Below are 57,671 nucleotides of genomic sequence, written 5' to 3'. Positions count from 1 at the left end.
GCGTCGCCGCGTTCCTTGAGGCGCCCGAGCGCGTACTCGCGCACGATCGCGAGCAGCGAGAACACGCGCCGGCCGCCGATCTCGCTCTGCTTCACGAGCGAGCCGTCGGCGAGCGCCGCCAGCGCGTCGATCGCGTGACCGCCCCACGGGCTGCCCTCGCCCAGCGCCTCGACCGCGTCCAGCGTGAACCGCGTGGCGAAGACCCCGAGGTCCTCGAGCAGGTCTCGCTGCTCGGGCGGCAGAAGGCTCACGCTCCAGTCGATCGTCGCCCGCATCGTGCGGTGCCGCTCCGGCAGATCGCGCACGGCCGCCGTGAGCAGCGGCAGGCTCTTCTCGAGGCGGCCGGCGATCTGCGCCGGGTTGAGGATCCGCACCTTCGCCGCGGCGAGCTCGATCGCGAGCGGCAGCCCCTCGAGCCGCCGGCAGATGTCCGCGATATCCCGCGCATTGCCGGGCGTGACGTCGAAGTGGGGATCGATCGCCCGCGCCCGGTCGACGAACAGCGACACCGCAGCCGAGCGCGTGGCGCGGTCGAGGCTCGCGGGACCTTCGCCGGCGGGCGTCGTGAGCGGCGGCAGGTCGTAGACGCGCTCGCCGCGGATGCGCAGCACGATACGGCTCGTGACCAGGAAGGTCGCCGTCGGCGCGACCGTGTACAGCCGCACCAGGACGGGGGCGGCATCCACGATCTGCTCGAAGTTGTCGAGCACGATCAGCACGCGGCGATCCGCCAGGGCATGGGCGATGCGCTCTTCGAGCGCGGCTTCGCCGTTGTCGCGGATGCCGAGATAGTAGGCGATCGTCGGCAGCAGCAGCCCGGGCTCGAGCACCCCCTCGAGGAGGACGAAGTAGACGCCGTCGGGGAAGAGGTCGCCGCACGCGAGCGCCGATTCGATGGCGAGTCGGCTCTTGCCGATGCCGCCCGGTCCGATGAGGCTTACGACGCGGTCCGTGCCCCGCGCGAGGAGGGTGCGCACCGCGTCGATGTCCACCTCGCGGCCGATGGTGGTCGTGTAGGGCACCGGAACGCGGCCGACCAGGCTGACGGGTGGGCCTCCGGTTTCGGACGACTCTTGCGTGCGGGACTCGTCGAATCGTTCGGCGAGGAGCATGGCGAGGTCGCCGGCGACCTGGTCTTCGAGGTCTTCGGCGTCGTGGAAGTGGAGGTAGGCGGCGGTGTCGTCGGCTTGGATGCGGGCGATCAGGTCTGTGAGGCGGGGTTCGCGGGTGTCGGTGTCTTTGACGTAGATGAGTTTGGGCATGCCGGCGGGGGCGAGGTTGTATTCGTCTTCGAGGCCGGAGACGTCTTCGTCGGGGGCGATCCAGCCGTAGCTGGCGCCGTAGATGCCGATGAACACGTCGGACTGGGCGAGGTAGGAGCGGTAGAGGTCGCGGGGTGGGTGGGGGCGGGCGCCGAGTTCGAACATCACGGGCGCGAGGCGGAGTCGCTCGATGGCAGAACGCACTGCTTCCCGTTCTTCTGCGAGCTCGCGCAGGGTCGAGCTCACGAACACCCGGATCCGCTGGTCGGGCGTGCGGATCACGGGAGTCCGCTCGAGACCCGTCACCACGAAGGGACCTTCTCGCGGACGTCGGCGTCGGGCAGTGCGATCGCGATGGCCTCCGCAAGGCCCATCTCCCTGCCCGCGCGCTCGCCGGCCTCGACGCTCTCGGGATCGACGGCCCGCAGGGCCTCCAGCGGGGCGAGATGCACGGCGAACCCTTCGATGTCGTAGATCCCCGTCGTCTCGCGGATCGTCGCCGCCACCGCCGCCAGGGCGCCGGCCCGCCAGGCGTCGCCGTGCGACGCGGCGATCGCGCACATGCCCTCCAGGCCGTACGTGGCTCCGTCCACGAAATGCAGCCGGATCGACAGCAGCAGCGTCAGCAGGAACTCCTCCTCTGCCGCATCCCGCTCGCCCAGCACGAAGCGCAGCCGCGCGCGGTTGTTGCCGGCCACGACGCGGGTGAACGCGTCATCGGCGGCGTCGGCGATGTCGACCGCGCGACCGAGGTGCTCGAGCGCCGCCGGGATGTCGCGCCGCAGCATGCCGAACTGTCCGAGCACCGTCTCGGCGAGGGATTCCGCCCAGCTGTCGCCGAGCTCGTGGAGCGTCGCGATCGCCTCGTCGATCTCGGCCCGGAAGACCTCTTCGTCGAGGTCGGTGAACTGCAGCCGCGTCGACGCCTTCGCGGCGAGGGCCATCGCGGCGGCCTGCTCGTCGCCGCTCTCGGTGAACAGTCGCACGACCTCGCCGAGCTCGTCCACCACCTGATCGCTCGGCCTCTGCCACAGCTCCGCCCACAGCGGGAAGAACGTCGCGATCGCGCGCGTGCGCGGGGTCACCGGCATCCGCTTCTCGAGCAGTTCCAGCATCCACAGCCGCACGTCGGCGAAGTATCCGCAGATCCACCAGTACGCCAGCATCGTCCACGCGAAGTCGCCGGCGTCGTCGAGGCGGTTCTGCTGCACGAGGTGGCGCGCCGCCGCGCGCAGGTTCGGCACCTCGAGCCCCAGCTCGGCGACGGCGTCGATCTGCTGGGCGCCGCGGAGCCGCGGCGCGACCCGGTGCACCAGGTCGAGGTAGTAGTCGGCGTGTGCGATCCTCATCGCGTCCGCCGCCTGGCGTGACTCGAGCGTCTCGAGGGCGTACTCGCGCACGATCGCGAGGAGCGAGAACACCGAGCGGCCGCCGGACTCGATGCGCTGCACCAGCGACGCGTCGATCAGCGCGGCGAGCGTCTCGATGGTCTGTGAACCCCACGAGCGGGTCTCGCCCACCGCCTCGACCGATTCGAGGCTGAACCGGGCCGCGAAGACGCCGAGGTCCTCGAGCATGGCACGCTGCTCGTCGGCCAGCAGGCCCACGCTCCAGTCGATCGTCGCGCGCATGGTGCGATGGCGGTCGGGAAGATCCCGCACCGAGGTGGACAGCAGGGGGAGGCTGTGCCCGAGACGCTCCGCGACGTCGTGCGGCGAGAGCAGCCGGATCTTCGCCGCGGCCAGTTCGATCGCCAGGGGCAGCCCGTCGAGCTGCCGGCAGATGGCGATGACGTCGGACGCGTTCTCCGCGGTCAGCCGGAACCCGGGGAGGGCCGACGCGGCGCGCTCGGCGAACAGCACGCACGCCGACGACGACTGCGCCTGCGACAGGGTCGCGGGCACGTCGGCCGGGGGCGTCTCGAGCGTCTCGACCTCGAACACCCGCTCCCCGCGGATGCGCAGCACGATGCGGCTCGTGACCAGGAAGCAGGCGCGCGGAGCGAGGGAGTACAGCCGCACCAGCACGGGCGCCTCATCGATGATCTGCTCGAAGTTGTCGAGCACGATGAGCACGTGCCGGTCGCCGATGGCCTGCGCGATCCGCTCCTCGAGGGTCGTCGCCCCGGTGTCGCGCACGCCGAGGATGTACGCGATCGTCGGCAGCAGGAGTCCGGGTTCGAGCACGCCCTCGAGCGGCACGAAGTACACGCCGTCGGGGAAGAGGTCGCCGTTCGCGTGCGCGGCCTCGATGGCGAGGCGGCTCTTGCCGATGCCGCCCGGTCCGATGAGGCTCACGACGCGGTGCAGGCCGCCGGCGAGCAGCGCCCGGATCTCGGCCAGCTCGCCCTCGCGCCCGATGGTCTCGGTGTACGGCTCGGGCACCCGTGCCGCGAGCGAGATCTCGGCGGCCGTCGCGGGCTCCGTGCGCCGGGACTGGTCGAATCGTTCGGCGAGGAGCATGGCGAGGTCGCCGGCGACCTGGTCTTCGAGGTCTTCGGCGTTGTGGAAGTGGAGGTAGGCGGCGGTGTCGTCGGCTTGGATGCGGGCGATCAGGTCTGTGAGGCGGGGTTCGCGGGTGTCGGTGTCTTTGACGTAGATGAGTTTGGGCATGCCGGCGGGGGCGAGGTTGTATTCGTCTTCGAGGCCGGAGACGTCTTCGTCGGGGGCGATCCAGCCGTAGCTGGCGCCGTAGATGCCGATGAACACGTCGGACTGGGCGAGGTAGGAGCGGTAGAGGTCGCGGGGTGGGTGGGGGCGGGCGCCGAGTTCGAACATCACGGGCGCGAGGCGGAGTCGCTCGATGGCAGAACGCACTGCTTCCCGTTCTTCTGCGAGCTCGCGCAGGGTCGAGCTCACGAACACCCGGATCCGCTGGTCGGGCGTGCGGATCACGGGGGGTCGTCCCCCAGTCATGTGCATATATTGGACCCGCAGGGCCGGTCACCGCCACGGTTCGAGTACATTGCTGTATCGACGTCGCGGACCTTATACCGCAGCATCCGAAAGTCGTCAAGAATTCGACTGGACACGGCGCGTCGTACGACGTATAGTGGGTCTTTGCGCTCTTGGATTCCCCCTGCCCTCATATGGTGGTCGGCTGTGCCTGCGCCCCCTCACGTTCACGTGAGGCGTGCCGCGCGGGTTTCGGGGATGAGGAGCACTCCACCTGACGACAAGGAAACGAGCCCTACGGGCCCACGGAGGTAATCCCCTTGGCTGCTGCGCGCAACGCATCCAACCCCACCACCACCCCCAAGAACGGACGCGGAGCATCCCGCCTCTCGTTCGCCAAGATCTCCGACACGCTGACGGTCCCCGACCTTCTCGCGCTGCAGACCGAGTCGTTCGACTGGCTCGTCGGCAACGAGGCGTGGAAGGCGCGCGTCGCCGGCGCGAAGGCCGACGGCCGCACCGACGTGCCCGAGGTCAGCGGCCTCGAGGAGATCTTCGAGGAGATCTCGCCGATCGAGGACCTGAGCGAGACGATGCAGCTCTCGTTCACGAACCCGTACCTCGAGCCCGAGAAGTACTCCATCGAGGAGTGCAAGGAGCGCGGCAAGACGTACGCGGCCCCGCTCTACGTCGAGGCCGAGTTCATGAACCACCAGACCGGTGAGATCAAGACCCAGACGGTCTTCATGGGCGACTTCCCGCTCCAGACCGACAAGGGCACGTTCATCATCAACGGCACCGAGCGCGTCGTCGTGTCGCAGCTCGTCCGTTCGCCCGGCGTCTACTTCGACAAGACCCCCGACAAGACGTCCGACAAGGACATCGTGTCGGCGCGTGTCATCCCGTCGCGCGGTGCCTGGCTCGAGTTCGAGATCGACAAGCGCGACCAGGTCGGCGTCCGCATCGACCGCAAGCGCAAGCAGTCGGTCACCGTCTTCCTCAAGGCCCTCGGCCTCACCAGCGAGGACATCCTCGCCGAGTTCGCCGGCTTCGACTCGATCGAGGAGACGCTCTCGAAGGACACGATCCTCACCAAGGAGGACGCGCTCCGCGACATCTACCGCAAGCTCCGTCCGGGCGAGCAGGTCGCCGCCGAGGCCGCCCGCGCGCTCCTGGACAACTTCTACTTCAACCCGAAGCGCTACGACCTCGCCAAGGTCGGCCGGTACAAGATCAACCACAAGCTCGGTCTCGACAAGCCGCTCACCGACTCGGTGCTGACGGTCGATGACATCGTCGCGACGATCAAGTACCTCGTGCGCCTGCACCGCGGCGACGTCACATTCGACGGCGTGCGCGGCGGCAAGCCGGCCGAGATCCGTCTCGACGTCGACGACATCGACAACTTCGGCAACCGCCGCATCCGCGCGGTGGGCGAGCTCATCCAGAACCAGGTCCGCACCGGTCTGTCGCGCATGGAGCGCGTCGTCCGCGAGCGCATGACCACGCAGGACATCGAGGCGATCACGCCGCAGACCCTGATCAACGTCCGCCCCGTCGTGGCCGCGATCAAGGAGTTCTTCGGAACGTCGCAGCTGTCGCAGTTCATGGACCAGAACAACCCGCTCGCGGGCCTGACCCACAAGCGCCGTCTGTCGGCCCTCGGCCCCGGCGGTCTGTCGCGTGAGCGCGCAGGCGTCGAGGTCCGCGACGTCCACCCGTCGCACTACGGCCGCATGTGCCCCATCGAGACGCCGGAAGGCCCGAACATCGGTCTGATCGGCTCGCTCGCCTCGTTCGCGCGCATCAACGCGTTCGGCTTCATCGAGACGCCGTACCGCCGTGTCGTCGAGGGCAAGGTCACCGACCAGATCGACTACCTGACCGCCTCGGAGGAGAGCGACTACATCGTCGCCCAGGCCGGTGTCGAGCTGAAGGGCGACGGCAGCTTCGCGCAGGACCGCGTCCTCGCCCGTCGCGGCAACGGCGGCGAGGTCGACCTCTTCCACTCGGAGGAGATCGGCTACATGGACGTCTCGCCGCGCCAGATGGTGTCGGTGGCGACCTCACTCATCCCGTTCCTCGAGCACGACGACGCCAACCGCGCCCTCATGGGTGCGAACATGCAGCGCCAGGCCGTCCCGCTCCTCCGCTCGGAGTCGCCGGTGGTCGGCACGGGCATGGAGGGCTTCGCCGCGATCGACGCCGGTGACGTCGTCACCGCCGACAAGCCCGGTGTCGTCGTCGAGGTCTCGGCCGACGTCGTGACGGTGCAGCTCGACGAGGGCGGCACCCAGGACTACTTCCTGCGCAAGTTCGACCGCTCGAACCAGGGCACGTCGTACAACCAGCGCGTGGTCGTCTCGGCCGGTGAGCGCGTCGAGGCCGGCGAGGTCATCGCCGACGGTCCCGCGACCGAGAACGGCGAGCTCGCCCTCGGCAAGAACCTCCTCGTCGCGTTCATGACGTGGGAGGGTCACAACTTCGAGGACGCGATCATCCTCAGCCAGGACCTGGTGAAGGACGACACCCTCTCCTCGATCCACATCGAGGAGTACGAGGTCGACGCCCGCGACACGAAGCTCGGCAAGGAGGAGATCACGCGTGACCTCCCCAACGTCAGCCCCGACCTGCTGAAGGACCTCGACGAGCGCGGCATCATCCGCATCGGCGCCGAGGTGCGTCCCGGCGACATCCTCGTCGGAAAGGTCACGCCGAAGGGCGAGACCGAGCTGTCGGCCGAGGAGCGCCTGCTCCGCGCGATCTTCAACGAGAAGAGCCGCGAGGTGCGCGACACGTCGCTGAAGGTCCCCCACGGTGAACAGGGCACGATCATCGCGGTCAAGGAGTTCAACGCCGAGGACGGCGACGACGAGCTCGGCTCGGGCGTCAACCGCCGCGTCGTGGTCTACATCGCCCAGAAGCGCAAGATCACCGAGGGCGACAAGCTCGCCGGCCGTCACGGCAACAAGGGCGTCATCGCGAAGATCCTCCCGGTCGAGGACATGCCGTTCCTCGCGGACGGCACGCCGGTCCAGGTCATCCTGAACCCGCTCGGCATCCCCGGTCGAATGAACTTCGGCCAGGTCCTCGAGCTCCACCTCGGCTGGATCGCCAAGCAGGGCTGGAAGGTCGAGGGCACCCCGGAGTGGGCCGCCCAGCTGCCCGAGCAGGCGTTCGAGGCTCCGGCGGGCACCAAGGTCGCCACGCCGGTGTTCGACGGCGCGTTCGAGGCCGAGATCGCGGGTCTGCTCGACTCGACGAACCCGACCCGCGACGGCGAGCGCCTGATCGACTCGTCGGGCAAGACGCAGCTGTTCGACGGACGCTCCGGCGAGCCGTTCCCGGCTCCGATCTCGGTCGGCTACATGTACATCCTGAAGCTGCACCACCTCGTGGACGACAAGATCCACGCGCGCTCGACGGGCCCGTACTCGATGATCACCCAGCAGCCGCTCGGTGGTAAGGCGCAGTTCGGCGGTCAGCGCTTCGGTGAGATGGAGGTGTGGGCCCTCGAGGCCTACGGCGCCGCGTACGCGCTCCAGGAGCTCCTCACGATCAAGTCCGACGACATCCTCGGCCGCGTCAAGGTCTACGAGGCGATCGTCAAGGGCGAGAACATCCAGGAGCCCGGCATCCCCGAGTCGTTCAAGGTGCTCATGAAGGAGATGCAGTCGCTCTGCCTGAACGTCGAGGTCCTCTCGGCCGACGGCACGGCGGTCAACCTCCGCGACACCGACGACGACGCCTTCCGCGCTGCTGAAGAGCTCGGCATCAACATCTCCAGCCGCTTCGAGTCCTCGTCGATCGACGAGATCTGAGCCGGCCAGGTAACGAACGAACTTCCGACACAGGAGAACCAGTGCTCGAATCAACCACTTTCGATCAGCTTCGCATCGGCCTGGCCACCGCTGACGACATCCGTCGTTGGTCCTACGGCGAGGTCAAGAAGCCCGAGACCATCAACTACCGCACCCTGAAGCCCGAGAAGGACGGTCTGTTCGGCGAGCAGATCTTCGGCCCCTCGCGCGACTGGGAGTGCGCGTGCGGCAAGTACAAGCGCGTTCGCTTCAAGGGCATCGTGTGCGAGCGCTGCGGCGTCGAGGTCACCAAGTCCTCGGTCCGCCGTGAGCGCATGGGCCACATCGAGCTCGCCGCGCCCGTCACGCACATCTGGTACTTCAAGGGCGTGCCCTCGCGCCTCGGGTACCTGCTCGACATGGCGCCGAAGGACCTCGAGAAGGTCATCTACTTCGCCGCCTACATGGTGATCTCGGTCGACGAGGAGGCTCGCCACCGCGACCTCTCGACGCAGGAGAACAACATCCGCCTCGAGCTGAAGACGCTCGCCGACCGCCGCGACGCGCGTGTGGCCGCCCGCCTCCAGAAGCTGGAGGAGGAGCTCGCCGCGCTCGAGGAGGAGGGTGCCAAGGCCGACCAGAAGAAGAAGGTCAAGGACGCCGCCGAGAAGGAGATGGCCGCTATCCGCAAGGGTACGGACGACCAGATCACGCGTCTCGAGAAGGTGTGGGAGGACTTCCGCACCCTCGAGGTCGGCCAGCTCAAGGGCGAGGACGAGATCTTCCACGAGCTGCAGGACCGCTTCGGTCAGTACTTCGAGGCCCACATGGGCGCCGAGTCGATCAAGCGCCGCCTCGAGGCCTTCGACCTGGCGGCCGAGGCCGACAGCCTGCACCTGCAGATCTCGGAGGGCAAGGGCCAGCGCAAGATCCGTGCGATCAAGCGCCTCAAGGTCGTCAACTCCTTCCTGCAGACGGGCATGAGCCCGGCCTCGATGGTGCTCGACGTCGTTCCGGTGATCCCGCCGGAGCTGCGCCCGATGGTGCAGCTGGACGGTGGCCGCTTCGCGACCTCCGACCTCAACGACCTGTACCGTCGCGTGATCAACCGCAACAACCGCCTCCGTCGCCTGATCGACCTCGGTGCCCCCGAGATCATCGTCAACAACGAGAAGCGCATGCTGCAGGAGGCCGTCGACGCGCTGTTCGACAACGGCCGCCGCGGCCGCCCGGTCACGGGTACCGGCAACCGTGCCCTGAAGTCCCTGAGCGACATGCTCAAGGGAAAGCAGGGTCGCTTCCGCCAGAACCTGCTCGGCAAGCGCGTCGACTACTCGGGCCGTTCGGTCATCATCGTCGGCCCGCAGCTCAAGCTCCACCAGTGCGGTCTGCCCAAGCAGATGGCGCTCGAGCTGTTCAAGCCGTTCGTGATCAAGCGCCTGATCGACCTCGGTCACTCGCAGAACATCAAGGCGGCCAAGCGCGCCGTCGAGCGCACGCGTCCCGAGGTCTGGGACGTGCTCGAGGAGATCATCCGCGAGCGTCCCGTGCTCCTCAACCGTGCGCCCACGCTGCACCGCCTCGGCATCCAGGCCTTCGAGCCGCAGCTCGTCGAGGGCAAGGCCATCCAGCTGCACCCGCTCGTCTGCGCCGCCTTCAACGCGGACTTCGACGGTGACCAGATGGCTGTCCACCTGCCGCTGTCGGTCGAGGCGCAGGCCGAGGCCCGCATCCTGATGCTCGCGTCGAACAACATCCTCAAGCCGTCGGACGGCCGCCCGGTGACCCTGCCCTCGCAGGACATGATCATCGGTCTGCACCACCTGACCACGGTCATCGAGGGTGCGACCGGCGAGGGCCGCGTGTTCGGCTCGGTCGGCGAGGCGATCCTGGCGAAGGACGAGGGCACCCTCGACCTGCAGGCCAAGGTCCGCATCCGCATCCCGGGTCTCGCCTTCCTCGAGGGCGAAGCCCCCGAGGGCTACGAGCGCCACGGTCTCGTGGACGCGTCGCTCGGCCAGGCGATCTTCAACGACACGCTCCCCAAGGGCTACCCGTTCGTGCGCGAGCAGGCCGACAAGGGCAAGCTGTCGCAGATCGTCAACAAGCTCGCCGAGGAGTACCCGAAAGTGGAGGTCGCGGCTTCGCTCGACCGCATCAAGGACGCCGGCTTCTACTGGGCCACCCGTTCGGGTGTCACGGTGGCGCTGAGCGACATCCTCACGCCGCCGAACAAGGCCGAGATCGTCGCCGGCTACGAGAAGCAGGCCGCGAAGGTCCAGGGCCAGTTCGAGAAGGGTCTCACCACCGACGCCGAGCGTCGTCAGGAGCTCATCAAGATCTGGACCGAGGCGACCGACGAGGTCCAGAAGGCGATGCGCGACCACTTCCCGGCCGACAACACCATCAACCGCATGGTCTCGTCGGGCGCCCGTGGTAACTGGCTGCAGATCCGCAACATCGCGGGCATGCGAGGCCTGGTGAACAACCCCAAGGGTGAGATCATCCCGCGTCCGATCATCTCCTCGTACCGCGAGGGCCTGTCGGTGGCGGAGTACTTCATCGCGACGCACGGTGCCCGTAAGGGTCTGGCCGACACGGCCCTCCGTACGGCCGACTCGGGCTACCTGACCCGCCGCCTGGTGGACGTCTCGCAGGATGTCATCATCCGCGAGGAGGACTGCGGCACGACCAAGGGCCTCGAGTTCACCATCGCCGCTCCCGATTCGACCGGCACGCTGGTGCGCGACGCGAACGTCGAGAACTCGGTGTTCGCCCGCACGCTCGCGGCCGACGCGGTCGACGCGAAGGGCGAGGTCGTCGCCTCGGCCGGTGAGGACGTCGGCGACGTGCTCATCGACAAGCTCGTCGAGGCGGGCGTCGAGTCGATCAAGGTCCGCTCGGTGCTCACCTGCGACTCGGCGGTCGGCGTCTGCGCGAAGTGCTACGGCCGTTCGCTCGCGACCGGAAAGATCGTCGACATCGGCGAGGCCGTCGGCATCATCGCGGCCCAGTCGATCGGTGAGCCCGGCACGCAGCTGACGATGCGTACGTTCCACACCGGTGGTTCGGCGTCGGCCGACGACATCACGCAGGGTCTTCCCCGCGTGCAGGAGCTGTTCGAGGCCCGCACCCCGAAGGGCGCGTCGCCGATCGCGGAGGCCGACGGCCGCATCACGATCGACGAGACCGAGAAGTCGAAGAAGGTCATCCTCACGCCCGACAACGGCGACGAGCCGCACGTCTACCCGGTCCTGAAGCGCGCGACGCTCCTGGTCGAGGACGGTCAGCACGTCACCGTGGGTCAGCCTCTTCAGGTCGGCACGCTCGACCCCAAGGAGGTCATGCGCGTGCAGGGTGCCCGCGAGGTGCAGAAGTACCTCGTCAACGGCGTCCAGGGCGTGTACCGCTCGCAGGGTGTGCCGATCCACGACAAGCACATCGAGGTCATCGTCCGTCAGATGCTGCGCAAGGTCACCGTGGTCGACCACGGCGACACCACGCTGCTGCCGGGTGAGCTGGTCGACTTCAAGAAGTACCAGAACATCAACCGCGAGGCGGTCGGCGAGGGCAAGCGTCCCGCGTCGGGTCGTCCCGAGCTGATGGGTATCACGAAGGCGTCGCTCGCGACGGAGTCGTGGCTGTCGGCCGCGTCGTTCCAGGAGACCACCCGCGTCCTCACGCAGGCGGCCATGGAGGGCAAGAGCGACCCGCTCGTCGGCCTCAAGGAGAACGTCATCATCGGAAAGCTCATCCCCGCCGGAACCGGTCTTGCGAAGTACCGCAACGTCACGGTCGAGGCGACGGAGGAGGCCAAGAGCGAGCGGTACCCCAACCGCATCTTCGCCTCGGACGGCGCGTACACCGACGCCGACCTGAGCTACGTCGACTTCGACAGCTTCTCCACGGACGGTTTCACCACCGACTACAACTGACCCCAGGGTCCTTGAGACCCTGACGCACGAACGAAGGGCCCCGGCTGCTGCCGGGGCCCTTCGCCGTTGTCCGAGGACGGATGCCGCAGCTCAGTACTGCGTCGTCGCGCCCGAGTCGCCGGAGCCCGAGCCGCTGGGCGACACGTTCTCCGTGACGTTCTCCTTGACGCGCTCGGCGGTGCTCTGCGCCTCGTCCTTCACGGTCTCCGCCGACGAGACGGCCGACTCCTTCACCTGGTCGACGGCGTCCTTGGCCGGCTCCTTCAGGTTCTGCGCGACCTCCTGGGCGGCATCCTTCGCCTTGTCCACCGCCTTGTCCACGAGCGGCTGCGCCTGATCCCGGAGCTGGGTGCTCCAGCGCTTCTCGGCGTCGGTGGCGGGGATGAGGCTCGCGACCAGGAAGCCCACGCCCGCGGCGAGGAGGCCGACCACGAGCGGGGTGCCCTGCGCCTGCTGCCTGGCCTTGTGCGGCAGGTCCTTCACCGCGTCCCCGGCGGCGCCGAGCTTGTCCCCCACCGTGTGGCCGGCAGAGGAGGCGGAGTCGCCGACGTCGTCGGCGACTCCCATCACGCGCCCCTTGACGTCGCCCAGCACCTGCCGGACGCGCGTCTTCTGCCGCTCCATGATCTTCGGGGGCGAAACCTTGTCGGCGAGTGCGTCCACGTCCCGGCCCAGTTCGTCGCGCGTCACCTCGATGTCGGCGCGGATCTGATCTGCGTTGCTCATTATCGGTTCTCCTCATTTCTCTTGAGCGCCTCGGGGATCTCCTTGACGGTCTCCACCGTCTTCGGGGCCCCTTGCACGGTCTTCAGTCGTTTGCGCCCGAGGGCGTAGAGGATCGCGGCGATGACGCCCCACAGGACCGCCACGATCACGGCCGACCAGCCCAGGTTGTCGATGAGGTCGCCGAGACCCCACCAGAGCGCGACGGACAGGAAGAACACGGCCATCAGGCCGGCGTATCCCGCTCCGCCCAGGAGTCCCGCACCTGCTCCGGCGCGCTTGGCGGACTCCGAGAGCTCGGCCTTCGCGAGCTCGAGCTCCTTGCGCATGAGCTCGGACAGGTCGCGAGAGACCTCGCCGACCAGCTCGCCCAGCGATGTCTCGGCCGCCTTCTGCTGAGACGGCGTGGGCATGTCGGTCATCGTCGTACCTCTCCCGTCGCAGACCACTCGTCTCCGCGGGTGACGTCGGTGTCGGCGCCGGTCGTGAGCGGGTCGGCCGCGAGCGCGTCGCCGATGGGCGTCTCGCCCTCGTAGCCCGTCGTCGCGAGGGTGTCGGCACCGGCGGCCGTTCCGGTGTAGCCTGCCGCGCCGGCGCCTCCGACCGCGGGCGTGCCGGCCCTGAGTGCGGGCTGCGTGCCACCCGCATAGCCGAGCGTCCCACCCGTGCCCCGCTCGCTGTCGCGGGCGTCGGAGACGAGAGCCCTGGTCACGCGACCGGCGACCAGACCCACGCCGACCGCGATGGCCAGGAAGGCTCCGGTGTGCCGGCGCGCGAACGTGCGGACCTCGTGCACGACGTCAGCCGGTTCGCGCTGCTCGAGCCAGTCCGCGACCCGACGGGTCTGCTCGCCGACCGCGCGCACGGCATTGGTCGCCACGCCCGAGCCCGTCGCCGTGCCGTCAGCCAGCCCGGCGAGCTCGTCGCTCGTGTCTCTCAGTGCACCTGCGGCCCGGCGCTGCTGGGTCGACGCCTGGTCCGACAGCTGCGTGCGGGTCTCGTAGAGGAACCCGCGGGCGGCGTCCTTCGCGTCGTGGGCAACGCTCTTGGCCTCTTCTCCGGCGACGTCGGCGACGTTCTTCGCGCCCGCGCCCACCTCGGCCGCGGTGTCCAGCGCGCGCTCCTTCACGTCGTCGGTGCCCGTGCTCGCGCCGGTACCCGTGCTCTGGTTCGCATACGGATCGGTGTCGTAAGTCGACATGCTCCTCCTCCATCTCACGTGCGGCGTCCGGTCGGCTGATGTGCCGGCCGTGGGGAATCCGCCGTGACGAATACCGTCCGCTACGAACACCGGATCGGAAGAGGGGGTCGTGTTCCTCGCGGCGGGGGAGTATCCTGCACGGCCCTCTCGCCCCTTCGCGAGCGACCCGGCTCGCACGGGAAACCGCGAGAGACGGATGCTGCGGCCCGCTGCGTGCTCGGACACCCGCGCGCGCCGCGGCGCAGCATCCGTCCCTCCGGCTTACCGTGGAGACGGAGGTGGGGGCCCCATGGCGCGGATCGGCGGACGCAACTCGTGGATCGCCGTGCCCGCCGGGATGGTGTGCGCAGCGGTCGTGGCCTCGCTCGTGTGGCTCGCGCTGCCGATGGTGCCGGTGACCATCGCGTGGATCGGCGACACGCTGCGCAGCGCCACGGCCCCGCGGCCGGACGCGAGCCCCGCGCAGACTCCTGCCCGGACCGCGGCGGAGGGCGGTGCGGTCGACTGCCGCACGCTGTACGCCGACGACCTGTGGAACGAGCTGATGTGGCGGCCGGGGTCGTTCCTCGACCAGTCCGCGGCGGCGCCGGCGACGTCGTCGGCCGCGTTCGCCGACGCCGCCGCTCCCGAGGTGCTGGTGACCTGCACGTGGCGGTTCGATGCGGGCGGCATCGTGACGTCGCTGTCGAAGGTCGACGCCGATGCGGCGTCGATCGCCGAGGCCGCGCTCGCGGCGGACGGGTTCGCCTGCCGCACGGCGGACGATGCGACGGTGTGCGATCGCACGCGCGGCGCGGTGCTCGAGGAGCACACTCTCCGCGACGGGCTGTGGCTCGTCAGCGTGGAGACGGACTGGCACCCGGACGGCTACGGCCCGCGGCTCGACCGCACCGTCTGGGGCTGAGCCGGTGACCCGCCGTCAGCCGAAGATGCTCGCGACCACGGCTGCGGTGTAGCCGGTGGGTGCGAGGTTCGAGTACGTCGTGTCGATGAGGATGTCGTCGCGCCAGAACAGCGTGCGCCCGTCGGTGACCGGGTACGTCTCGTTCTGCCACGTCTTCTCGCAGCGCGTGCCGCCGTCGGGCGTGTAGCAGGTGTAGCCCTCGTCGGCCACGAGCTTGTTGAGCATGTCGAGCGCCGGCCCGCGCGCCATGTACGTGATGGTGGTGACCAGACCCGTCGTGTCGGCGGCCGGGTCGCGCCACACGCACACCAGCCCGCCGTCGGGCTGCGGCCCCGACGATCCGAACGCGGGGTCGTTCAGCGGCACGTCGTCGAGCTGGGCGAGCACGTCCGCGGTGAGGATCGCGCGGCAATCGTCGGGGACCTCGGCGCGAGCGGTCGGCGACGGCGTCGGGGTGGGCGACGGCGAGGCCTCGCCCGACGGCGTCGGCGTGAAGGTGAAGCCGTCGCCGGACGGTGCATCGGGTGCGCACGCCGTCAGGATCGCGAGCGCCAGGAGGACGGTTCCCGCGACCGCTCCACGCCGCGCCGGCGCGCGTCGCGACGCCCCCGGTCGCGACGGTCCGGCTGCGGCGGCGAGTCGGGACGCCCGTGGTGCCATGCGCTCACGTTAGTGGTCGGCATCCGTCCCGAGCGCGTGACGCGCCCCGCCGCGGAGGACTGCGATTCGCTCGGCACGCCTCCGTCGGATGCGCGGACCCCGGGACTACTCTGCCTCTGCGGGGATGAGCCCTGCGTGAGGAGTGCCTGCGATGAGTGACCCCAAGTCGACCTACGGCGAACCCGTCGAGGAGCCGCACGGCGTCGACGACGTCGTCGGCCGTGCGAACGAAGGCCTCGCCGACGCAGAGGCCGCCCGCCGCGACGCCGGCGCTCCCGAGACTTCGGCCGCCGCGCCCTCCGCGCACGACGCTTCGGACGCGACTCCCGTCGACGCGACCCCCGCCGACGCGACTCCCGCCGACGCGACCGACGCCCCCGCGACCGCTCCTGACGCGCCCACCGCGGAGCCCGACCCGTGGGACTCGCCGGAGGCGGCATCGCTGGACTACACGCCCACCGCGACGCCCGCCCGCGCCGCCGACGACTCGCCGACCGTGGTGGTCCCGCCGATCGTGACCCCGAGCGAGCCCGTCGCCCCCGAGCCCGCCGTCGTGGCCGCCGCGGCACCCCAGCCGATCTTCGTGCAGGCGCCCGAGGCGCCGCGTCCGCGCGGCAACCGCGCCGCGGCCGGCGCCATCGGCCTGCTCGCGGCCCTCGCCTTCGCCGTGCTCTACCTCGCCGTGTGGCTCGGCATCGACGCGATCAGGGGCGACGTGACGGGTGCCAACATCGGCACGACCGTCGTCGGGGCGCTCGCGACGTGGTCGCTGTGGGTGCCGGTCGTGGTGTTCTTCATCGCCTTCTGGCTGCTCGGCGCGATCATCAACCGCGGCCGCTGGGGCGCGTGGGTGGTCTTCGGCATCCTCGTGGGCGTCGCCGCCTACGGCGGGCACATCCTCGGCGCGCTGTTCCAGTCGCCGTTCTGGAACCTCACCGCGAGTGAGGGCGCCGAGCTCGTCGAGGCCGAGCTGCTGGCGCCGCTCGCGATCGCCGCGTTCGTCATCGGCCGCGAGCTCACGATCTGGTTCGGCGCGTGGGCCGCCGCGCGAGCGAAGCGCGTCACGGAGCTCAACGTCGAGGCGCAGCGCGAGTACGAGCGCACGCTCGAGGCCGGCCCTCAGCTCGTCCGCCCGTAGGCCCCTTCGCGCCTGCGCCCGCCGACGTAGGCTGGCGGCATGGCCGCTGACGGTGCCGACGCGCCGTCGCAGGGACCCGTGCGACCGCCCGTCGCCCTGGTCTTCGCGACGATGGGCTTCGTCGCGCTCCTGATCTTCGGCCTCGGCATGACGAGCCTGGCGACCTCGCAGGACGTCATCGCGACACCGGGGCTCGGGCAGGTTCCGGGGATCACCGGCGTCGTGTGCGCCACGCTCGCGTTCGCCGGCGGGCTGTGGGCCGCGATCGCGCGCGCGGGGCGCCGGACGGATGTTGAACCCCCCGGCGCCGGCGCCCCCCAGGCCGCGTCGGCCGCGGGATCGCCCGCGGGCGGCGGGGCGCAGCATCCGTCGTTCTGGGGAGCCGCGTGGACGACGGCAGCGACCTTCCTCGCCTACCTGGGGGGCGTCTGGTTCGGCGCCCTGTTCACCGGCACTGACCTCGGCGTCGCGACCGCGGTGGTCGGCCGGCTCGCCACGACGTGGTTCGGGGTGGTCGTCGCGGGGGCGGCCTTCGTGTCGGCGTGGGCCGGCATCGCGCTCGTGCGCACGCGGGCCCGGCGCCCGCGCTGGCCGTGGGAGGACGAGTTCGACGAGTGAGCGGCGTCCGGGAACCGCGGAAATCCGGGCGCGAGCCGACACCGGGCACTAGCGTGGAACACGTGGAGCGGTCGCTCGAGACCCAGGTCAGCCAGGCGGTGGACGCCTGGCTCGCGTGGGTGCCCCGCTGGGAGCCGGCGACGCACCACGGTCGCACGGCCCCCTGTCGGCGCTGCTTCGGGTCGCCGGTGCTCTCGGCCGCCGGCCTCGGCGCCGATGTGCCCCACGGCGTGCAGCACGGACTGTCGACGCGCATCAAGACGATCGTCGACCGCTCCGTCGCCGAGTACACGGCGCTGAACCTGCCGATGCTGCAGGCCGAGCTCGACCAGCAGGCCACCCGGAATCGCGCGCGCAGCTACCGCCCCGGCGAAGGGCTCGACCCCGAGTTCGAGGGGCTGCCGATGGACCCCGATCCGGTGCCCGGGGCGCCCTTCCTCTTCACCATCGCGGGGCTCGCCGAAGAGGCCGATGCGCACGTGCCCGCGCTGCCCCCGCTGAGCGAGGAGGCCAAGGCTGCGCTCCGCCAGGAGGTCGGGCTCGCCGACGACTACGCCAACATGGTGGGGCGCGAGGTGTGCACGATCCTGCTGCACCATCGCCTGCGCATCCAGGCCGCGGTGACCGAGTACGTCGAGCCGCAGATCGAGGCGATGCTCGCCGACCTCACCAAGTCGCTCGACGCCCCGTTCGACCCTCATGACCCCGGCGACGCTCCACGGCTAGACTGACGCCGGCCCGGTCTCTGCGGCGGGGCTTCGTGACCTCCGCCGCACCCGCTCGCGCTCTCCACAGTCCTTCCCCGCACCCCGGGGTTCTCGGAGGTGGTTTTTGTTAGCATGACCAGGTTTGTTGCCGCGTGTGCGGCATGGGTCGTGTGACGTAGCGGACTGCGGGGGAGGTGTGGTGGCCACTCGGCTTCCCTCGGCTCCGCCGATCCTCCCCGGACTCGCCTACATCCGCCCTCTGGGCTCCGGCGGCTTCGCGGACGTGTTCCTGTACGAACAGGACATGCCCCGGCGCAACGTCGCGGTCAAGGTCATGCCGAGCGACGTGCGCGACCCCGAGCTGCGGCGCATGTTCAACGCCGAGGCAGACGTCCTGGCGCACCTGTCGGCCCATCCCTCGATCGTGACGGTCTACCAGGCGAGCATCTCGGCCGACGGGCGCCCCTACATCGTCATGGAGTACTGCCCGGGTTCGCTCGCGCAGCGCTACCGGGTGGAGCGCATCCCCGTGGAGGAGGTGCTGGCGATCGGCGTGCGCATGGCGAGCGCACTCGAGTCCGCGCACCGTGCCGGCCTCATCCACCGCGACGTCAAGCCCAGCAACATCCTCATCACGACGTTCGGCACCCCGGTGCTCGCGGACTTCGGCATCTCGGCCTCGCTGCAGCGCAAGAGCGGCGGCGAGGTGCTCGCGATGTCGATCCCGTGGAGCGCGCCCGAGGTCGTCGCCGAGCAGACCAGCGGCACGGTCACGAGCGAGGTGTGGAGCCTCGGCGCGACGGTGTACTCGCTGCTCGCGGGCCACAGCCCGTTCGAGCGGCGCGAGCGCGGTCAGAACACCAAGGACCTGCTGCGCAAGCGCATCGCCCGCGCCACGTACGTCGAGATCCCGCGCGCCGACGTGCTGCCGTCGCTGCAGAGCGTGCTCGCGCGGGCGATGAGCCGGGATCCCGGCCGCAGGTATGACTCGGCCCGGGCCCTCGGCGAGGCGCTGCGCGAGGTGCAGTCGGGCCTCGGCCTCTCGCCGACGCCGCTCGAGATCCCCGATGCCGAGTGGTCCCCGGCATCCGCCCCCGTCGATTTCGGCGATTCGGCGCTGCGCGGGCCCGCGCGCTCGCACGTCGAGCGAGACCTCACGCGCAAGGTGCACGCCGGAACCGGCGTCGCGGCCCTTGCGCGCGACGAGGACACCGAGATCTCGGCGCCTGCCCGCCGTCGCCGCCGTGTCGCGCTGCCGTGGGTGCTCGGCATCGGGGCGGGGCTCGTCGCCGGCGCCGGCGCGGTCGTCGTCGCGCTGATGGCCGCAGGGGTGCTCTGATGCGACGCGGCACGATCACCGGCCTCGTCGCCGCTGGGGCCGCCCTGGCGACGGTGATCGGCATCAGCGTCGTGTGGCCCGGCCTCGATGCGCAGGAGACGCCCGACGTCGACACCGCGGTCTGGGCGTTGCAGACGGAGGGCCGGCGCTACGCCCGCGTCAACACCTCGGTGGGCGAGCTCGACACCGTGCGCAGCGTCAGCAATCCCGACCAGGTCGTGCAGACGGGGGACGCCGCGTACCTCTTCAGCGACAGCTACAGCACGCTCACGCGCGTCGACGCCGCCATGCCGGCGGACCTCGACGAGCAGGCGCTGCAGTCCTCCTGGAAGACCCCGCCGGGCACGACCGAGGCGGTGACCGCGGGCGACTGGGTCGCCTACCTCACCGACTCCGGCGCGGTGTTCGCCGGGAGCCTGTCCAGCGGCACCTCGTCGCAGGTCGACCCCTTCCGCAGCGACGACGAGGACACCCCGCAGTACACCGCCGACGCGATCGCCGTCGACTCCCGAGGCATGCTGTTCGCGTACTCGGGCGCCGACGGCTCGGTGCTGCGCTACGACATCCGCGAGGGGCAGGAGCGCGGCCGCGACGCCCTCGATCCCGAGGGGCTCGAGGCGCCGGCCATGACCGCGGCCGGCGACACGTGGGCGCTCGTCGACACGGAGGACGGCGAGGTGTGGCTCCGAGGGCAGGATGCTGCGGCCCAGGCCCCGACGACGAGCACCGTGGTGGTCGGCGCCCCGGACCCGGGCGGCACCGCGGTGTACCTCGCGTCCGACTCCGCGCTCGTCCGGGTGCCCGCCGACGGGTCGGCGATGGAGGCCGTCGCCGGAGAGGCCGCGGGGCCGGTGCTCGGCAGCCCCGCACAGCCGATCACGCACGACGGCGAGACGTACGCCGCATGGCTCGGACAGGGCGACGCCGGCGGGCGGCTGTGGCGCTCGAGCGGGACGATGGTGCCGCTCGACTACGGAGTCCAGGCGATCGGCGACGAGGTGCGCCCGGTCTTCGTCGCGGGGGGCTCCGCGGTGATCCTCAACGACGCGCGAACGGGCTGGGCGTGGTCGGTGCCGGACGGCGCGCTGATCGCCTCGAGCCAGGACTGGAGCCTCGACGAGCGCACCGACCCCGAGGCGGTGCCGAGCGAGGAGCAGCTGCAGGTCGTGCTCGAGCCGAAGCCGCCGGTCGCCGAGCCGGACGCGTTCGGCGTGCGCGCGGGCGCCCTCGCGTCGCTGCCCGTGCTCATGAACGACCACGACCCGAACGAGGATGTGCTCACGATCGATCCGGCGTCGGTCACCGGCCTCGACCCGGGGTTCGGCACGGTCTCGGTCACCGACGACGACCAGCGGCTCGCCATCCGGGTGCAGCCCGGCGCGACCGGATCGGCCACCTTCTCGTACGCGGTGACCGACGGCACGTCCGCGGACGGCCTGACGTCCGACGCCACGACGGTCACCGTGACGGTGGCGGATGCTGCGGCCGACTCGCCGCCCGAATGGTGCGGCGTGGAGCGCTGCCTCGTCGAGTGGCCGCAGCCCGAGGTCGCCCGCGGCGGCACGGTGACCGTGCCGGTGCTGCCCGGCTGGGTGGATCCCGAGGGGGACCCGCTTCTGCTCCTGTCCGTGGAGAACACCACGGGCGACGGCAGCGTCGCGGCGACCCCCGGCGGCGACGTCGTCTACCAGCACAGCGACACCGGCGACGGCGGCGAGCAGCTCATCGATCTCGAGGTCACGGTCGCCGACACGCAGGGGCAGACGGCGGTGAAGACACTGACCGTGAAGGTGTCGCCGCAGCCGCAGCTCGCGGCGCAGTCGTTCGCCGTGACCGACACTGTCGCCTCGGGCATCACGGTCGACGTCGCGGATCACGTGACGGGCACCGCCGGCACGCTCTCGCTCGACTCCGTCCGCGTGCTCGACGATGCGGCCGCCACGGCGACGGTCGTCGGCGGGTCGACCTCGTTCGATTTCGCGGCCAAGAGCGCCGGCACCTTCCGCGTCGACTTCACGGTGACCGACGGCGTGAGCGACGCGACCGGCACGGCACGCATCACGCTGCTGCCCGGCGACGCTCCCGCGCAGCTCGCGACCTCCCCCGTGGTGGCGTTCGTGCACCCGCAGCAGGACGCGACCCTCGAGATCTTCGACGCCGTCTCGAACCCCACGCGACGTGTGCTGCTGCTGAGCGACGTCGTGGCGAGGGCCGACGACGGCGCCACGCTCTCGGTCGACGCCGTCGGCCAGAACCACCTCCGCGTGTCGGGCACGACCGCCGACGGGGCCGCCGGGCGCCTGGGAACCGTCTCGTACGTGGTGAGCGACGGCACCGAGGACGCCGGCGCCGCCGTCGAGGGGGAGGCCACCGTGTACCTGCTGCCGCCGGCGCCCGAGCTCGCCCCCATCGCGGTCGACGACACGATCGTCGTGCGGGCCGGCGCCCAGATCGACATCCCGGTCCTCGACAACGACATCTCGCCCGCCGGCGGCCGCCCGACCCTCAACCCGGCATCGGTGCGGTCGTCGTCCGACGCCGCGCTCGCGTTCGGGTCCGGCGACCTCCTGCGGTACCTCGCACCCGGCGAGCCGGGCGAGTACGAGATCGAGTACTCCGTCTTCACGACGGGCGCGCCGGCGCTGGCAGACACGGCGACGGTGCGCGTGACGGTCATCGACGCAGACGCCAACCGATCCCCGACCGCCGACACCCTCGAGGGCCGCGTGCTCAGCGGGCAGTCCGCTCTCATCGAGTTCGACGATTTCGGCACGGATCCCGACGGCGACGTCGTGACGCTCGACCGCATCGTCGACCAGCCCGAGCGGGGCGCGGCCACCATCACCGCCGACGGCGCGTCGATCCTGTACACGAGTGTTCCCGGCGACAGCGGACAGGTGTCGTTCCGCTACCGCGTGGTCGACGCGCTCGGCGCCACCGCCGAGGGCACGGTGCGCGTCGGCGTGCTCGACGGCCAGGCCAACCCGAGCCCGGTCACGTTCACCGACTACGTGCAGGTGCAGGCGGGGGAGGGCAACACGATCCGCGTCAGCCCGCTCTCGAACGACATCGACCCGACGATGGGCGAGCTGAAGGTCGCCGACGTCCGCCCCGACGTCCCGGCGACGCTCGTCGACGGCAGCGACAACCCGGAGCACGCGCGGCTGCGCGGTCAGATCGTCGGGGTCGACGACACGACGGTGCGCATCGCGGCGGGCGACGAGCCGGGCACCATGTCGTTCCTCTACGACGTCGAGTCGTCGTCGGGCAACACCGGACGCGGGCTCATCGTGGTGCGGGTCGTCCGCGAGAGCGTGCCCGACTTCCCGGTCGTCGCCGACACGAATCTGACGGTCGAGACGCGCGAGGACTTCCCTCGCGGCGTCGACGTGCTGGACGGCAGGGTCACCTGGTCGGGCGGCGACGTGGACGATCTCGAGCTGTCGCTGTGGGGCGACCCCGACGGCGTGTCCGTCCAGGGCTCGCGCCTGCGCGGCGCGCTGCCCGACACGACGCGGCTCATCCCCTTCGCGGTCACGGGTGACAGTGCGGCGGGCGAGGTCACGTCGTACGGGTTCCTCCGCGTGCCGGGCGACGACGATCTGGCCCTGACCCTCCGGGCGGGCGCCGCCGCGCCCGAGGTGACGGAGCTCGAGTCGGCGACCTTCGATCTCGCGGACCTCGTCGCGCGCCCCCGCGGCTCGGTCGTCGAGGTGGGCGACGGGGTGCGGGCCTCGGGAGCACGGGCCGAGGCCACGTGCGCGGTCGACGCGGGCACCGTCGTCCGCTACGACGCGGGCTCGGGGGCGCCCTGGGTCGACGCGTGCCAGGTACCCGTGCGGGTGGCCGGCCAGGAGGACTGGACCTACGTGTCGGTGCCGATCGTGGTGCACCCGAGGGATCCGCAGCCGGAGCTGCATCCGGGTTCGATCGCGGTCGGGCCGGGGGAGACCGCGACCTTCGACCTGCGGAACATGACGACCTGGCAGCTCCGCCCGGACTGGGACGGCATCGTGTACGTCGCCGACCACTCGGGCACCGCGTTCGAGGTCGTGCAGGAGGGCTCGGTCGTGACCGTGACCGGCGCGGACCGCGCGGTCCCGGGGGTCGAGGAGGCGGTGCTCGTCTCCGTCACCAGCCACCCGTCGGTCGCGCCCGCGCGCCTCATCCTGCGCGTCGGCGCGGCGCCCTCGACGCTGCCGCAGGGCGGCGCCGTCGTGCAGCAGTGCTCGCAGGCGGGCGGTTCGTCGTGCACGATCCCGGTCATCGGCGCGGGAGGTGAGGTCAACCCGCTGCCGCGCACGCCTCTCGAGGTCGTCGATGTGCGCCCCACGGGCGCGTGCGTCGGCGTCGGCTTCCAGGTGGCTTCGGCCACGTCGGTCACCGCGACGTGGACGACGGATGCCCCGGGCGCGACGTGCACCGCCACCTTCTCGGTGCGCGACGCACAGGGTCGCGTCACGAACGCGGAGCGGGACGGTCGCGTGCTGCTCGACCTGCTCGGCTTCCCCAAGGGTCCGGCCAGTATGAACCAGACGGCATATGCCGACGGCACCGTCACGCTGCGCGTCGACCCCGGCGAGGCGCGACAGGCCTACCCTGCCCTCGCCGGCTTCGTGATCCGGTCGGCCGGGCAGGAGGTCGCGCGGTGCACGGTCGACGGCGTCTGCCCCGCGATCGCCGCTCCGAACGGCGAGCAGCGCACCTACGAGGCGTGGGCGATGAACGCCGTGGGTGAGTCGAAGACGAGCGTGCGGACGGTGGCATGGGCCTACGACGCGCCGCTCGCGCCGGCGAGCGTGGCCGCTGCGCCCGTCGTCACCGGCGATGGATCGGGGGGCATCGTCTCGCTCGTCATCGACGGGATCGAGGTGGGCGAGACCGGCAGCCTCGAGATCACGAGCCCTGCCGGAGAGGCGGTGCGCGTGCCCGTGGGCCGCAACGACACCCGTGTCGACGTGCCGTCGTACCGCGTCGGCGCCAACACGAGCTCGATCATCACCGTCACCCCGTACTCGCGCTTCGACCTGCCGCCCGGGCTCGGGGGCAGCGCGTCGGGGGCGGCCGCGACCGTGCAGGCGAGCGGCATCGGCAGTCCGCAGTCGCCCCAGCTGACCCTCAGCTCGGTGTCGAACGGCGACGGCACCGCCACCGTCACGGCGCGCGCCTCTGCGCAGCGCAACGGAGACGGCTCGACGCTGCGCTACGGCATCGTGCAGGAGGGACAGCGCTGCACGGTCGCCGACGACGGTGCGACGGCGACCTTCCCCGGACTCGCCGACGGCGAGGAGTACGTCTTCCGGACCTGTGTCGAGTCGTGGTGGGACGGACGGTCGTTCGGCCGCGCCGAGACGACGGCGAGTGTGCGGGCGCATCAGACCGGCCGGGCGCCGCAGGGCTGGACCTTCTCCGTCGACGGCGTCCCGAACGTGCAGGCGCAGCGCGCCGACTGGGTGATCCGCGCCGCCCCGACCTCGACCGAGCGGCTCCCCAATCACAACCGGGCGGAGCTCCAGGGCTGGGGCCCGGGCACGACGGTCTTCGGCCGCGATCCCGGCATCCAGGTCCGCTACGTGCACGAGTTCTGGGGCACCGCCACGAACTGGTCGACCGTGACGCCGCGCGCCGGCAGCGCCCCGTACCAGGTGCAGGCGAGCTGGGAGGCGGCCTCGTGCGTCGGCGGCAGCCCGCTGACCACCCGCGGTCAGTCCTCCAACGCCCCGAACGGGTCTTCGGCCGCTTTCGCGTTCGGCAACGCGGGACTGCGGTACTACGACGCGCAGAACAGGCTGCTCACGCACACCGCCGGCACCTGGGACGTGCCGGTCGGCGCGGAGCGGGTGGAGGGCATCTCGGTGACCGTGAACTGGGACGCCCAGGGCTGGGGGCTGGCCCCCGCGAGCACCGAGTTCTCGGCAGTGTGCCAGCCGAACAACGGCAACCCCGCCCCGGCGCCCTGACCCGAACCTTCCACGAACCCACACGACAGAGGACACACCACATGACCATCACGCAGGAGCAGGCCGACTGGTTCGCGCAGACGTTCGGGCAGATCGCCGACAACGTCGAGCGCGCCGTGCTCGGCAAGCGCCACGTCGTCGAGCTCGTGCTCACCGCGATGCTCAGCGACGGCCACGTGCTCCTCGAAGACGTGCCGGGCACGGGCAAGACCTCCCTCGCGCGGGCGATGGCGCAGTCGGTGCAGGGGACGAACACGCGCATCCAGTTCACGCCCGACCTGCTGCCGAGTGACATCACGGGGCTGAGCGTCTACGACCAGAAGGAGGGCGTGTTCGAGTTCCACGCAGGCCCGATCTTCGCGAACATCGTGCTCGCCGACGAGATCAACCGCGCGAGCCCGAAGACGCAATCGGCCCTGCTCGAGGTGATGGAGGAGGGAAAGGTCACGATCGACGGCGTCTCGCGCGAAGCGGGCGTGCCGTTCCTCGTGCTGGCGACGCAGAACCCGGTCGAGCAGGCCGGCACGTATCGCCTCCCCGAGGCGCAGCTCGACCGCTTCATGATGCGCACGTCGCTCGGCTACCCCGACCACGCCGCGACGGTGCGCATCCTCGACGGTGCGGCGATCGCGACCGCCGAGCTCGCGCCGATCATCACGCCGCAGGCGCTGGTCGGCATGGCCGACCTCGCCGCCGACGTCTACGTCGATGCCCTGGTGCTGGACTACATCGCCCGCCTCGTCGACGGAACCCGGTCGGCGGACGAGGTGCGTCTGGGTGTCAGCATCCGCGGCGCCCTCGCCCTCACGCATGCCGCGCGCACTCGCGCCGCGTCTCAGGGGCGCACCTACGCGACCCCCGACGACGTGAAGACGCTCGCGGTGCCGGTGCTGTCGCACCGCCTGATCCTGCACCCCGAGGCCGAGTTCGACGGCGTCACGCAGGAGACCGTGGTCGGGCAGGTGCTCCTCGACGTCGCACCGCCCTCGAGGCGCGAAGCGGTATGAGCGTCCCCGAGCGCCGCGGCGGCTCCACCGGCACGGTGGAGCCGCGCATCACGCGCACCGTCCAGTCCACCGGCACGACCGGCCGCACGCACGTGACCGCCACGGCCACGAGCGTCGCCGAGTCGCGCCGCGGGCGCGCGTTCGTGCGCGCCGCGGTGTGGTGGACGGGCGCGTGGCGGGCGGCGGGCTCGGGCATCACGGCCGCGGCGGAGTGGGCGGCGCAGACCATCCGGCCGGCGGGCGTCCTCGTGGCGGTCGCGGCGACCGTGGGACTCGTGCTCGGCCTCGTCTTCGGCTGGGTCGAGTTCATGGTCGCGGGCGCAGCATCCGTCGTCCTTCTCCTCGCCGCGGTGCCGTTCCTCTTCGGCGCCCGCGCGTACGACGTCGACCTGTCGCTGACCCACGAGCGGATCGTGGCCGGCGACGGTGTCGCCGGGCGCATCATGGTGCGCAACGACGGTCACCGCACGGCCCTGCCGGGCCGCGTCGACATCCCGGTGGGCGCCGGCCTCGTCGAGTTCGGCGTCCCCCTGCTGAGGCCCGGTCACTGGGTCGAGCAGCCGCTCGACATCCCCGGGCTCCCGCGGGGCATCGTGACCGTGGGTCCCGCGACGACCGTGCGCAGCGACCCGGTGGGCATGCTGCGCAGCGAGCACTCGTTCCCGGACGTGCACGACCTGTACGTCCACCCGCGCACGGTCTCGCTGCCGTCGACGAGCGCCGGGCTCATCCGCGACCTCGAGGGCGCGCCGACGCGGCGCCTGGTCGACGCCGACATGTCGTTCCACGCGATCCGCGAGTACGCCCCCGGCGACTCGCGGCGGCAGATCCACTGGCGCTCCACGGCGAAGACCGGGCGCCTGATGGTGCGGCAGTACGAGGAGTCCCGCCGCTCCCGCATGGCCGTCGTGCTCGGCGTCTCGCAGGCCGAGTACGCGGACGCCGACGAGTTCGAGCTCGCCGTGTCGTGCGCCGCGTCGCTGGGCCTGCGTGCCGTGCACGACGCGCGCGACGTGCAGATCGTGACAGGATCCGAGATCCCGCGCGTCGTGCGCGGGCGGCTGCGCGCGATCCGCCACATCCCCGCGGCCGCGCCCCGTCCGATGCTCGACGGCTTCAGCGGCGTCGACCTGCTCGAGAGCACGATGCCGGTCGGCGAGGTGTGCCGGCTCACCGCGGAGTCGGGCGAGCGGCTGTCGATCGCGTTCGTCGTGGTCGGCTCGCGCGTGCCGCTCACCCGGCTGCAGCAGGCCGCCCTCGCCTTCCCGGCCGACACGAGCGTGGTCGGGCTCATCTGCGACGAGCGGGCCCACCCGCGCATGCAGCAGCTGTCGGGCATGACGGTGCTCACCGTCGGCACCCTCGAAGACCTCTCGGGCCTCCTGCTGCGGGGAGCGACATCGTGAGCGGGTCGATCCCGGTGACGGCGAAGACGGATGCTGCGCCCCGCGGCGCGTTCGACGCGCTGGGCCTGCGCACGCCCCGCATCCCCGCCCACGTGCGGGTGGGCACCGCTTTCGCCGCCGTGATCGCCGTCGTCGCGGCCGTCGCCGCCTGGCCCATCTACCGCTCGGGCAGCTTCACGCTCCTCGTCGTCGTCGGAACCCTGCTGGGGGGCGCGATCGCCGCGACGGCGCGGTGGCGGCGCTGGAACGGCTGGGCGGTCGCCGCTGCTCTCGCCCTCGCCGTGCTGCTCGTCGGGGTCCCGCTCGCGGTGCCCTCGCGCCTCGGCACGCCCGACGACGTGGTTCGCGGGTTCGGCGAGCTGGCGAGCGGGCTCGTGCTGGGCTGGAAGGACCTCGTCACCGTCGAGCTGCCGGTGGGGTCGTACCGCAACCTGCTCGTCCCCGCGCTGGTCGTGTTCCTCGTCGGCACGTGCGCGGTGCTGCTGCTCGCGTGGCGGGAGGACCGCACCGCTTACGCCGCGGTGCCGGTGGCCCTCGGCATGGTGACATTCGGGCTCTTCTTCGGCCGCACCGTGGTGAGCGCCCCGCTCGCGCTCGGCCCCGTCTTCCTCTACGCACCGGTCGAGACGGTCGTCGGCGCTGCCGGCCTCGTCGCGAGTCTCCTGTGGCTCGCCTGGCGCACGCACGACGAGCGCGTCCGCGCGCTCCAGCGTGCGGCCGCATCGAGCGGCGTCCGCATCTCGCGCCGACCCTCCGCGGCCGACCGGCGTCGCACCGCGCTCGGCGCGGGCATGGTGGTCGTCGCCCTCGGGGTCGCGGTGGCGGTCGTGCCGTTCGCCGCCCGCGGCGCGGAGCGCGAGGTGCTGCGCTCGGCCGTCGGCCCGGACATCGATCTGTCGGCCGAGGTGAGCCCGCTCTCGCAGTACCGCGCGCTCTTCGCCGACGCCCGCGCCGACGACGTGCTCTTCACCGTCGAGCCCGTCGTGACCGACGGCGTCGTCGGCACGCTGCCCGAGCGCGTGCGCATCGCGACCCTCGACGCGTACGACGGCGAGGTCTTCCGCTCGGGCGGCGAGGGCGCCGTCGACGCCGGCCGGTTCGTGCGCGTGCCGTCGGCCCTCGACGCCGGCGAAGGCACGCCGGTCCAGGCGCGCGTCGAGATCGACGCGTGGGACGGGATCTGGATGCCCACCACGGGCCGCCTGGAGACCGTGGAGTTCGACGGCGACCGGTCCGCATCGCTGGCCGACCGGTTCTACTACAACGCCGCCGCCTCGGCCGGGGTGCAGACCGCCGGCGGGGGCTTCGAGGCCGGCGACGGCCTGGTGCTGCGCGGCGTCGAGCCCGAGACGCCCGAGCTCGCCGAGCTCGAGCCGCCGGGAAGCCCCGGTGGCGTCGGGGCGCCCGAGAGCCTGCGCGCGTGGATCGACGAGCATATGACCGGTACCGGCGGCGCAGCCCTCGCGGGCCTGGTCGAACTGCTGCGCGATCGCGGGTATCTCAGCCACGGACTCGCGGAGGGCGACCAGGAGCCGGCGTGGGTGGCGGCGCTGCCGGACTACACCTTCCAGCCCAGTGCCTCGGGCCACTCGCTGGCCCGCGTCGACACGATGTTCGCGCGCCTGCTCGAGCGGGAGACGGACCCGCGGGCCGCCGCATCCGGCAACTACGTCGCCGCGGTCGGCGACGACGAGCAGTTCGCCGTCGCCGCGGCGCTCATCGCCCGTGAACTCGGATTCCCCTCCCGCGTCGTGCTGGGCGCACGCCTGGCCTCCGCCGAGCCCGGACTCGCGACCTGCGACGACGGCGCGTGCCGCGCGCAGCACCTCACCGCGTGGACCGAGGTGCAGTCCGCCGCCGGTGAGTGGGTCGCCGTCGACGTGACGCCGCAGTATGCGAAGTCGCCGAGCCTCGACGTGACCGAGCAGCGCGACCCCGAGAACGTCACCGAGGTGCGCCCAGACTCGGTCGAGGAGGTCGTGCCGCCGGATCCCGCTCAGGAGGACTCCGCCTCCGACCGCCCCGCCGACGACGACGCGGGCGCCGACCTCGCGTGGCTCTGGCCGCTGCTGCGGTTCGGCGGGATCGCGCTGGTCGTGCTCGTGCTCGCACTCGGCCCGTTCCTCATCGTGATCGGCACGAAGGCGGCGCGACGCCGGTCGCGTCGGCGCACCGGCACGCCCGCGACCCGCATCGCCGGCGGCTGGGACGAGTACGTCGACGCTGCCCTCGACAGCGGTCGCGCGGCACCCCGGACCGCGACGCGCAGCGAACTCGCCGCCGCCTTCGCGACGCCCGCCGGAGCGGCGCTCGCGCGCGACGCCGACCGCGCGGTGTTCTCGCACGCGGACCTCCCCGACGGCGAGGCGCGACGCTACTGGGAGGCCGTCGATGCCGAGCGGCGCAGGTTCCGGCGTGAACGCGGGTTCTGGCGTGGGGCGCTCGCGACCGTATCGTTGAGATCGTTGTTCCGTCCGATGGCGCCCGAACCGGGCGGCCGCGCGCGATTCGCCGAAAGGGGGAGACGACGGGCCGAGCCCGTGCGTCCCATGCCATGAACGCCACCGATGCCACCGCCGTCGTCTTCGGAACGCTGATCAGCCTGCTGCTGTTCGCCGGTCTCTACGTCTGGACCGCGCTCGCGCTGTCGGCGGTGTTCCGCAAGTCCGGCGTCGAGGCCTGGAAGGCGTGGGTGCCGATCCTCAACACGATCGTGGTCCTGCAGCTCGCCGGACTCTCGCCGTGGCTCGTGATCCTGGCGTTCATCCCGTTCGTCAACCTCGCGTTCCTGGTGGTCTGGGCGATCGCGCTGTTCCGCGTCAGCGTCGCCTTCGGCTTCGGCGCCGGCATGACCGTGCTCGGCTTCCTGCTGTTCCCGGTGTGGGCGTCGATCGTCGGCTGGGGGAGCGCGCGCTGGGTCGGACGCGAGACGGATGCCGCGACCCGCGGCGCGGTCGGAGCCGGCGTGCGTCGCACCTCGGGCGAGGCGACGACGCCGCCCCCGCTGCCGCCGTTCCCCACACCGCGGCCGCAGGCCGGCGTGCCGACCCCGTACCCGCCGGCGCCGACCTCGATCCCACCCCTGCCCACGGATGCGGTCGCGGCATTCGCGCCGCCGCCGCCCTCGTACGCCCCTCCCGCACCGGCCCCGGCTGCGGCGCCCGCTGCACCGACGCCCGCCTCGACGGTCGCGCCCGCGGCGCCCGTCGCGTCGCCTTCCGCGGCGGCCGAGGCGTCCGCCGACGCGGAGGCCGCGCCGCCCGCCGCCGGGTGGACGCCGCCTCCGCTGCCCGGCCGCCCCGTGTCCGCGGCCGGCGGCGAGTCCGGCGGGCCCGAGACCGATCCGTGGCAGGGCTTCGCGCTCGACGGCGTCGACCTGAGCGCAGAGGTCACCGGCGCGGTGCCCGGGGCGCCGGCGCCGATCTCCGCCGTCCCCGCCTCGCCGCTCGCGTCCGTCCCACCCGCACCGGACCCGTCGCCGGCCCCGGCGCCGGCCGTCGGCCGCAACGGGTCGGAGCCGCTGGTGGCGCCCGAGGCCGCGACCACGGGTGAGGAGGGCATCACGCGGCCACCGGTCACGCGCGTGCCCGCGACCCCGGCGGCCGAGGGCGAGCGCGAGCCGTGGGCGCCCGCGCGCTCGCCGATGAGCGAGGCCGAGGCCTTCCCCGAGGCGTCCGGCCCGGTGTCGGCGATCGTCGGCGCCCCCGACGCCGGATCCCCCCGCTCGGCGCGGTCGTCGGTGTCGGCGTTCCACGCCAAGCCCGAGATCCCCCACGAGCAGGACTTCCTCGAAGAGACGATCATCGCCCGCCGCAAGCGCACCGACTGGACCCTGGTGCCGCCGACCGGCGATCCGGTCGCGCTCTCGGCCGAGGTCGTCATCCTCGGCCGCCGGCCCGCCGGCGACCCCGACTTCCCCGGCGCGCAGCTCGTCTCGATCCAGGACGGCACCGTCTCCAAGACGCACGCGCGCCTCGAGCTGCGCGACGACCGCTGGTACGTCACCGACCTCGACTCCACCAACGGCGTGCTCTTCGCGACCGTGATGGGCACCGAGGTCGAGGCCCCTCCCGGCGAGGAGGTCGAGGCCGGCGACCGGTTCCTGCTCGGCGACGCCGAGGTGCGGCTGCGGCGGAGCGACGGGTGATCGACCCCGACGACGAGCGCACCGCCCTCTCGCGCCGCCGGACCCCCGAGCCGGAGCAGGACGACGCGCCCGACGATCGGACTCTGCCCTCGCGACGGTCGTCGGGGCGGCTGGGAGAGCACGACGACACCGTCGTGTCTGCGCGGTCGAGCGTGCCGTCGGACTCCGAGGTGCCCACCCAGGCGGCGACCGAGCCCGCGCCGCCCGGACCGCGCCGGACGGCCCACCCGCCGGCGCCGGACGACGTCGCAGCCCGCTCTGACGGCGGGCGCGCAGCATCCGTCCGTCCCGTGGATGCGGCGCTCGCGGCTGAGCCCGCCGGCCGCAGGGCGGCGGTGCCCGGCTCGGGCACGGCCTCGTATCGCGCGCGCCCCGTTCCCCCGGCAGTCGTCTCCCGCGCAGGGACGGCCCGGCGCGGGCCCCAGGATTACGTCGACACGGCGGCCGCGGACGCCGCCCACCGGCGCCGCAGACGCCGGCGGGCCGTCACGGTCGTGGCTGCGGCATCCGTCCTCATCGTCGTGGCTGCGCTCGCGCTCACCGTCCTGCTGACGATCGCCTGACGGGCGTGCTTCGCGGGCGCTGTCGGCCCTGCCTCGGCGTGTCGTCGGCGCGTCCGGCTCGCGACGTGCTTGCGCGTTTGCCCGACCCCCGAAACCCACGTATCATGGATCGGGTGTGCGCTCACGCGCGCCGTCCGACGTGCCTCGGCGTGTCGGCGGCCGGGCGGGCGCCGCATCTCAGGGAAAGGCCTGCGAACAGGCCACCCCCACGGCATACCCACCAACAAGAAGCGCGTCAGCCATTCTGGCGCGTCGGTGGGTCAGCGTGAGCCCGCAGCGTCACGAATCGCAAGATCCGGATGCCGCGGGGGAGACCACGACGCTGTCACCGTGCAGCACAACAAGGAGAGAACGTGCCAACCATTCAGCAGTTGGTTCGCAAGGGTCGCTCGCCCAAGGTCTCGAAGACCAAGGCGCCGGCGCTCAAGGCGAACCCGCAGCAGGCGGGTGTCTGCACCCGCGTGTACACGACCACCCCGAAGAAGCCGAACTCGGCGATGCGCAAGGTCGCCCGTGTCAAGCTCCGCAACGGCACCGAGGTCACCGCGTACATCCCCGGCGAGGGCCACAACCTGCAGGAGCACTCGCTCGTGCTGGTCCGCGGCGGTCGTGTGAAGGACCTCCCCGGTGTCCGCTACAAGATCGTCCGCGGTGCGCTCGACACCCAGGCAGTCAAGAACCGTAAGCAGGCTCGCAGCCGCTACGGCGCGAAGAAGGGCTGAGAAAGATGCCTCGTAAGGGACCCGCCCCGAAGCGCCCCGTCGTCAACGACCCGGTCTACGGCGCACCGATCGTCAGCCAGCTCGTGAACAAGATCCTCGTCGACGGCAAGAAGTCGCTCGCCGAGTCGATCGTGTACAACGCCCTCAAGGGTGTCGAGGCGAAGAACGGCCAGGACGCCGTCGCCACGCTCAAGAAGGCGCTCGACAACGTGCGCCCGACCCTCGAGGTCAAGTCGCGCCGCGTCGGTGGCTCGACTTACCAGGTGCCGGTCGAGGTCAAGCCTCACCGCGCCAACACGCTCGCCCTCCGCTGGCTCGTGAGCTACGCCAAGGGCCGTCGTGAGAAGACGATGACCGAGCGCCTCCAGAACGAGATCCTGGACGCCTCGAACGGCCTCGGTGCCGCGGTCAAGCGCCGCGAGGACACCCACAAGATGGCCGAGTCGAACCGCGCCTTCGCGCACTACCGCTGGTGAGCCGCTTCGACAGGCTCAGCGACCGGTTCGCCGGTCCCTGAGCCTGTCGAAGGGCCGCCCGCCCAGAACCACCTTCAACAGCTAAGGACACCCCGTGGCACAAGAAGTGCTCACCGACCTCAACAAGGTCCGCAACATCGGCATCATGGCGCACATCGATGCCGGCAAGACGACGACGACCGAGCGCATCCTGTTCTACACGGGCGTCAACCACAAGATCGGCGAGACGCACGACGGCGCTGCCACCACCGACTGGATGGAGCAGGAGCAGGAGCGCGGCATCACGATCACGTCGGCCGCCGTCACGTGCTTCTGGAACAAGAACCAGATCAACATCATCGACACGCCCGGCCACGTCGACTTCACGGTCGAGGTCGAGCGTTCGCTGCGCGTCCTCGACGGCGCGGTCGCCGTCTTCGACGGCAAGGAGGGCGTCGAGCCCCAGTCCGAGACCGTCTGGCGTCAGGCCGACAAGTACGACGTTCCCCGCATCTGCTTCGTCAACAAGATGGACAAGCTGGGCGCCGACTTCTACTTCACGGTCGACACCATCGTCAACCGCCTGAAGGCCAAGCCGCTCGTGCTCCAGCTGCCCATCGGCTCGGAGAGCGACTTCGTGGGCGTCGTCGACCTCGTCGAGATGCGCGCGCTGGTGTGGCCCGGCGACGCCAAGGGCGACGTGACCATGGGCGCCAAGTACGAGATCCAGGAGATCCCGGCCGACCTCGCCGACAAGGCCGCGGAGTACCGCGAGATCCTTCTCGAGACGGTCGCCGAGTCCGACGAGGAGCTTCTCGAGAAGCACTTCGGCGGCGAGGAGCTCACGGTCGCCGAGATCAAGGCCGCAATCCGCAAGCTCACCATCGCCTCGGAGCTCTACCCCGTGCTCTGCGGCTCGGCGTTCAAGAACCGCGGCGTGCAGCCGATGCTCGACGCCGTCGTGGACTACCTCCCGTCGCCCCTCGACGTCCCCGCCATCGAGGCGAAGGACCCGAAGGACGAAGAGGTCATCATCGAGCGTCACGCCGACCGCGACGAGCCGTTCGCGGCGCTCGCGTTCAAGATCGTGACGCACCCGTTCTTCGGTCGCCTCACCTACATCCGCGTCTACTCGGGTCACCTCGACTCGGGTGCCCAGGTCGTCAACGCGACCAAGGGCAAGAAGGAGCGCATCGGGAAGATCTTCCAGATGCACGCCAACAAGGAGATGCCGGTCGACTCGGTCACCGCGGGCCACATCTACGCGGTCATCGGCCTCAAGGACACCACCACCGGTGACACCCTGGCCGACAGCGCCAACCAGGTCGTCCTCGAGTCGATGACGTTCCCGGAGCCGGTCATCGAGGTCGCCATCGAGCCCAAGACCAAGGCCGACCAGGAGAAGCTGGGTCTCGCGATCCAGAAGCTCGCCGAAGAGGACCCGACGTTCCGCGTCGAGCAGAACGCCGAGACCGGCCAGACGGTCATCAAGGGCATGGGCGAGCTGCACCTCGACATCCTCGTGGACCGCATGAAGCGCGAGTTCAAGGTCGAGGCCAACGTCGGAAAGCCCCAGGTGGCGTACCGCGAGACGATCAAGAAGACCGTCGAGCGTCACGACTACACCCACAAGAAGCAGACCGGTGGCTCGGGCCAGTTCGCGAAGATCCAGTTCGCGCTGGAGCCCCTCGAGGTCACGGCCGACAAGACGTACGAGTTCGAGAACAAGGTCACCGGTGGCCGGATCCCGCGCGAGTACATCGAGCCGACCAACCAGGGCTTCCAGGACGCCATGAACGTCGGCGTGCTCGCCGGCTACCCCATGGTGGGCGTGAAGGCGATCCTCATGGACGGCGCGTCGCACGACGTCGACTCGTCCGAGATGGCGTTCAAGATCGCTGGCTCCATGGGCTTCAAGGAGGCCGTCCGCAAGGCGAACCCCGTCATCCTCGAGCCGCTCATGGCGGTCGAGGTGCGTACTCCCGAGGAGTACATGGGTGACGTCATCGGCGACCTGAACTCGCGTCGTGGCCAGATCCAGTCGATGGAGGACGCCCAGGGCGTCAAGGTCGTCCGTGCGCTGGTCCCGCTGTCCGAGATGTTCGGCTACATCGGCGACCTGCGCTCGAAGACCTCGGGCCGCGCCGTGTACTCGATGGAGTTCGACAGCTACGCCGAGGTTCCTCGCAACGTGGCCGACGAGATCGTCCAGAAGGTCAAGGGCGAGTAACCCTTTTCCGTCGGGATGCCTCGGTGACGAGGCATCCCGACGGCACAACTTCACACAGAATCACCAGAACCGTCTCTACTAAGGTGGAGATATCCCCGTAGACGACCGGCGCACACCAGCGCCCGGAACCTCTACACGAACGTCCTGAGGAGGACCCAGTGGCTAAGGCCAAGTTCGAGCGCACCAAGCCGCACGTGAACATCGGAACGATCGGTCACGTCGACCACGGCAAGACCACGCTCACCGCCGCAATCTCGAAGGTGCTCGCCGACAAGTACCCGTCGGCCACCAACGTGCAGCGCGACTTCGCGTCGATCGACTCGGCTCCCGAGGAGCGTCAGCGCGGTATCACGATCAACATCTCGCACGTCGAGTACGAGACCCCGAAGCGTCACTACGCCCACGTCGACGCCCCGGGTCACGCCGACTACATCAAGAACATGATCACCGGTGCCGCTCAGATGGACGGCGCGATCCTCGTGGTCGCCGCCACCGACGGCCCGATGGCTCAGACGCGTGAGCACGTGCTGCTCGCCAAGCAGGTCGGCGTGCCCTACCTGCTCGTCGCGCTGAACAAGTCGGACATGGTCGACGACGAGGAGATCCTGGAGCTCGTCGAGCTCGAGGTCCGCGAGCTGCTCTCGTCGCAGGACTTCGACGGCGACAACGCTCCGGTCGTCCGCGTCTCGGGCCTCAAGGCTCTCGAGGGCGACGCCGAGTGGACCGCCAAGATCCTCGAGCTCATGGAGGCGGTCGACGAGTCGATCCCCGACCCGGTGCGCGACAAGGACAAGCCGTTCCTCATGCCGATCGAGGACGTCTTCACCATCACCGGCCGTGGCACGGTCGTCACGGGCCGCGCCGAGCGTGGCACGCTGGCCATCAACTCCGAGGTCGAGATCGTGGGTCTGCGCCCGACGCAGAAGACGATCGTCACCGGTATCGAGATGTTCCACAAGCAGCTCGACGAGGCCTGGGCCGGCGAGAACTGTGGTCTGCTCCTGCGCGGCACCAAGCGTGACGACGTCGAGCGCGGCCAGGTCGTCGTGAAGCCCGGTTCGGTCACCCCGCACACCAACTTCGAGGGCACGGCGTACATCCTGTCCAAGGAGGAGGGCGGCCGTCACAACCCGTTCTTCACGAACTACCGTCCGCAGTTCTACTTCCGCACCACCGACGTCACCGGCGTCATCACGCTGCCCGAGGGCACCGAGATGGTCATGCCCGGCGACACCACCGACATGACGGTCGAGCTGATCCAGCCGATCGCCATGGAGGAGGGCCTCGGCTACGCCATCCGTGAGGGTGGCCGCACCGTCGGCGCCGGCACGGTCACGAAGATCATCAAGTAAGTTCTTCGCGCACTGCTGCGAGAAGCCCCCGGGAGTGATCCCGGGGGCTTCTCCGCGTTCCGGGCGTCTTCTTCCCGTGCGGGCGGTTGACGAGCGACGGGGTACCGCCGCAGCATCCGTCGCGACAGTATGGGTCTGGACGCCTCGCCGGGGGCGTGCGAAGGAGTGAGCATGGGCGGTTTCGAAGACCTCGTCAACCAGGGCAAGGACCTCTACGAGCAGAACAAGGACAAGATCGGCGAGTTCCTGAAGTCCGAGCAGGCCGAGGACATCAGCGACAAGGTGCTCGACGGTGCCTCCGATCTCGCCAAGAAGGTCGTGCCGGAGGAGCACCACGGAACGGTCGACGACGTCCGCGGGAACGTCGACGGAGCGGTCGGCAACCAATAGCGGCAGCATTCAGGGAGCGGCCCGGGGAGACCCGGGCCGCTTTCGCGTTTCCTGAGGCGATCGTGATCTCGGCGTGACTATTGGGACTTGACGTCTCGATCGGCGCGCCGATAGCTTGACCGTGGGCTACGTGCGTCCGGTGCGACTGGGGAGTCAACACCGGATGGGAACGCACACTTGGGGAGCCTGACCGGGAAATTCGGGGTCCCCTTGAGCTGACATCAGCGAGAAGGGGAAACCTTGATGTCTGGGCACTGGGGAATTGACGGTTCGGCGCGCTCGGGAGTGCGGCGGGGGCTTCGGGAGGCGCGCGAGCGCGACCGCAAGCTGACGATGAGGCACCGGTGGTACGCCGGTGGCATCGCGACGCTGCTGGCGGGCGCGCTGATGTTCACCGGGGTCACCCCGGCGATCGCCGACGTCGTGCCGACGCCGACGCCGACCGCCGAGGAGACGACTCCCTCGGGCGACACGACGCCCCCTGCGGAGGAGACGCCGGCCGAGCCGGCGCCGTCTGACCCGGCGCCCGCCCCGTCCGAGCCCGCTCCGGCAGAACCCGCTCCCGTTGAGCCGGCTCCGGCGCCGGAGTCGACGGAACCGCAGCCCGAGCAGCAGGAGCCCCAGGCGCGTATCGCGGCGCCCGAGCAGAACCTCGTCGCGCCGCTCGCGCTCGTCGCGGCCGACTGCGCCGGCGGCAATGCGGTCTGCGGCACGCTCACGATGACGAACATCATCGTGGGCGGCGGCCCTGCGTCGACCGACGACTGGGCGCTCCTCGCCGACGGCAGCTCGCCCGACAACGACTACGTCTTCACGAGCGGCCAGCAGCGCCGCGTGTCGAAGCCGGGCACGTACACGCTCACCGCGACGGGCAACGGCGACACCGCGAACTACGTCAGCGTTCTCAGCTGCACGCTGAACGACACCAACGGCAACACCCGGCTGCGATTCACCCAGCCCAACACCCTGGCGTACGAGGGCGGTGCCGACCAGAACCTCGTCGCTGCCTGTACGTTCACGCACACCTACAGTGCGCCGCAGCAGGCGACCATCACAGTGAAGGCCGGCTCGGACCGCACCGGAGTCACGGGCGTCACCAACCTGATGGGAGTCGTCCTCCACCTCCAGAGCGACAGCAACGGCGCTCCGAGCGGCGCTCGCGCCGACGGCGTCGCAGGCGACGGTGCGGGCTGGGCGCGCTGCGTCTCGGACGCCAACGGCGACTGCGTCTTCACCGTGCCGGCTACGCAGCCCGGCGGCGCGAACAACGGCACCCGCCCGTGGGTCGTGCAGTACAGCGTCCCCGCCGGCTACTACGCCAACCCGACGCTGCGCGTCGGCGGCGCCTCCGGCAGCGGCTCGGCACTCGCCTACCAGTTCCGCATGAAAGTCGGTCTGCAGGGGACCACTTCCTATTCGTCGCTGAACGCCGCCCAGCTCATGCTCGACTCGGGCTCGGCCTACAACGCGTCGCAGGGCATCTGGCAGCAGTCGCGCAACAACCCGACGCTCGCCCCTGCATGTGGTCTCGATGTCGCGCTGATCCTCGACATCTCCGGCTCGGTGGGGGATGCGCTGCCGAACCTCAAGCAGGCGGCGAACACCTTCGTCGACGCCCTGCAGGGCACGCCCTCGCGCATGTCGCTGTTCTCGTTCTCGTGGCAGACACCCGGGGCGGGCGCAGCGCAGAACTACCCCGACCTGGTGTCCGTGTCGACCGCTGGGCAGGGCACGACGTTCAAGAACCGCTACGCAGGGTGGACGTCCTCGGGCGGCACGAACTGGGACCGCGGTCTCGGCATCGCAGCCTCGTCCAACACCGGAGACAACAAGTTCGACGTCGCCGTGGTCATCACCGACGGCAACCCGACCACGTACAACCAGCCCTACCAGGGCAGCGGCAGCGACAACCGCTTCCGTGAGACCGAGAACGGCATCTACTCGGCCAACGCCCTGAAGGCGGCCGGCACCCGGGTGCTCGCCTTCGGTGTCGGGGCGGGTGCGACGGGCGCGACGAACTCGCTCAACCTGCGTGCGATCTCCGGGCCGACCGCCTACAACGGCAGCAACGGCCAGGTGGCCGACTATTACCAGACAGCGGACTACAGCTCCGTCGGCACGGCGCTGCGCAACCTCGCCCTCGGCAACTGCGCCGGCTCGCTGACCGTGACGAAGATGATCGTCCCGAGCAACGCGCCGCAGGGCTCGATCCAGGGTGCCACGCCTGCCGGTGCCGACTGGACCTTCACCAGCCAGATCAACACGGCCGGTGTCACGACCCCCAACGCGTCGCGCACCACGATCGACGACAACACGGGCACCGTCACCTTCCCGCTCACGTTCCCCGGCGGAACGTCGAACGCGTCGGTCACGGTCACCGAGACGCAGCACCCGGGCTTCACCCTCCAACCCGTCGGTGGACAGAACGCGGTGTGCACGAACCTGAACACCCAACAGAACGTGGTTCCGACCGGCAATCCGACGAATGGGTTCACCGTCACGGTGCCGAGCACCGAGGCGATCAACTGCATCGTCTACAACCGCGCCCCCAACCCGGAGGCCGATCTGACCGTCAGCAAGGTGTGGAAGGTCAACGGCGTCGAGTACCCCAACGGCGCGCAGCCGGCGGGCCTGTCGGCGCAGCTGACCCTCACCGGTCCGGGTGCCGCGGGGGCGACGAACCAGGGCTGGGGCGTGACGCGCACCGGCTACACCCAGAACGGGAGCGCCACGATCAACGAGTCTGTGACGCTGATCGATCCGACGATGTGCACCAACGTCGCGAAGATCACGACGCTCAACGGGTCACCGACGGACATCATGCTGGGCTCCGGCTACCAGATGCAGCTCACGCAGCAGCACAACACCGCGACGATCACCAACACCGTCACCTGCCAGAGCCGCCTCACGCTCATCAAGGAGGTGGCGAACGGACCCGGTGACGTGTCGACGTGGGATCTCCATGCTCAGTTCCTCGCGGGGTCGCCGGTGCCCGCTCCTGCGCTGCCCGGATTCTCGGGCGCGACCGGAACAGCCGCGGCGACCAACCAGCCGGTCACACCGGACGCGCGCTATCAGCTGTTCGAGGAGGACGGCGACCCGCGCTATGAGCAGATCGACAACCGGACGTCGTCGCAGTCCAACCCGGCCTCGACCGGTTCGGCGACCTGTATCAGAATCGAGGCCGACGGCGACCCCTGGCCTGGCAGCGGATACTCCGACGGCATCAACGGCGGCGTCAATGTTCCGCTCGGCTTCCGAGTGGCGTGCACGCTGACCAACCAGAGTGCACAGCTCACGCTCCTGAAGAGCGTCGTCAACGACAACGGCGGCGACAAGACCCCCTCCGACTGGCAGCTCACAGCGACCCCCGCGACCCTCGCCGGCCTCACACCCGAGACCGTCACCGGGTCCGGCGTCTTCGTCGAGGCGAGCCGGTTCTGGGTGCGCCCGGACCACGTCTACACGCTGACCGAGTCCACGGTGACGGGCTACTCCTTCCAGAAGCTGCAGCAGTTCGTGGGCGGCACCTGGGTGGACGTCGTCGCGAACCCGGATCCCACGAAGTACCCGCAGAAGAACGGCGCGGGCAATTGGCAGATCACGGTCGACGCCCTCGCGAACGACATCTACCGGTTCGTGAACGACGACGACGCCCCGAAGCTGACGCTCGTGAAGGAGGTCGTGAACGACAACGGCGGCACCGCGCAGAACACCGCGTGGACGCTGACGGCGACCTCCCCGGACGGCCCGAACCTGAGCGGCACGACCGGTGTCAGCGGCGATGTCGTGGCGAACGAGGGCTACACCCTCGGTGAGGCGAACGGGCCGAGCGGCTACGACTGGACCAAGCTTTCCTGCACGGGTCATCCGAACACGACGAAGGACAGCCCGACGCTGAAGCTCGAGCCGGGCGACGACGTGACCTGCACCTTCACGAACGATGACAAGCCGGGCAAGCTCACCCTGATCAAGGTCCTCGACGCTGCAAACGGCGGTTCGGCGGTCCCGGCCGACTGGAATCAGAAGCTCACCGCGAAGCGCGGCCAGGACGCGACGCTGACGTTCAACCACAACGAGACGAAGGACGTTCCGGCCGGCGTGTACGCGCTGAACGAGATCAGCCAGATCACCGGCTACGAGTGGACCGACCTCGCCTGCTCGACCGGACAGACCTCGCTCGCGGACAAGACCGTCACGGTCGCGAACGGCGCGAACGTCACCTGTACGTTCACCAACCGCGCGATCAAGCCGACGCTGACGCTCATCAAGATCGTCGACAACAAGAACGGCGCCGGCTCGGCGACTCCCGACATGTGGACCCTCACGGCGGCGGCTCAGGGCCAGCCGACCGTGACCGGTCAGGGGACGGCATCCGGGGCGGTCATGCCGGGATCGGAATATGTTCTCTCCGAGAGCGAGAACGTGTCCGGCTACACACCCGGTGACTGGAGCTGCTACGTGACGGGCAGCGACCCGCGCGTGGCGTTCCCGATCGACGACGACACCGTCGTCCCGGTCGTCGGCAAGAACGTGACCTGCGAGATCACGAACACCGCCGTGCCCGCTGAGGGCAGCATCGTCAAGCAGGTGCGTGCCGGTTCGCCGCAGCAGATCGCCGCGGGTCCCGACGCCGGAAAGTGGCAGATCGTCTACGACATCACCGTCACCAACGAGTCGCGCACCTCGACGCTGTTCTACTCGCTCACCGACGCGCTGCAGCTGGGTGCGGGTATCACCGCCTCGTCGGCGGCCTGGACGGGACCGAACGGAACCAGCGGTGCGTTCTCACTGCCGGCCGGAACCGCGATGCTTGCGACCAACGCGTCGCTCCCACCGCAGACGAACGGCGGCCTGCCGCTGGCGACCCACGTCTACACGGTGACGGTGATCGCCGACGTCGCGCCGAGCGCGGCCGGCGCGGACTCGTCGGTCTGCACCTCGACCCAGCCGAAGCGGGCGTTCCTCAACACCGCGACGCTCACCGTCGACGGCAAGCCGACGACGGTGCAGGACTGCACGCAGCCGGTGTTCCCGACGATCCTGAAGGTCGGCACCAACCCGGCATCGCAGAACCCGGATGCCTCATGGAACATCCAGTACACGGTCACGGTGGGCAACCCCAGCACGACGACCGCGGTGCAGGCGACGCTGAGCGATGCGTTCCCGGCGGCCCCGGCCGGCTGGACGCTCGTCCCGAACAGCTGGACCGTGGCTGCCGTCGGCAGCGCGCCGGCGCCTGCCGCCTCGCCGTACGCGCCCGGGTCGGCCACGATCTGGCAGGGCGCTCTGCCCGCGAACACGAGCTACTCCTACACGGTCACCGGCAGGCTCGTGCCCACGACCACGGCGACGCCGATCGGTGACTGCGCAGCGCAGGCGGGTCTCAAGAACAAGGCGACCGTCACCTCCGGCCAGATCGTCAAGGATGCGACCGGCTGCGTCACCGTCGTGCTGCCTCCGGTCGCGGTCACCAAGACCGACGGCACGGCCACGCAGCTCGCCGACGGGAACTGGCAGATCGACTACACGGTGACGGTCACCAACGCGAGCAGCTTCGCGACGGTGTACACGCTCACGGACACGCCTGATCTCGGCACCGGCTTCTCGGTCGTCAGCGGCACGTGGCAGGGCACCGCCCCGACCCCGAACAAGGCGATCGCGGCGAACAGCTCGCAGCAGTACGTGTACCGCATCGTGGCATCGTTCGATTCGGCGACCGAAGATCCCGAGCTCGAATGCGTCCCGGGTGAAGGAGGCGCGTTCTACAACGTCGCCTCGATCACCTACCCCGGCGGCACCGCCAGCGACGACGGCTGCGCCGAGCCCGGCGCCCCGACGGTGACGAAGACCGCCGCGGCTCCGACTCCTGGCGCGGGTGGCGCGTGGAGCATCTCGTACACGGTCGTGGTGAGCAACACGAGCGGGATGACGCTCGCGTACACGCTCGGCGACGCGCCGATCGCGCTGCCGACCGGTGTCGACCTGACGACGCCGTGGGCGGTGTCGGGCCCGGTCAAGGTGCCGGCCGATGCCGGCGACGCGACGCTGACGGCCGGCTGGAACGGCGCCGACCAAACGCAGGTGGCCACCGGCACCCTCCCGAACGGAGCGACCCACACCTACACGGTCACCGCGGGTGTCACGCTCACGACGGATGTCGACCCTGACGTCCTGAAGTGTTCGGAGAGCCCGGCCGAGAACAGCGGCATCTGGAACACGACGGTCGTCACGAACGGCGTCTTCGAGGTCTCGGACGAGGACTGCATCGAGATCCTGCCGGTGCCCGTCGAGGTCGTGAAGTCGAACGGCGTCGCAGCGCAGGGTGCAGGCGGCGTCTGGACGATCGAGTACGAGGTGACGGTGTCGAACCCGAACCCGCTGCCGAGCGTCTACACGCTGACCGATGCGCCGCAGTTCGACGCGAGCTTCGAGATCCTCACGCAGGGTTGGGAAGGCTCGCCGGACACCACCGATGTGCCGATCGCGGCGAACGCCACCGGGGCTGCGGCTCACGTCTACACCTACGTGGTGACGGCGAACTCGACGGTCGACCCGGTTCCCGCGTCCGGCCTGCGATGCACGGAGAACGGCGGTGGCTTCTTCAACGTCGCGACCGTGGCCTTCCCCGGCGGCACCGACAGCGACAGCGGCTGCGCCGTGCCGGCGAAGCCGGCGGTGCAGAAGACGGCGCTCGAGTCGGTCCAGGATCCCGCAACGGGTGAGTGGACGCTGCGCTACGAGGTTTCGGTGACCAACACCACCGGCCTCACGCTGTGGTACTCCGTGACCGACACTCCGGAGGCGCTGCCGACCGGCGTGAGCGGTGGCGAGTGGACCGCCTCCGGCCCGGTGGTCGCGGGCGGCGGCTCGGGCACGCTCAACCCGGCGTGGGACGGCGACGCTGTCGTGCAGCTCGCGACCGGCGTGTTCCCCACCGGTGCCACGCACACCTACACGGTGACGCGCACCGTCTCGATCGCGGCATCCGTCGACGACACCGTCCTCGACTGCCAGAGCGAGGGGGGCGGGATCTGGAACTCGACGACCGTCACCAACGGCGTCGGCGGGAACACCAGCGAGGACTGCGCCGAGATCGACCGCCCGGGCGTCACGATCGACAAGACCGTGACGGGCACGAAGCAGCTCGCGGACGGCACGTGGGAGATCACCTACGACGTCGTCGTGACCAACGAGTCCACGGAGCTGCCCGCGATCTACAGCCTGGCCGACACGCTCGAGTTCGGTGGCGACATCGTGATCGACGACGCGTCGTGGGCCGGACCGACCGGTGGCGACTCGTTCGAGGGCCCGGGCTGGACCGACACGCTGGCGACGGATCGGGTGCTCGCGCCGAGGGCCGGCGACGCGGGGGTCGACACCTACACGGTGACGGTTCACGCGACGGTGGATGCTGCGGCCTGGGAGGGCGACACCCTCGTGTGCCAGGACGGCGAAGAACCCGGTGCGGGCGGCTTCCTCAACACGGCCGTCGTGACGGTCAACGGCGAGGATATCCCCGCGGACGACTGCTCAGAGCCGAAGCTGCCGACGTTCCAGAAGATCGGTGTCTCGGCGACGCAGGATGAGGACGACGCCACCCAGTGGCTCGTGACGTACGAGCTCCGGGTCACCGGCAGCGGCTACGACACGTTCTACTCGCTGTCCGACACCCCGGAGTTCGCGGAAGGCATCGATGTGATCTCGGGCGTCGCCCAGCGCACCGACACCGACCCCGACGGGCCGGCGATCCCGGTGACGGCGGGCACGGACTTCGTGACCGACGTGCCGCTGGGTGCCGACGACGAACCGCACGTCTACACGATCGCGTGGCTCGTCGACATCACCGACACCTTCGACCCCGACCTCGCAGCCTGCGAGGGAGAGGGGACCGGGTTCTTCAACAGGGCGCTGCTCTCGATCGGCGAGATCGAGATCCCCGGCGAGGACTGCATGCCCGTCGAGGACCGGGTGTACCCCGTGCCGACGAAGACGGTGACGTCGACGACGCAGGATCCCGAGACGGGTGACTGGACCATCGTCTACGAGATCGACGTCGCGCTGGCGCCCGAGGGACCGCTGAACCCCAAGGGACTCTCGGCGGAGTACGACCTCGAGGACGAGCTGCAGTTCGGTGGCGACATCAACATCGGCAGCGCCGAGTGGACCGGACCGAGCGACCTCAGCCCCGGCACCTTCCCGGCCCCCGACCAGCCCGCACAGCTGGCCGAGGACGAGAGGATCGACGCCGGCGAGACCGACACCTATGTCGTGACCGTCGTGGCCTCGGTGACCGAGGAGGCGATCGACGGCGGCACGACCGACTGCATCGGCGGCGAGGTTCCCGAGGCCGGAGGCTTCCTGAACACCGCGCTGCTGAGCTCGGGCGGGACGGACACCCCGGTCGAAGCCTGCTCCGAGCCGGTCTTCCCGACGATCGAGAAGCACGGCGGCGAGACGACCGACAACGGCGACGGCACGTGGGACATCGAGTACATCGTCACGGTGCGGTACCCGGAGTCCGACTCCGACCCGCTGCCGGAGTCGGTGGCCTACGACCTGACGGACGCTCCGGTGCTCCCGGCGGGCGTCGAGGTGGACGGCGACTGGCACGCCGAGGCGTGGGACGACGTCACCCCCGACCCGACGAACCCGACGTGGGACGGCTCGGGCACCTGGACGGTCGTCGACGACGGTGAGCTCACGCCCGAGGACGGCGTGCACACCTACCGGGTGTTCGCGACCGTCGTGGTCACCGCGCCGCCGGCAGGCGAGCCGGTGGTGTGCGATGACACCGGGGAATCGGGCATCCTGCTCCCGAACGTCGGCACCATCACGTCGGGCGAGTACACCGACGACGACAGCGGGTGCCAGGTGGTGCACTACGACGACGTCAAGATCGAGAAGACCGCCTCGAACCTCCCTGAGCAGGGCAGTGTCGAGCCGGGCGACGAGTTCGACTACGTCCTCACGGTGACGAACCTGGGAACGCGCGAGGCGACGAACGTCGTGGTCACCGACCCGATCCCGGCTCGTCTCGAGGTGACGGCGATCGATCTGCCCGCGGGCTGGGTCAACGACAACGCGCCGGCGCTCGTCGACGAGGACAACACCCTCATCGTCAGCACCCCGACGCTCGCCGTCGGCGCATCGGCGCAGATCGTCGTGACCGTCGCGTTCACCGAGGTCGAGACCGAGGTGATCGATGTCGGCACCGGCACGCCGCCGGAGACTCCGGCACCGATCGAGGAGTTCGTCAACACGGCGTGCGTCGAGGCCGACGTCGATGCGGTCGAGTCGAACAACTGCGACACCAACGAGATCCCGACCCGCGACTTCGCCGCGGTCGTCTACACCACGTGCGTGGGCGACGCTCCGTTCCTCGGGTGGTCGGTCTCGAAGTCGCAGACGCTGCTCGCCGAGCCGATCGACCTGTTCTGGGAGCCGGTCAACCCCGACGTGAAGCCGACCACGACGCCCGCGAACGTCGCTCTCTCCCAGCCGGGCGGGACGCTGACGTGGTCTGATGAGATCTCGTGGCCCGGTGCGGCGTTCACACCGTCCGGCATCTCGATCGACTACCCGGGATGGCGTGCCATCGAGGTGACCGACATCGTGCCCGGTTCGAATCCGACGCAGTACTACCTGCCCGGGACGAACGTGGTGATGACGCCGGCCCAGCAGGACGAGTTCGTCTTCAACGGCCTGATCCTCGACCCGAGCGAGCTCGACTTCGCCTGGCGCGGCAACACCGAGGTCACACTCTCGGTCAACCCGAGCCAGACGTTCTCGACCTCCTACCCGCCGGCGACGCCCGAGTGCTTCGTGGCACGCCACACCGAGGTGCAGATCGAGAAGACGGCGAGCGTCGAGAAGACCGAGCCCGGGAAGTCGTTCAGCTACACGCTCGACGTGGCGAACGTGAGCGACGACGCGGCGGCCGAGGGCGTGGTCGTGACCGACGCCATCCCGGCCGACATCAAGATCACCGCGGTGAACTGGACCGGCAAGGGCGACGCGAACACGTTCCCGAACTGGCAGTCCTGCGAGGTGACCGGTCAGAACGGCGCAGGCTACGGCGGCACGCTCACGTGCGTGCTGTTCGGGCCCCTGCAGCCGATCGACTCCGACAACGGCGGTGCATCCGTCGCCCCGAGGATCACGCTCTCGGCGACGGTGAACCCGGCATCGAAGGCGAACACGATCACGAACGTGGCGGTGGTGGACTACCACACGTTCGGCGACCCGGACGACCCGGGCCGTGACTCGGACGACGCCACGGTGCTGCTCTCGTCGCTGCCGGCGACCGGTGGGAGCCCGATGCTGCCGCTCATCCTGCTCGGTCTGGTCGTGATGCTCACGGGCGCCGCAGTGGTCGCGGTCTCGCGCCGCCGTCGCGGAGAGGCCAAGCCGACGCTGTGAGCCCTGGAGAGGGCGGGCACCCCCAAGGGCCCGTCCTCTCCGGTTCCCGGCATCCTTTTCGCCGCGTCACTTGACGCGGATGGATGCCGGGAATACCTTTGCGAGCGGGAACACGTTTCGGCACGTGTTTGGGGAGAACGCCGAACCTACTTGGGGACCGCTTCTTTTGCACTTGCCGTGACGTGCTGGGAGGGGCCTCTACTTGGGGCACCCTGTGTCGTTGCGACCAAGGGTGAAGTGAATGTTCAGTCGTACTTTCGTGCGCGCCTCGAAGTCTGAGGGTCCGCGCCGCCGCATGCGTCAGGAGCGGACTCAGGAGCGTCGTATCGCGCTCCAGAACCGCTGGTACGTCGGAGGGCTCGCCGCGATCGTGGCGAGCTCTCTCGTGTTCTCGGGGATGACCCCGGCATCGGCGGAGGAGGTGACCACCGACCCCGCCGCCACGACGGAGGCGACGACAGAGTCGACATCGACGGATGCTGCGACCCCGCCGCCTGCCGAAGAGCCGGCCGCGGAGCAGCCCGCAGTCGAAGAGCCGGCTGCGCCGGCAGACCCGCCGCCCGCGGCACCGGAGGAGACCGCGCCCGAAGCGACGGCACCGGAGTCGCTGGCGCCGTTCTCGCTGGTCGCGCCCGCCGCGGCAGACATCTCGGCGCTCGCCGTGGTCTGCGCAGGCCTCAACGGCGGCTTCGAGATCGACGGCAACTACACGCCGGGCGACTGCGGCGGCAACAAGGACTGGACGAACGTCGACTACTCGACGACCACGCAGGGCGGCACGTACAACACCGGCCGCAAGGACGACGACCCGACCGAGACCTGGACCGAAGGCGGTGGAACCCCGCCGAAGGTCCAGTTCGATCGCGTCTACTCGTTCGCCGAGACGGTCGGCGGCGACTACCTGCTCAACATGGCGTGGGAGCGCCCGAGCAACTCCGGCACCGGCGGTTTCGCGATCGAGGTCACGAACACCGGCGTGCGGATGGGCAACGGCGTGCCGCAGCCCGACCGCAGCGCGGGAGGGTATGTCTTCTACTTCACGATGCAGGGCAACGGCCTGCCGGTGCTCGAGCTGACGTGTACGTACACGTCGCAGGCCGACTATCCGACGTCCGGCAGCTCTCCGAACTGTCAGGCGCCCGTCGCGGGCGCGTTCCTCGCCGCGGCGAGCAATGAGCCGCTGACGAGCCCCTCCGGGGCCACGATCCCGGCCGGAGCATTCTTCGAGATCGGGCTCAACGTCACCGACCTCACCGGCGGCGTCGTCCAGCCGGGCTGCCCCGCTCCCGCTGCGGCCACCGCCTACCTCCGCAGCTTCACCGGCGAATCGACGGGTCCGGGCTCGAACCCCAAGGGCTGGGTCGGCCCGCTGACCGTCGAGCCGCCGTCGACGTGCGGCTCGCTGACGATCAAGAAGACCGACACCAACGGAGCAGGCCTCGCGGGCGCGACCTTCAGTGTTTCGCCGAACCCGACGACGGGCTCCGGCAGCACGAGCGTCGTCACCGGTGCAGGCGGCACCTTCTCGTTCTCGAACAACGTCAAGCCCGGTGCCTACACCGTGACCGAGACCGACGCCCCTCCGGGATACCTGCTGCCGGCGCAGACCAGCCAGCAGGTGACGATCGGTCTCAACGAGGACAAGACCCTCACGTTCGTCGACCCGCTCGGAAGCGTCACGTGGCTCAAGCACGACGCTTCGGGCGCGCTGCTGGGCGGCGCGACGTTCGAGGTGTCCGCGACCGGTGGTGACGCCGCCGCCGCACCGTGGGCGAGCACGTTCCCGAAGACGGTCGTCGACAACGGCGCGAACGACGCCGACCCGGTCGCCGGCCAGATCAAGGTCGTGAACCTCCCGACCGGCAGCTACTCCGTCAAGGAGACGGCGGCCCCGGCGGCATACGTCCTCGACGCGACCCCGCAGACCTTCACGATCTCGGACGCGACGCCGAACCCGTCGATCACGAAGCCGTTCGTGAACATCCCGTTCGCGAAGGTGACGCTCGCGAAGAACTGGGTGGAGTCGTTCCCGGGTGACAAGGCCGACATCGCGATCGGCGGCGCGGCCTCGGCGAACGGCACGTCGACGGCCCCGACGAACGGCCCCGTCATCGAGGTGTCCGTCGCACCGGGCTCGGCGCTGACGCTGGCGGAGGTCCTGCCCGACGCGAACACCGGCGAGTACTCGTCGACGCTCGCGTGTGTGGGCGCCACGGTGGCGAACAACACCGGCACGGGCGGGTCGATCACCGTTCCGGCCTACCCGGCCTCGGCGAACGGCGTGCAGTGCACGTTCACGAACACCGCGATCAAGAAGACGATCACGCTCCAGAAGCGCTGGATCGACGCGGTCCAGGGCGACACCGCCCAGCTGCACGCGGGACCGGCGACGGCCACTTCGACGGCCAACGGCACGCCGAACCAGCTCGACCAGGTGAACGTGGCGACGACCTCGGTGCGTGTCGGCGACAGTGTCGCCCTCAGCGAGGTCCTGGGCGGTGTCGGCACCTATGGCTCGAAGTACTCGTGCACGGCAGGTCAGGTGACCGGCGACGGCACGGGCACCTCGTTCAGCCTGACGGTTCCGAACGCGAACGTGACCTGCACCTTCGAGAACACCGCCGACCGCGGCACTGTCACGCTGAAGAAGCAGTGGGTCAACGCCTTCCAGGGCGACAAGGCCGACCTCTCCATCACCGGCGCCGCGACGGATGCTGCGACCTCGGTGGCCACCGGCGGCAACAGCACCGACAACACCAACGTCGCCTCGGTCGAGGTGCGCCTCGGCGAGAAGGTGACGCTGTCCGAGTCGCTGCCGGATGCCAACACCGGCGAGTACAGCTCGACGTGGTCGTGCTCGAACGGTTCGAGCGGTTCGGGTGGCAGCATCCCGCAGATCACGGTCGTCGGTGATGTCGACTGCACGATCGTGAACACCGCCAAGGAGATCAAGGTCCACGTGAACAAGCGCTGGATCGACGCCTTCCAGGGTGACGACGCCACGCTGTACGCGAACGGCGATTCGGGCACGTCGACGGCAAGTGGCGCCTCGAATGAGCTCGATGAGGACGTCGTCGTCAAGTCGGTGCGCATCGGTGATGTGGTGAACGTCAGCGAGCAGCTGGCCGGTGACAACATCGGCACGTACCTCAGCGGCTACGCGTGCACCGCGGTCCAGAACGGCATCGGCGAGGGGCGTGAGTTCCAGTTCACCGCTCCCGCGACCGACGTCACCTGCACGTTCACGAACACGGCCAAGAAGGTGGGCGTGACGCTGCAGAAGCGCTGGATCAACTCCCTCGAGGGCAGCAGCACGCTGCTGAGCCTCGACACGCTGACCCGTACGTCGCTGGCCAACGGCCAGCCGGGGGAGTACGAAGACCCGGTGAAGCTGACGCTTCAGGTGCGGGTCGGCGTGGTCCTGCCCTTCAAGGAGGAGCTGAACGACGTCGGCGTCTACTCGTCCAACTACCTCTGCATCGGCGGCGAGACCTCCGGCACGGGTGAGGGTCGTGAGTTCCTGCTCACGGTCACCGACGAAGACATCGCCTGCTTCTTCGTCAACCGCGCGCTCAGCAACGACGTCACGGTCGTGAAGACGTGGGTGAACGGTCAGGAGGGTGACACCGCCGACCTGAGCATCAGCGGCGCCGACGCGGACGCGGAAGGCACGTCCACGTCGAACGGTGACGTCGGTGCATGGACCGACTCCGCCCACTCCGTCACCGACCAGGCGACGATCGGCGGGACCGTCACGGTCGCCGAGGTGATCGAGACGCTCGAGGGCGACCCGTCCGACTACGCGTCGTCGCTCGTCTGCACGCAGAACGGGACGACCCTGGTCGACGTGGATGCGCGGACCGGCTCGTTCACGATGCCGAACGGCGCCGTGCAGTGCGAGTTCACCAACACGGCCGAGCGCCCGACGCTCTCGCTCGTGAAGGTCGTCAACGGGGCGCCGGTCGCCGACACCAACTGGCAGCTCTTCGGCACCCCGGGGGACGGCGACGTGGTGACCAACCCCGCAGGCGGTGACGTCAGCCCCACTCCGGTGCTGCCGGGTATCCCGTTCGACCTGACGGAAGAGGTCATCGGCGACATCGCCGGACTCGACGAGTTCGAGCCCGGGGAGTGGTCGTGCTTCTCGGACGACGAGGGCACGATCGAGCTGACCGACAGCGAGCCGGGTTCGGCGGCACTGCGGGGTCTCGACAAGGGTGAGCACGTGGTCTGCACCATCGTGAACAGCCACGTGGATCAGGGCTTCACCGTCGACAAGGACGTCGTGGACTCGGTTCAGAACGAAGACGGCTCGTGGACCGTGACGTACGACATCACCGTGCACAACAACAGCGTCCTCGTGCCGATCACGTACGACCTGGTGGACACCCTCGACACCCCGGCCGCCGGCGTCTCGTACACCGGGGCGTCCTGGACCGGCCCGACCAGCGGCTCGTGGGTACTGCCCGACCTGACCGCTGAGCTGGCGAACGACCAGGTGGCGCCCCCGAGCAACGGCGCGAACGACCCCGTCTACACCGTCTCGGTCAACGTCGAGGTCACCGCGGTCCCGGCCGACCCGGGTCCGTGCGACTCCGGAGAGGGCGAGGGCATCGGCATCGTCAACACGGCCTACCTCACGGTCGGCGAGGTCACGGAGGACGACAGCGCCTGCGGCACGGTCCACTACGACGACGTCTCGATCGAGAAGACGGCGACCAACCTGCCGGTGCCGCCCGAGGGTGAGGAGCCCTGGGTCGAGGTCGGCGACGTGTTCGACTACGTGCTCACGGTCACCAACAACGGCACCCGCGATGCGGAGGACGTCGTGGTCACCGACCCGGTGCCCGAGCGTCTCGAGGTCACGAACATCGAGCTGCCGGCCGGATGGGCGAATGACAACGCGCCCGACCTCGTCGACGGCGACAATGTGGTGAGCGTCAGCACGCCGCTGCTCGCCGAAGGGGAGTCCGTCGAGATCGTCGTCACCGTCGAGTTCCTGCCGCCGGAGGAAGACCCGGAGGCACAGGAGCCGCCGGCTCCGCTCGACGAGCTCGTCAACGAGGCCTGCGTGGCAGCGCTCTATGACGAGGACCCGACGAACGACTGCGACGAGATCGTCACCGAGGTGCACGAGATCACAGCGATCGTCTACACCACCTGCGTGGGCGACGCCCCGCTCCTGGGATGGACGATCTCGAAGTCGGGCACCCTGCTGGACGACCCGATCGAGTTCCTGTGGACGCCCGACTCCCTGGAGCCGACGACCGAGCCGCAGCAGATCGCGATCACTCAGCCGGGCGGCACGTCTACGTGGAGCGACCTGATCGACTGGCCCGGGACCGCGTTCACGCCGTCGGGCGTCTCGATCGACTACCCCGGCTGGCGGCCGATCGTGGCGAGCGACATCGTGCCCGGATCGAACCCCACGCAGTACTACGTGCCGGGGACGACCGACGTGATGACGCCGGAGCAGCAGGCGGAGTTCGTGTTCAACGGGCTGATCCTCGACCCGAGCGAGCTCGACTACTCGTGGCGCCTGCCGTCGACGGTGACCTTCACGGTCAACCCCACGCTCGAGTTCTCGGTGGAGTACCCGCCGGCGAGCCCGGAGTGCTTCGTGGCCCGCCACTCGGACGTGCAGATCGAGAAGACGGCGAGCGTCGAGAAGACCGAGCCCGGCAAGTCGTTCACCTACACTCTCGCGGTGCAGAACGTGAGCGACGACTCGGCCGCCGAGGCGGTCGTCGTGACCGACGCGATCCCGGCCGACATCAAGATCACGGACGTGACGTGGCCTGGCAAGGGCGACGCCGCGGTGTTCCCGAACTGGGAGACGTGTGAGGTGACCGGTCAGGACAGCGCGGGATACGGCGGCAACCTCGAGTGCGTGCTCTTCGGCCCCCTGCAGCCGCAGGGCGCGAACGAGGGCGCGTCGGCGGCTCCGACGATCACCCTGGCGGCGACGGTGAACCCGGCGTCGAAGGCCAGCTCGATCACCAACGTGGCGGTCGTGGACTACCACACGTTCGGTGACCCGGACGACCCGGGCCGTGACTCGGACGACGCGATCGTCCTGCTCTCGGCGCTGCCGGCGACCGGTGCGGAACTGCCGCCGCTGCTGGTGATCCTCGGCCTGCTCGCCCTGCTCGGCGGCACGACGATGCTCATCGTCACCCGCCGCCGCCGCGGAGAGGCCAGGGCCACCGTCTGATCGACCGTGAGAGAGAGCGGGACCCCCAAGGCCCGCTCTCTCCCACCCGACTCCGGCCCGCCCTTCGGGCCGGACGCCGAGCCCCTCGCACCCCAAAGGCGAGGGGCTCGTTCGCGTCCTGCGTCGCGCGGGATGCACGGATGCCGCGGGCCGCAGCATCCGTTCCGCGCGTCGATTTCGCACATCCGGGCGTGTCGCGATAGCCTGCACGAACGGCGGTTCTCCGCCTGTTCCGCACCCTTCGGGAAGGGCGTGGAACCGCGGGTCTCATTCAGCCCGAACTGCGTGAGGTCTGACACCCGTTCCCCCGACGGGTGGATGGTGCGCCCCTGAGCACCGAGTAGTGGCGGTACCCCCGTGCCGTTGAATGACCGACGTGCCCCCGCACGTCATTGCAGTATCGGCGTGCCCCCGCACGTCGCTGGGATGTACGGCGTGCCTCTGCGCGCGCCGCTGGGAAGTACGGCGCGCTCCGGCGTGCCGCTGGGATGAACGGCACGCCTCGGCGTGCCGCTGGGACGGCGCATCGGCGCCGGTTAGGGGAGGAACGCTGTGCCTGCATTGCGCAAGCGAACATTCAAGGCGCTGACTGGGGCTCTGATCGCCGCCGCCCTCGTGGTGGCGCCGCTGGTGACGGCCGGAGCGACGGCTGCCGAGCCGGTGCTCAAGGGCGAGGTCGGAAAGCTCGAGCCTGCCACGCCCGAGGGGAACGCACCCGGCTACTGGGAGAAGCTGACCGAGCACACGTCTGCGTGCTACAAGGTCGACGGTCCCTGGAGCTCTTCGCACGGGACCATCAGTTCCGACAAGAAGACGATCACGCTGAAGCCGTACCAGGCCGGCTGGTGGGGCGACCACTGGGAGCTCCTGATCATCAAGGCCGGCACGACCAACAACGTGATCAAGCACCCGCAGGCGGGTGTCGCGTACGCGTCGCCGGCCAACAACGGCGGCAACCAGGCAGATGTGTCGCACTGGATCGTCTGCAAGGGCAAGACGCCCGACACCCCGCAGCCTGAGAAGCCGTCGCAGGATCTCGATTGCACGACGATCGTCGTCGACTATCACCGGGCGCTCAAGAACGGCGACCACATCAACATCACGTATGCCGAGGGCAAGCAGGTCAACGCGTACGTGGACCAGAACATCGCCGGCGGCTGGAACGGGCTGGGTCTGCGGTTCTCGGACGGATCGACGAAGCCTCTCACCGAGGCGGAGGTCACGTCGGGCGTCATCACGTGGCAGTACTCGTCGCTGATCCCCGGCAAGGACTACACGATCTCCTTCGTGCAGACGAACGAGACGGACACGTGGCCCGAGCTCGAGTGCGAGGGTGAGGACGAGCCCACCGTCGTCACGCCGGCGCTGACCTTCACCGAACCGACGTGCAAGGCCGACGGAACCGTCACTCCCGGTGACGGCGTCACGTGGACGTCCGTGAAGAACGCGGACGGCACGACCACCTGGACCGCCACGCCCAAGGCCGGCACGAAGTTCGCCGACGGCGTCCAGACCGAGTGGATCGTGCCGAGCCTGCTGCAGCTCGCCGCCGACAGCGAGGCCTGCCGGCCCGCCCAGCCGGAGCCGGAGCAGACGAGCACGCTCGAGTTCGACTACGACTGCGCGAGCACGACCGTCACGACGAAGACGACCACCACGACCACGCCGTACGAGTGGGATGGCAAGTCGTGGGTGCTGGGCGAGTCCTCCAGCGAGGTGAAGACCGAGAAGCGCCCGATGACGGCGGCGGAGAAGAAGGAATGCCCGCTCCCCGACAAGAAGGTCGAGAACAGCCCGTGGGTCGACGGCGCGTGGGACTGCGGTGACACCACCGTCACCCAGACGCGCGAGGTCACGACGACGGTCTACACCTACGACGAGCAGGGCACCGTGACGCCGACCGTCACCAAGACCGAGGAAACCCAGACCCGTGCTCTGAGCTCGGACGAGGTCGGCGAGGTCTGCGACCTGGTTCCCGGTGAGATCCTGTCGACCTGCGTCGGCGATGTGCCGTTCCTGGGCTACGAGGTCATGCTGCCCGAGGGCTACGAGGCCGAAGCTGACAACCCGGTCACGATCACGTTCGTCAACCCGGACGGCGAGGACTTCGTCGCAGACGCCCAGCCCCTCAGCGGTGTGCTGCTGTGGCCGGGCGCCTCGAACGGAACGCCCAAGATGTGGCCCGGCTGGGAGATCGTCGACGGCGAGTACGTCAAGACCGCCGGCAACTACGACTGGACCCGCAAGGGCGTCACGGTGCGGTTCGAGGTGAACCCGTCCTACTCGACGGAGGTGTTCTACCCCGAGGCCTCCGCCGAGTGCGCGAACCCGCCCGTCGGCGGTGGTGACGACCCGTCCGGCACGCCGACGTCGACCGACTCCCAGGCCCTCGCGGCCACGGGCGGCGGCATCAGCCCGATGTTCGCGGTCGCGGGTGGTGCGGCGCTCATCGCCGGTATCGCGATCGTCGCGTTCGCGGCGTACCGCCGTCGTCAGTCGGCGTCGTAACAGGTCCGAACACCCGTCCGAAGGCGGTCGCGCGGTTGCGTGACCGCCTTCGGCGCGTGGTGCCAGGGTATGCGCAAGGTTTTGCCAAGGTTATAGCCAAAATCGCAAGGTGGGCGTAGCGTGTCTCACACTCCGCCGGGGGGCGGAGCAAGGGCGCGCTGGGGGCGCTTCGCGAGAATGTGGCGGTCTCAGTGCATGTGCCTCTCGGGGACGGGTGACTGAGATGCTGGGAAAGAAGACGTTGGCCGCCGGTTTGCTTGCGGTGGTGCTGGTGCTCGGCAGTTCGGGTTCTGCATTAGCGGATGCTGCACCTCCACCGCCGGCAGACACGGCTCCGGCGGGCGACGCCTCTTCGGCGCCCGAGCCGCCACCCGTCCCCGAGCCCGCCCCTGCACCGGAGCCGGCACCACCGGTTGCCGTCCCCGCGCCGGAGCCGGCATCACCGGCTGCCGTTCCCGTGCCCGAGCCGGCTTCGCCGACGTCGGAGCAGACCGCGGCGACGGGCGCGGATGTCGCGGTACCCGCGCCCCCGGAGTCCGAAGCGCCTCAGTCCACGCCCGCCGCCGAGGACGCGGCAGCGTCGCGCACGCTGGGCCCGACCGGCGGCAAGGACGACGGCGGCAAGGACGACGGCAAGGACGACGACGGCAAGGACGACGACGGCAAGGACGACGACGGAAAGGACGACGACTGTGGGGACTCGTCCTCTCACCGCAGTGCTGGCGAAGACGGTAAGGACGAGTGCGACCACGGCGGCAAGAAGGCCGAGATCAAGCTCGTCAAGGTCGTCGTCAATGACGACGGCGGGAACGCGAAGCCCGCGGACTGGACGCTGAGCATCCGGCCCGACGGCGGCAGTTGGCGCACCATCCCGCAGCACACGTGGACCGTCGTCGAGGCGGGCACCTACAAACTCGGCGAGTCGGACGGCGTCGTGGGATACGACTGGACGAAACTCGAGTGCACAGACAGCAGGGGCACGAGCATCCACACCCCTGTCGTCACGCTCTCGAAGGATGCGAAGGTGGTCTGCACGTTCACGAACGATGACCGCAAGCAGCCGAAGAAGGGCGAGCTGAAGCTCGTCAAGAAGGTCGTGAACGATGACGGCGGC

Annotated in this window: 28 protein-coding genes (1 of these 28 running past the window's edge); 22 read left to right on the top strand and 6 right to left on the bottom strand. The window is 70.1% G+C overall.

The genetic code is table 11. The features are described from left to right. Both ACFQ7C_RS00800 and ACFQ7C_RS00795 read right to left on the bottom strand, forming a co-directional pair. A protein-coding gene (locus ACFQ7C_RS00800; RefSeq protein ID WP_378896618.1) for a DUF4062 domain-containing protein crosses the window boundary here: on the bottom strand, positions 1–1,571 show its 5' portion. It extends 1,069 nt beyond the left edge of the window; the window shows 1,571 of its 2,640 coding nt (coding positions 1–1,571); it begins with the start codon at positions 1,569–1,571; its stop codon lies beyond the left edge, outside the window. Further along, positions 1,565–4,177 carry a DUF4062 domain-containing protein gene (locus tag ACFQ7C_RS00795; protein ID WP_378896615.1) on the bottom strand — a complete coding sequence of 871 codons (2,613 nt, stop codon included), beginning with the start codon at positions 4,175–4,177 and terminating at the stop codon, positions 1,565–1,567. Before ACFQ7C_RS00795 ends, ACFQ7C_RS00800 begins: the two co-directional genes overlap by 7 nt. A 299-nt stretch (positions 4,178–4,476) precedes the next feature. Between ACFQ7C_RS00795 and rpoB the strand changes: the two genes are divergently transcribed. Both rpoB and rpoC read left to right on the top strand, forming a co-directional pair. Beyond that, the gene (rpoB, locus tag ACFQ7C_RS00790; protein ID WP_378896612.1) at positions 4,477–7,977 is read left to right on the top strand and encodes a DNA-directed RNA polymerase subunit beta; all 3,501 of its coding nucleotides are present in this window, start codon (positions 4,477–4,479) and stop codon (positions 7,975–7,977) included. 41 nt (positions 7,978–8,018) lie between these two features. After that, entirely contained in the window at positions 8,019–11,891 is a 3,873-nt protein-coding gene (gene rpoC, locus ACFQ7C_RS00785) for a DNA-directed RNA polymerase subunit beta' (RefSeq protein WP_378896609.1), read from the top strand. A gap of 90 nt (positions 11,892–11,981) precedes the next feature. Here rpoC and ACFQ7C_RS00780 read toward each other — a convergent pair whose 3' ends face one another. From ACFQ7C_RS00780 to ACFQ7C_RS00770, 3 genes are read right to left on the bottom strand one after another with little or no spacing between them, the layout of a single operon-like run. Beyond that, on the bottom strand, positions 11,982–12,617 hold the full coding sequence (locus ACFQ7C_RS00780; protein ID WP_378896606.1) for a DUF3618 domain-containing protein: 636 nt from the start codon (positions 12,615–12,617) through the stop codon (positions 11,982–11,984). Further along, complete coding sequence (locus tag ACFQ7C_RS00775) at positions 12,617–13,036, bottom strand: phage holin family protein (RefSeq protein ID WP_378896603.1); 420 nt, start codon at positions 13,034–13,036, stop codon at positions 12,617–12,619. The genes ACFQ7C_RS00780 and ACFQ7C_RS00775 overlap by 1 nt, the downstream gene beginning before the upstream one ends. Beyond that, a complete protein-coding gene (locus ACFQ7C_RS00770) occupies positions 13,033–13,815 on the bottom strand; it encodes a hypothetical protein (RefSeq protein ID WP_378896600.1) in 783 nt (260 codons plus the stop codon). Before ACFQ7C_RS00770 ends, ACFQ7C_RS00775 begins: the two co-directional genes overlap by 4 nt. A gap of 289 nt (positions 13,816–14,104) precedes the next feature. Here ACFQ7C_RS00770 and ACFQ7C_RS00765 point away from each other — a divergent pair, with 289 nt between their 5' ends. Then, positions 14,105–14,719 (top strand): hypothetical protein, encoded by a 615-nt coding sequence (locus ACFQ7C_RS00765; protein WP_378896598.1) that lies wholly within the window; start codon positions 14,105–14,107, stop codon positions 14,717–14,719. Between the two features lie 15 nt (positions 14,720–14,734). On the opposite strand, the gene ACFQ7C_RS00760 is transcribed toward ACFQ7C_RS00765, so the two are convergent. Further along, entirely contained in the window at positions 14,735–15,379 is a 645-nt protein-coding gene (locus tag ACFQ7C_RS00760) for a hypothetical protein (protein WP_378896596.1), read from the bottom strand. Between the two features lie 151 nt (positions 15,380–15,530). On the opposite strand from ACFQ7C_RS00760, the gene ACFQ7C_RS00755 reads away from it, so the two are divergent. The 19 genes from ACFQ7C_RS00755 to ACFQ7C_RS00665 form a co-directional block, all read left to right on the top strand. Continuing rightward, on the top strand, positions 15,531–16,517 hold the full coding sequence (locus ACFQ7C_RS00755) for an ABC transporter (RefSeq protein WP_378896594.1): 987 nt from the start codon (positions 15,531–15,533) through the stop codon (positions 16,515–16,517). A 39-nt stretch (positions 16,518–16,556) separates the two neighbouring features. After that, positions 16,557–17,135 (top strand): hypothetical protein, encoded by a 579-nt coding sequence (locus tag ACFQ7C_RS00750; protein ID WP_378896592.1) that lies wholly within the window; start codon positions 16,557–16,559, stop codon positions 17,133–17,135. A 62-nt stretch (positions 17,136–17,197) separates the two neighbouring features. Next, a complete protein-coding gene (locus tag ACFQ7C_RS00745; RefSeq protein WP_378896589.1) occupies positions 17,198–17,866 on the top strand; it encodes a spermidine/putrescine ABC transporter substrate-binding protein in 669 nt (222 codons plus the stop codon). A gap of 175 nt (positions 17,867–18,041) precedes the next feature. Beyond that, positions 18,042–19,181, top strand: a complete 1,140-nt coding sequence (locus ACFQ7C_RS00740) for a serine/threonine-protein kinase (protein ID WP_378896586.1) — start codon at positions 18,042–18,044, stop codon at positions 19,179–19,181. Further along, positions 19,181–25,141 (top strand): Ig-like domain-containing protein, encoded by a 5,961-nt coding sequence (locus ACFQ7C_RS00735; RefSeq protein WP_378896584.1) that lies wholly within the window; start codon positions 19,181–19,183, stop codon positions 25,139–25,141. Before ACFQ7C_RS00740 ends, ACFQ7C_RS00735 begins: the two co-directional genes overlap by 1 nt. A 41-nt stretch (positions 25,142–25,182) precedes the next feature. Next, a complete protein-coding gene (locus ACFQ7C_RS00730) occupies positions 25,183–26,148 on the top strand; it encodes an AAA family ATPase (protein WP_378896581.1) in 966 nt (321 codons plus the stop codon). Then, positions 26,145–27,554, top strand: a complete 1,410-nt coding sequence (locus ACFQ7C_RS00725) for a DUF58 domain-containing protein (RefSeq protein WP_378896579.1) — start codon at positions 26,145–26,147, stop codon at positions 27,552–27,554. The genes ACFQ7C_RS00730 and ACFQ7C_RS00725 overlap by 4 nt, the downstream gene beginning before the upstream one ends. Then, complete coding sequence (locus ACFQ7C_RS00720; protein ID WP_378896578.1) at positions 27,551–30,112, top strand: transglutaminaseTgpA domain-containing protein; 2,562 nt, start codon at positions 27,551–27,553, stop codon at positions 30,110–30,112. The genes ACFQ7C_RS00725 and ACFQ7C_RS00720 overlap by 4 nt, the downstream gene beginning before the upstream one ends. Beyond that, positions 30,109–31,701 (top strand): DUF5684 domain-containing protein, encoded by a 1,593-nt coding sequence (locus ACFQ7C_RS00715; protein WP_378896576.1) that lies wholly within the window; start codon positions 30,109–30,111, stop codon positions 31,699–31,701. Before ACFQ7C_RS00720 ends, ACFQ7C_RS00715 begins: the two co-directional genes overlap by 4 nt. Then, complete coding sequence (locus ACFQ7C_RS00710) at positions 31,698–32,264, top strand: hypothetical protein (RefSeq protein WP_378896574.1); 567 nt, start codon at positions 31,698–31,700, stop codon at positions 32,262–32,264. Before ACFQ7C_RS00715 ends, ACFQ7C_RS00710 begins: the two co-directional genes overlap by 4 nt. A 353-nt stretch (positions 32,265–32,617) precedes the next feature. Further along, positions 32,618–32,986 (top strand): 30S ribosomal protein S12, encoded by a 369-nt coding sequence (gene rpsL / locus ACFQ7C_RS00705; RefSeq protein ID WP_018171438.1) that lies wholly within the window; start codon positions 32,618–32,620, stop codon positions 32,984–32,986. Positions 32,987–32,991: 5 nt separating this feature from the next. Beyond that, complete coding sequence (rpsG, locus tag ACFQ7C_RS00700; protein ID WP_042538706.1) at positions 32,992–33,462, top strand: 30S ribosomal protein S7; 471 nt, start codon at positions 32,992–32,994, stop codon at positions 33,460–33,462. Positions 33,463–33,556: 94 nt separating this feature from the next. After that, entirely contained in the window at positions 33,557–35,671 is a 2,115-nt protein-coding gene (fusA, locus tag ACFQ7C_RS00695; protein WP_378896570.1) for an elongation factor G, read from the top strand. Positions 35,672–35,829: 158 nt separating this feature from the next. Next, positions 35,830–37,023, top strand: a complete 1,194-nt coding sequence (gene tuf / locus ACFQ7C_RS00690; RefSeq protein WP_378896568.1) for an elongation factor Tu — start codon at positions 35,830–35,832, stop codon at positions 37,021–37,023. Positions 37,024–37,194: 171 nt separating this feature from the next. Beyond that, positions 37,195–37,413: an Rv0909 family putative TA system antitoxin gene (locus ACFQ7C_RS00685; protein WP_378896566.1), complete on the top strand. Its 219-nt coding sequence runs from the start codon at positions 37,195–37,197 to the stop codon at positions 37,411–37,413. A 333-nt stretch (positions 37,414–37,746) separates the two neighbouring features. Continuing rightward, the gene (locus ACFQ7C_RS00680; RefSeq protein WP_378896563.1) at positions 37,747–47,835 is read left to right on the top strand and encodes a VWA domain-containing protein; all 10,089 of its coding nucleotides are present in this window, start codon (positions 37,747–37,749) and stop codon (positions 47,833–47,835) included. A gap of 241 nt (positions 47,836–48,076) precedes the next feature. Beyond that, the gene (locus tag ACFQ7C_RS00675; RefSeq protein ID WP_378896561.1) at positions 48,077–54,049 is read left to right on the top strand and encodes a SpaA isopeptide-forming pilin-related protein; all 5,973 of its coding nucleotides are present in this window, start codon (positions 48,077–48,079) and stop codon (positions 54,047–54,049) included. Between the two features lie 552 nt (positions 54,050–54,601). Beyond that, positions 54,602–56,557: a hypothetical protein gene (locus ACFQ7C_RS00670; RefSeq protein WP_378896558.1), complete on the top strand. Its 1,956-nt coding sequence runs from the start codon at positions 54,602–54,604 to the stop codon at positions 56,555–56,557. A 457-nt stretch (positions 56,558–57,014) separates the two neighbouring features. Next, the coding region (locus ACFQ7C_RS00665) for a hypothetical protein (protein ID WP_378896555.1) at positions 57,015–57,671 on the top strand (657 nt) is incomplete at its 3' end.

It is taken from the genome of Microbacterium sp. NPDC056569, from assembly GCF_042793475.1.
Lineage (GTDB): Bacteria > Actinomycetota > Actinomycetes > Actinomycetales > Microbacteriaceae > Microbacterium.
Note: the sequence above shows the minus strand (reverse complement) of the source record. Positions and strands in the feature narration are given on the sequence as shown.

What these genes read in the sequence shown, in the direction of transcription:
- ACFQ7C_RS00795 (WP_378896615.1), bottom strand. Translation starts at nt 4,177, where the DNA reads ATGACTGGGGGACGACCCCCCGTGATCCGCACGCCCGACCAGCGGATC.
- ACFQ7C_RS00780 (WP_378896606.1), bottom strand. Translation starts at nt 12,617, where the DNA reads ATGAGCAACGCAGATCAGATCCGCGCCGACATCGAGGTGACGCGCGAC.
- ACFQ7C_RS00775 (WP_378896603.1), bottom strand. Translation starts at nt 13,036, where the DNA reads ATGACCGACATGCCCACGCCGTCTCAGCAGAAGGCGGCCGAGACATCG.
- ACFQ7C_RS00770 (WP_378896600.1), bottom strand. Translation starts at nt 13,815, where the DNA reads ATGTCGACTTACGACACCGATCCGTATGCGAACCAGAGCACGGGTACC.
- ACFQ7C_RS00765 (WP_378896598.1), top strand. Translation starts at nt 14,105, where the DNA reads ATGGCGCGGATCGGCGGACGCAACTCGTGGATCGCCGTGCCCGCCGGG.
- ACFQ7C_RS00760 (WP_378896596.1), bottom strand. Translation starts at nt 15,379, where the DNA reads ATGGCACCACGGGCGTCCCGACTCGCCGCCGCAGCCGGACCGTCGCGA.
- ACFQ7C_RS00755 (WP_378896594.1), top strand. Translation starts at nt 15,531, where the DNA reads ATGAGTGACCCCAAGTCGACCTACGGCGAACCCGTCGAGGAGCCGCAC.
- ACFQ7C_RS00750 (WP_378896592.1), top strand. Translation starts at nt 16,557, where the DNA reads ATGGCCGCTGACGGTGCCGACGCGCCGTCGCAGGGACCCGTGCGACCG.
- ACFQ7C_RS00735 (WP_378896584.1), top strand. Translation starts at nt 19,181, where the DNA reads ATGCGACGCGGCACGATCACCGGCCTCGTCGCCGCTGGGGCCGCCCTG.
- ACFQ7C_RS00730 (WP_378896581.1), top strand. Translation starts at nt 25,183, where the DNA reads ATGACCATCACGCAGGAGCAGGCCGACTGGTTCGCGCAGACGTTCGGG.
- ACFQ7C_RS00725 (WP_378896579.1), top strand. Translation starts at nt 26,145, where the DNA reads ATGAGCGTCCCCGAGCGCCGCGGCGGCTCCACCGGCACGGTGGAGCCG.
- ACFQ7C_RS00715 (WP_378896576.1), top strand. Translation starts at nt 30,109, where the DNA reads ATGAACGCCACCGATGCCACCGCCGTCGTCTTCGGAACGCTGATCAGC.
- rpsG (WP_042538706.1), top strand. Translation starts at nt 32,992, where the DNA reads ATGCCTCGTAAGGGACCCGCCCCGAAGCGCCCCGTCGTCAACGACCCG.
- ACFQ7C_RS00685 (WP_378896566.1), top strand. Translation starts at nt 37,195, where the DNA reads ATGGGCGGTTTCGAAGACCTCGTCAACCAGGGCAAGGACCTCTACGAG.
- ACFQ7C_RS00680 (WP_378896563.1), top strand. Translation starts at nt 37,747, where the DNA reads ATGAGGCACCGGTGGTACGCCGGTGGCATCGCGACGCTGCTGGCGGGC.
- ACFQ7C_RS00675 (WP_378896561.1), top strand. Translation starts at nt 48,077, where the DNA reads ATGTTCAGTCGTACTTTCGTGCGCGCCTCGAAGTCTGAGGGTCCGCGC.